Here is a 55243-nt window from a genome sequence, read left to right as displayed (position 1 = left end):
GCTCGCGCAGGCTCAGGGCGAGCCGCAGCACCGCGATCCACATCAGGGACGAGCCGAGCATGTGCACGGCGACCAGGACCTCGGGGACCCCCGTGAAGTACTGGACGTAGCCGATCGCACCCTGGGCGAGCAGCACGACCAGCAGCTCGCGGGCGCGGGCCCGGGTGTCGTCCGGGGCGTCCACCACGCGCAGCACCAGCCACATGGCGAGCGCGAGCGCGCAGACGACCCAGGCCGCGATGGCGTGCAGGTGGGCGGCGTTCGTCCAGTCCCACGGCATGCGCGGGACGTCGCTGCTGTCACCGGCGTGCTTGCCGGCGCCCGTCACGGTCGTACCGAGCGCGATCAGCAGGCCCGAGGCGATCGTGATCGCCCAGGACAGCTTCCGGACCGGCCCCGGCACGCGCGGCCGGGGCGCGGTGTCGCCCTCGCCGGTCCGGTGCCAGGTGATGACGGCCACGGTGAGCAGGGCGTTCGCGGCGAGGAAGTGGCCGGCGACCGTCCACGGGTTGAGGCCCATCCACACCGTGATGCCGCCGATGACGGCGTTGCTCATCACGATCCAGAACTGCGCCCAGCCCCAGCGGGTGAGGTTGCGGCGCCACGGCTTGGTCGACCGGGTGGCGATGATCGCCCAGCCGACGGCCGCCGAGAGGACGTACGTCAGCATCCGGTTGCCGAACTCGATCAGCCCGCGGTAGCCCTGCTCGGGCGTGACGATGAGGCTGTCTTCCGTGCACTTGGGCCAGGTGTCGCAGCCGAGACCGGAACCGGTCAGCCGGACCGCGCCACCCGTGACGATGATGAGGACGCTCATCACGACGGCGGAGAGCGCGGCGCGCCGGAGCGTCCGGGGGGACGGGGTCCAGCGCTGGGCGATGTAGGCGAGGGGGGTCAGCACGGGCCCCATCGTAGGACGGGGCTTGTGCACGCTTTCACGAGGGGGGTGGCTTGTCGGGAAACGTCACCCTGTGAACCGCTTCGGCTACTCCCAGCGGAAGAACTTCGCCGCCGCGCCGAGCCCGAGGACTGCCCAGACCGCCAGGATCAGGGCGTTGCCCCAGGGCATCGCCGCGCCGTTCTGGAGGACGTCCCGCAGGCCGTCGGAGAGGGCGGAGATCGGGAGCAGCTCCAGGAGCGAGCGGGCCGGCTCGGGGAACTTGTCCAGGGGGACGACGACCCCGCCGCCCACCAGGAGCAGCAGGAAGACCAGGTTGGCGGCGGCCAGGGTGGCCTCGGCCCTGAGGGTGCCCGCCATGAGGAGTCCGAGGCCCGAGAAGGCGGCCGTGCCGAGGACCAGGAGCAGCAGGACGGAGAAGGGGTTGCCCTGCGGGGACCAGCCGAGCGCCAGGGCGATGGCGGTGAGCAGCGCGACCTGGAGGACCTCGGTGACGAGGACGGCGAGCGTCTTGGCGGTCATGAGGGCCCAGCGGGGGAGCGGGGAGGCGCCGAGGCGCTTGAGGACCCCGTACCGCCGCTCGAAACCGGTCGCGATGGCCTGGCCGGTGAAGGCGGTCGAGAGCACGGCGAGCGCGAGGACGCCCGGGGCGAGGAAGTCGACGGCCTCGCCCGCGCCGGTGTCGACGATGTCGACGGTGGAGAAGAGGACGAGGAGCAGCGAGGGGATGATCACCGTGAGGAGGAGCTGCTCGCCGTTGCGCAGCAGCATCCGGGTCTCCAGCGCCGTCTGCGCCGCGATCATCCGGCCGACGGGGGCGGCGCCGGGCTTCGGGGAGTAGGTACCCGTGCTCATGACCGCAACTCCTTGCCCGTGAGCTCAAGGCTGTGTCCGCCCGGGGGGCGACCCCCGGACCCCCGGCTGATCTGGGTGTGGTCTGGCATCATCCGCGCAACTCCTTGCCCGTGAGCTCAAGGCCGTGTCCGCCCGGGGGGCGACCCCCGGACCCCCGGCTGATCTGGGTGTCGTCCGGCATCATCCGCGCAGCTCCTTGCCCGTGAGCTCAAGAAAGACGTCTTCGAGGGTGTGGCGCTCGACCGAGATGCCCTCGGGCATGACGCCGTGCTGGGCGCACCAGGTGGTGACCGTGGCGAGCAGCTGCGGGTCGACGGTGCCGGTGATGCGGTACGTGCCCGGGAGGGGCTCCGCGGCGGCCGTGCCGTCGGGGAGGGCCTTGAGCAGGGAGCCCAGGTCGAGTCCGGGGCGGCCGGTGAAGCGCAGGGTGTTCTCGGCGCCGCCGCGGCAGAGCTGTTCGGGGCTGCCCTGGGCGGCGACCCGGCCGGCGTCGATGATGGCGACGTCGTCGGCCAGCTCCTCGGCCTCGTGCATGAAGTGGGTGGTGAGGACGACGGTGACGCCGTCGGCGCGCAGCTCGCGCACGAGGTCCCAGGTGGCGCGGCGGGCCTGCGGGTCGAGTCCGGCGGTCGGCTCGTCGAGGAAGACGAGCTCGGGGCGGCCGACGACGGCCATGGCGAGCGCGAGGCGCTGCTGCTGGCCGCCGGAGAGCCGGCGGTAGGTGGTGCGGCCGCAGGAGCCGAGGCCGAGGCGCTCGATCAGGGCGTCCACGTCCAGGGGGTGGGCGTGGAGCTTCGCCATGTGGCGGAGCATCTCGTCGGCCCGGGCGCCCGAGTAGACGCCGCCGGACTGGAGCATCACGCCGATCCGGGGGCGCAGCGCGGCCGCGTCGGCGACCGGGTCGAGGCCGAGGACGCGGACGGTGCCGCCGTCGGGCCGGCGGTAGCCCTCGCAGGTCTCGACGGTGGTCGTCTTGCCGGCCCCGTTGGGGCCGAGGACGGCGGTGACGGTGCCGGCCCGTACGTCGAGGTCGAGGCCGTCGACGGCGGTTTTGCTTCCGTACCGCTTGACCAGGCCACGTACCTGGACGACGGACTCATTTCCCATGGACGGAAGTCTAGAGAGGCGGTGGAGGTCCTCCCGGCACGGGGCCCGTCGGACCAGGTCAGGCCTTGTCCCACGGGCTGAATTCGTCCTACGAATGATCATTTCCGCAGGTCAGGTAAGCCTTACCTGAGTGACGCACGGCACCGCCGCGGCCGTGGACGCGGCTTGTCAGTCCCCGATTAATTACGCAACAATGACGTTGTGAAAAACGTTGGCGCGGCTCCGGTGGAGGAACTCGCGACCCGAGAGCGTTCCACGCGCAACCGGGTCGCGCGGTCGATCCTGGATCACGGCCCCTCGACCGTCGCCGACCTGGCCGAACGGCTCCGCCTTACCCAGGCCGCCGTCCGACGCCACCTCGACTCGCTGGTCGCGGAGAACGTCGTCGAGGCCCGTGAGCAGCGTGTCTACGGCACCCGCTCCCGCGGCCGCCCCGCGAAGATCTTCGCCCTCACCGACTGCGGCCGGGACGCGTTCGACCAGTCGTACGACTCCCTGGCCGTCGAGGCGCTCCGCTGGATCGAGCGCAACGCGGGAGGGGAGGCGGCCGTCGCGGCCTTCGCCCGGGACCGCATCGAGGCCCAGGGCGACACGTACCGGGAGGCCGTCGAGACGGCCGATCCCGCCCGGCGGACCGAGGCGCTCGCCAAGGCCCTGACGGCGGACGGGTACGCTGCCACTGCGCGGAACGCGCCGGTCGGCGAGCAGCTCTGCCAGCACCACTGCCCGGTCGCCCACGTCGCCGAGCAGTATCCGCAGCTGTGCGAGGCGGAGACGGAGTTCTTCTCCCGCCTCCTGGGAACGCACGTCCAGCGTCTGGCCACCATCGCGCATGGTGACGGCGTCTGCACGACGTTCATCCCGCACGGCGCCCCACAGACCAACTCATCAGCATCTGTCAGCACGGCCGGGAGGAACCCCGCATGACCACCGAGATCAGCCACCCCGAGCTTGAGGGCCTGGGTCGGTACGAGTACGGCTGGGCCGACTCCGACGCGGCCGGTGCCACCGCGAAGCGCGGTCTGAACGAGGACGTCGTCCGCGACATCTCCGCGAAGAAGAACGAGCCCGAGTGGATGCTGAACCTGCGTCTCAAGGGTCTGCGGCTCTTCGGCAAGAAGCCCATGCCGACCTGGGGCTCCGACCTCTCGGGCATCGACTTCGACAACATCAAGTACTTCGTGCGGTCCACCGAGAAGCAGGCCGAGTCCTGGGAGGACCTGCCGGAGGACATCAAGAACACGTACGACAAGCTCGGCATCCCGGAGGCGGAGAAGCAGCGCCTCGTCGCCGGTGTCGCGGCCCAGTACGAGTCCGAGGTCGTCTACCACCAGATCCGCGAGGACCTGGAGGAGCAGGGCGTCATCTTCGTCGACACCGACACCGCGCTGAAGGAGCACGAGGAGCTCTTCAAGGAGTACTTCGGCACCGTCATCCCGGTCGGCGACAACAAGTTCGCCTCCCTGAACACGGCCGTGTGGTCCGGCGGCTCGTTCATCTACGTGCCGAAGGGCGTGCACGTCGAGATCCCGCTCCAGGCCTACTTCCGTATCAACACGGAGAACATGGGCCAGTTCGAGCGGACGCTGATCATCGTCGACGAGGACGCCTACGTCCACTACGTCGAGGGCTGCACCGCCCCGATCTACTCCTCGGACTCGCTGCACAGCGCCGTCGTCGAGATCATCGTGAAGAAGGGCGGCCGCTGCCGCTACACGACCATCCAGAACTGGTCGAACAACGTCTACAACCTGGTGACCAAGCGCGCCGTCGCCTACGAGGGCGCCACCATGGAGTGGGTCGACGGCAACATCGGCTCCAAGGTCACCATGAAGTACCCGGCCGTCTACCTCATGGGCGAGCACGCCAAGGGCGAGACCCTGTCCATCGCCTTCGCGGGCGAGGGCCAGCACCAGGACGCCGGCGCCAAGATGGTGCACATGGCCCCGAACACCTCCTCGAACATCGTCTCCAAGTCGGTGGCGCGAGGCGGCGGCCGCACCTCCTACCGCGGTCTCATCGAGATCGGCGAGGGCGCCCCGGGCTCCAAGTCCAACGTCCTCTGCGACGCGCTGCTCGTCGACACGATCTCCCGCTCGGACACGTACCCCTACGTGGACGTGCGCGAGGACGACGTCTCCATGGGCCACGAGGCCACCGTCTCCAAGGTCTCCGAGGACCAGCTCTTCTACCTGATGAGCCGCGGCCTCACCGAGTTCGAGGCCATGGCGATGATCGTCCGCGGCTTCGTCGAGCCCATCGCCAAGGAGCTCCCGATGGAGTACGCCCTGGAGCTCAACCGGCTGATCGAGCTGCAGATGGAAGGCGCGGTCGGCTAGACAGCGCCACCGCCCCCGTTCGCAGCGACCGACTTCGTACGTACGCAGGAAGAGAGCAACACGACAGCCATGGCTGAGGCTCAGAACATCCCCGCGGGCTCCACCACCGCGGGCTCGATCGCGGTGGCCGCCGAGTCCACCGTCGCCACGCGCATGAGCGCGCCCCCGTCCTTCGACGTCGCGGACTTCCCCGTCCCGCACGGCCGCGAGGAGGAGTGGCGCTTCACGCCGCTCGCGCGGCTCCGCGGCCTGCACGACGGCACCGCCGTCGCGTCCGGCGAGGGCGTCAAGGTCGAGGTCGAGGCCCCCGAGGGCGTCACGGTGGAGACCGTCGGCCGTGACGACGAGCGGCTCGGCAAGGCCGGCAAGCCCGTCGACCGCGTCGCGGCCCAGGCGTACTCCTCCTTCGAGAAGGCCTCGGTCGTCACCGTCGCCAAGGAGGCCGTCCTCACCGAGCCGATCCGCATCGCCGTGCACGGCGAGGGCGGGGTCGCCTTCGGCCACCAGGTGATCGAGCTCGGCGCCTTCGCCGAGGCCGTCGTGGTCATCGACCACACCGGTGACGCGGTGCTCGCCGCCAACGTGGACTACGTCCTCGGTGACGGCGCCAAGCTGACCGTCGTCTCCGTCCAGGACTGGGACGAGAAGGCCGTCCACGTCGCCCAGCACAACGCGCTGGTCGGCCGCGACGCCTCCTTCAAGTCGGTCGTCGTCACCTTCGGCGGCGACGTCGTCCGCATCCACCCCCGCGTGTCGTACGCGGCGCCCGGCGGCGAGGCCGAGCTCTTCGGCCTGTACTTCACCGACGCCGGCCAGCACCAGGAGCACCGCCTCCTGGTCGACCACAACACCCCGCACTGCAAGTCCAACGTCGCCTACAAGGGCGCACTGCAGGGCCAGGACGCGCACGCGGTGTGGATCGGCGACGTCCTCATCCAGGCCGCCGCCGAGGGCACCGACACGTACGAGCTCAACCGGAACCTGGTCCTCACGGACGGCGCCCGGGTCGACTCCGTGCCGAACCTGGAGATCGAGACCGGCGAGATCGCCGGCGCCGGCCACGCCTCGGCCACCGGCCGCTTCGACGACGAGCAGCTCTTCTACCTGATGTCCCGCGGCATCCCGGAGGCCGAGGCCCGCCGCCTCGTCGTCCGCGGCTTCTTCGCCGAGCTGGTCCAGCAGATCGGTCTGCCGGACGTCCAGGAGCGCCTCCTCGCCAAGATCGAGGCCGAGCTGGAGGCCTCCGTCTGATGGCCTTCGTCCGAGTCTGCGCGCTGAGCGAGCTGGAGACCGACACCCCGAAGCGGGTCGAGGTCGACGGCACGCCGGTGTCGGTCGTGCGCACCGAGGGCGAGGTGTTCGCGATCAACGACATCTGCTCGCACGCGAACGTCTCCCTCTCGGAGGGCGAGGTCGAGGACTGCGCCATCGAGTGCTGGCTGCACGGGTCGAGCTTCGACCTCCGCAGCGGGAAGCCCTCGGGCCTGCCCGCGACGCGCCCCGTGCCCGTATACCCCGTAAAGATCGAAGGGGACGATGTGCTCGTCTCCGTCACCCAGGAGTCCTGAGTCACCCATGGCAACGCTTGAAATCCACGACCTGCACGTCTCCGTCGAGGCCGAGAACGGCCCCCGGGAGATCCTCAAGGGTGTCGACCTGACCATCAAGCAGGGCGAGACCCACGCCGTCATGGGCCCCAACGGCTCCGGCAAGTCGACCCTGGCGTACTCGCTCGCCGGCCACCCGAAGTACACGGTCACCGGCGGCACCGTCACCCTCGACGGCGAGGACGTCCTGGAGATGTCGGTCGACGAGCGCGCCCGCGCCGGTGTCTTCCTGGCCATGCAGTACCCGGTCGAGGTCCCCGGTGTCTCGGTCTCCAACTTCCTGCGCACCTCCGCCACCGCCGTCCGCGGCGAGGCCCCCAAGCTGCGTACCTGGGTGAAGGAGGTCAAGTCCGCGATGGAGCAGCTCCAGATGGACCCGGCCTTCGCCGAGCGCAACGTCAACGAGGGCTTCTCCGGCGGTGAGAAGAAGCGCCACGAGATCCTCCAGCTGGAGCTCCTCAAGCCGAAGATCGCGATCCTCGACGAGACCGACTCGGGCCTCGACGTCGACGCGCTCCGCATCGTCTCCGAGGGCGTCAACCGCGTCCGCGAGACGGGCGAGGTCGGCACGCTGCTGATCACCCACTACACGCGCATCCTGCGCTACATCAAGCCCGACTTCGTGCACGTGTTCGCGAACGGCCGCATCGCCGAGTCCGGCGGCGCCGAGCTCGCCGACCAGCTCGAGGCCGAGGGCTACGACAAGTACGTGAAGGGTGGCGCATCCGCGTGACATCTGCCCATCAGGGGCTCTCCGGCCTCCTCGACACCGAGGCGATCCGCAAGGACTTCCCGCTCCTGGATCGCGTGGTCCACGACGGCAAGAAGATCGTGTACCTGGACTCCGCGGCGACCTCGCAGAAGCCGCGCCAGGTCCTCGACGCGCTGAACCAGTACTACGAGCGGCACAACGCCAACGTGCACCGTGGTGTGTACACGGTCGCCGAGGAGGCGACGGCGCTGTACGAGGGCGCGCGCGACAAGGTCGCGGCGTTCATCAACGCGCCGAGCCGCGACGAGGTGATCTTCACCAAGAACGCCTCGGAGTCGCTCAACCTCGTGGCCAACATGCTGGGCTGGGCCGAGGAGCCCTACCGCGTGGACCACGAGACCGAGATCGCCATCACGGAGATGGAGCACCACTCCAACATCGTGCCGTGGCAGCTGCTCGCGCAGCGCACGGGCGCGAAGCTGAAGTGGTTCGGCCTCACCGACGACGGCCGTCTCGACCTCTCGAACATCGAGGAGGTCATCACCGAGAAGACCAAGATCGTCTCGTTCACGCTGGTCTCGAACCTGCTGGGCACGGTCAACCCGGTCGAGACGATCATCCGCCGCGCCCAGGAGGTCGGTGCGCTCGTCTGCATCGACGCCTCCCAGGCGGCCCCGCACATGGTCCTGGACGTGCAGGCGCTCCAGGCCGACTTCGTGGCCTTCACCGGCCACAAGATGTGCGGCCCGACCGGCATCGGCGTGCTGTGGGGACGGCAGGAGCTCCTGGAGGACCTCCCGCCCTTCCTCGGCGGCGGCGAGATGATCGAGACCGTCTCGATGCACTCCTCTACTTACGCTCCGGCTCCGCACAAGTTCGAGGCGGGTACGCCCCCGATCGCCCAGGCCGTCGGCCTCGGCGCGGCCGTGGACTACCTGTCGGCGATCGGCATGGAGAACATCGCGCGCCACGAGCACGCGATCACCGAGTACGCCGTCCGGCGCCTCCAGGAGGTCCCGGACCTGCGGATCATCGGCCCCACCACGGCCGAGGACCGCGGCGCGGCGATCTCCTTCACGCTGGGCGACATCCACCCGCACGACGTGGGCCAGGTGCTCGACGAAGAGGGCATCGCGGTCCGGGTCGGCCACCACTGCGCGCGGCCGGTCTGCCTGCGGTACGGAATTCCTGCGACCACGCGGGCGTCGTTCTATCTGTACTCCACCCCGGCCGAGGTCGACGCCCTCGTCGCGGGTCTGGAGCACGTACGGAACTTCTTCGGGTAGGGGTCGGTCGTGAAGCTGGATTCGATGTACCAGGACGTCATCCTGGACCACTACAAGCACCCCCACGGGCGCGGTCTTCGGGACGGCGACGCCGAGGTGCACCACGTCAACCCGACGTGCGGCGACGAGATCACGCTGCGCGTGAAGTACGAGGGCTCCCGCATCGCGGACGTCTCGTACGAGGGTCAGGGCTGCTCGATCAGCCAGGCTTCGGCCTCGGTCCTGAACGAGCTGCTCGTCGGCAAGGAGCTGGCCGAGGCGCAGAAGATCCAGGGCACCTTCCTGGAGCTGATGCAGTCCAAGGGGCAGATCGAGCCGGACGACGCGATGGAGGAGGTCCTGGAGGACGCGGTGGCGTTCGCGGGCGTCTCCAAGTACCCGGCCCGGGTGAAGTGCGCGCTGCTCAGCTGGATGGCGTGGAAGGACGCGACCGCCCAGGCGCTGGGTGACGACGAGAAGTCTGTGAGGAAGTCGGCATGACCGAGAACGCTGGGGCCACCATGAAGCCGGCCTCCGAGGAAGAAGTCCGCGAGGCGCTGTACGACGTCGTCGACCCCGAGCTGGGCATCGACGTGGTCAACCTCGGTCTGATCTACGGCATCCACATCGACGACTCGAACGTCGCGACGCTGGACATGACGCTGACGTCGGCGGCCTGCCCGCTGACCGACGTGATCGAGGACCAGGCGAAGTCGGCGACGGACGGCATCGTCAGCGAGCTGAAGATCAACTGGGTCTGGATGCCGCCGTGGGGTCCGGACAAGATCACGGACGACGGTCGCGAGCAGCTGCGCGCGCTCGGCTTCAACGTCTGAGGTCCGACGCCTTCACGGAACGGCCGTGCCCTTCGGGGCACGGCCGTTCCGCGTACGCGGGGCCGGGTCGCGTCAGTGACGCCGGCCCCAGTCGGCGCGCGGGTCCGTGTCGGGGCCGGAGAGACCGGCGGCGCGGGCGAGGTCCGCGGCCAGGTTCTCCTTGCGGATGCGCAGGTCGACGTAGATCAGGGACGTCACCAGCGGAGGGAAGACGGAGACGACGAGCTGGCTGACCAGCTGGCCGACGAGCAGGAAGGCGATGATCACGGCGAAGGCGGCGATCATGGCGCTCTCGCCGTCGCCGGAGAAGTCGATGGCCGCGATCGGCGCCGACGCCAGCATCGAGAGCAGCTGCTGGATCACCCAGCCGACGAGGGTGGTCGCCACCGCGACGAGCAGCATGATGCCGAAGGTGCGCCACCAGAAGCCGCGGACCAGGGCCGAGGAGCGGCGCATCGAGGCGATCGCGCCCTGGCCCTCCATGACCGCGGCCGCCGGGGCCAGGCTGAACTTCACCCAGATCCAGAGCGCGAGCGGGGTGACCAGCAGGGCCAGGAGGAAGGCGAGGAAGGGCAGCAGCAGGTAGTCGCCGTCCGTGGTGCCGGTCGAGGCGGCGGAGAACATGGCCAGGAACATCCCGACCACGCCCACGAGGACGATCGCGTACGGGATCACCATGACGACGCTCGTCAGGAACACGGTGCCGAGGACGGCCGGCATCCGGGACCAGGAGCGGTGCCAGAGCGCGCCGAAGCTGGTCGGGCGGCCGAGGACGGCCTCCTGGATCACGGCGGGGCAGGCCGCCGCCATCAGCGCGTTGGCGCAGACGATCGCGATCATGGCGGCGATCCAGACGAGGACGAACGCGACGATCAGCGGCTGGACGTCCTCCCACCGCGGCTCCTGGCCCACGGGCAGGTCGAACACCGCGGGGAAGAGGTCGCTCACGGCCGCGTACGCGATGCCGACGGCCGCGCCGACGAAGAGGAGCGCCGTGCCGTAGACGGCGGCGGTGACGCCGAGCAGCTGCTTCCAGTGGCGTCCGAAGGCGGCGAAGGTGCCGGAGAGGATCGACCCGAGGGTGAGGGGTGCCAGGGGTATGACCCCGGGTCTCGGAGGCGGCGGCGGATAGCCGTAGCCGTAGGGCGGCGGCACTGGCGGGAACGTCATGCGGGACACCGTATCGGTAGCCGTTGCGCACACCTGTACGTATTTCTTGTGTACGGGTGTACACAAGGATGGGTACGCTCGTACACATGGGATACGGACTCCTGGCGGGCGCCATCGTGGCGGAGATCCTCGCCACCACCTCGATGAAGTACAGCGACGGCTTCTCCAAGCTCTGGCCCTCGGTGATCACCGGCGCGGGCTACCTGATCGCCTTCGCGCTCCTCGCGCAGGCCCTCAAGACGCTCCAGGTCGGCACCGCGTACGCCATCTGGTCCGGCGTCGGCACCGCCGCCGTCGCCGCGATCGGCGTCCTCTTCCTCGGGGAGACCCTCAGCCTCGCCAAGATCGCCGGGATCGTCCTCATCGTCGCCGGGGTCGCCGTCCTCAACCTCGGGGGCGCGCACTGATGGCCCGCGCCCGCCGCCACGACCCCGGGCGGCGCGAGCGGATCGTCGCCGCGGCCCTCCGGGTCGTCGGCCGCTCCGGCATCGCCGGCCTGAGCCACCGCACCGTGGCCGCCGAGGCGGACGTGCCGCTCGGCTCCACCACGTACCACTTCGCCTCCCTCGACGAGCTCCTCGTCGCCGCCCTCCGCGAGGCCGGCGAGGGACTCGGGCGGCTGATCCGCGAGAGCCCCGCCCTCGCCGATCCGGTCCTCGGCCTCGCCGCCGCGCTCGCCCGGCTCCTCGGGGAGTGGCTGGGCGGCGAACGCACCCGCGTGGAGCTGGAGTACGAGCTCTACCTCGCCGCCCTGCGCCGCCCCGCCCTGCGCCCGGTCGCCGCCGAGTGGACCGAGTCCGTCGTCGCCGCGCTCTCCGCCCGGACCGACGCCGCCACCGCGCGCGCCCTGGTCGCCCTCATGGACGGGATCTGCCTCCAGGTCCTGCTCACCGGCGGCGCGTACGACGAGGAGCAGACGCGCGAGATGCTGGCCCGGGTGTTGAAGGAAGCGCCCGAATCCGCGGCCCGGGCCTCGTCGGAACCGCCGACGCGCTCGACCGACCCCTGAGACCGGTTGGCCCGCGCGGGGGCCCGACCGTTAGGTTTTCCGTCATGACCACTGCTCCTCGCACCACCGGCGCCGTCGCCGCCGGCCTCGCCACCATCGCCGGTGACGGCTCCGTTCTCGACACCTGGTTCCCCGCCCCCGAGCTGACCGACGCGCCCGGCCCCGCCGGCACCGAGCGGCTCACCCCCGACGAGGCCGTCAACGCCCTCGGCGAAGGGGCCGCCAAGGCCCTCGGCGTGGACGCCCGCCGCGGCGTCGAGGTGGTCGCCGTCCGTACCGTCATCTCCTCGCTCGACGACAAGCCGCTCGACGCGCACGACGCCTACCTGCGCCTGCACCTGCTCAGCCACCGGCTGGTCAAGCCGCACGGGCAGAGCCTGGACGGCGTCTTCGGCCTCCTCGCCAACGTCGCCTGGACCTCGCTCGGCCCGGTCGCCGTGGACGACATCGAGAAGGTCCGCCTCAACGCCCGCGCCGAGGGCCTGCACCTCCAGGTGACCTCGATCGACAAGTTCCCCCGCATGACCGACTACGTCGTGCCCGCCGGGGTCCGGATCGCCGACGCCGACCGCGTCCGCCTCGGCGCCCACCTCGCCGCCGGCACCACCGTCATGCACGAGGGCTTCGTCAACTTCAACGCCGGGACCCTCGGGACCTCGATGGTCGAGGGCCGGATCTCCGCAGGCGTCGTCGTCGGCAACGGCTCCGACATCGGCGGCGGCGCCTCCACCATGGGCACCCTGTCCGGCGGCGGCAACGTCGTCATCTCCATCGGCGAGCGCTGCCTGATCGGCGCCGAGGCGGGCGTCGGCATCGCCCTCGGCGACGAGTGCGTCGTCGAGGCCGGTCTGTACGTCACGGCCGGCACCCGGGTCACCATGCCCGACGGGCAGATCGTCAAGGCCCGCGAGCTCTCCGGCGGCTCGAACATCCTCTTCCGCCGCAACTCGGTCACCGGCGCCGTCGAGGCCCGCCCGAACAACGCGGTCTGGGGCGGACTGAACGAGATCCTCCACAGCCACAACTGACGTGGTGGGCCTCCAGCACCGGCCCCGTGTGGTGACTCCGTAGCCAAAAGGGTGCGGTGACTCTGCGTCAACGCCTGACGTTAGGCAGGACGCAGAGTCACTGTACGCAGACAAGGCGAGGAGTCGACATGAGGACGAAGCCCACGGTCGCCGGGGTGCTCACGGCGGTGGCGGTGCTGCTGCCGGCCGGCGCGGCCCAGGCGGACGAGACGCACACGCACAACGGGCCGACCGTGACGAACGGCCCCAGCCTCTCCCTGCACACCGGGCAGATCGACGATCCACTGGAGGACGTGCTGGAGCACGCCGCGATCCTCGGCCGCACCTACACGACCGACTCCGCCTGAAGCAGCGCGCCGAGCGCGTCCCGCAGCCCGTCGACCGTCTCCCGGTCGGCGGGCTGCAGCGGTTCGCGCACCGGCCCGCCGAGCAGCGCCTTGGCGGTCACCGTGCCGGGCAGCCCCGAGGCCATCATCAGCTCGGCCAGCGGCAGCGCGCGGGCGTGCAGCAGGGCCGCGCCCGCGGTGTCGCCCGCGTCGAAGGCGTCCAGGACCGCGCGCAGCTGCCGGGGCGCCACATTGGCCACCGTGCTGACGTAGCCGGCGCCGCCGACCGCGTACAGCGGCAGGTTCAGCTCCTCGGCGCCCGAGTAGTACGCGAGCCCCGTCTCCGCGATCAGCCGGGCCGAGGCCAGGAAGTCGTACGAACAGTCCTTCACCGCCACGATCCGCGGGTGCGCGGCGAGCCGCCGCATCGTCGCCGGCTCGACGCGCGTGCCCGTGCGGCCGGGGATGTCGTAGACCATCACCGGCAGCTCCGTCGCGTCCGCGACCTTCAGGAAGTGCGCCTCGACGGCCGCCTGCGGAGGGCGGCTGTAGTACGGGGTGACGACGAGCAGTCCGTCCGCGCCCGCCTTCGCGGCCTGCCGGGCCAGCTCCGCGGTGTGCAGGGTGTCGGCGGTGCCGACGCCCGTGAGGAGCGCCGGGGCCGGACCCACGGCCGACCGGACGGCGCGGACGAGCGCGGACTTCTCTGCGTCGGTGGTGGTCGGGGACTCGCCGGTGGTGCCGTTGAGCACCAGTCCGTCGCAGCCCTCCGCCACCAGGTGCGCGGCCAGCTCGCCGGCCCTGTCGAGATCGAGCGCGCCGGAGGGGGCGAAGGGCGTGATCATCGCGCAGAGCGCGCGGCCGAAAGGACGTTCAGTGCTCATCCGGTCAGTCTGGGCGCGCACGACCGTGAAGGTCCACTTAGTTCTTCTTCGTCGAAGAATTCAGTGCTGCTGAAGGGTCGAGGGGTCGGGCGGCGGCCGTCTAACATGATCGGCGGGCGCGACAGGGGGAACGCTGGACCAACGTGAAGAACGTGGAGAACACCGCATGAGCGAACAGCGCGTCGCACTCGTCACCGGCTCGTCCTCGGGCATCGGGGCCGCCGTCGCCCGCCGCCTCGCCGAGGCCGGCATCCGGGTCGTCGTCAACTCCGCCCGGTCCGTCGAGGCCGGGGAACGCCTCGCCGCCGAACTGCCCGGCGCGGTCTACCTCCGGGCGGACGTCTCGGACGAAGCCCAGGCCAAGGAGCTCGTCGAGCGGACCGTGGAGCGCCTCGGCCGCCTCGACATCCTCGTCAACTGCGCGGGCACAACACGGTTCATCCCGCACCACGACCTCGAAGCCGCCTCGCCCGACGTGTGGCGGCACCTCTACGACGTCAACGTCATCGGCGTCTGGCAGACCGTCACCGCCGCCGTCCCGCACCTGCGGAAGACCCGCGGCAGCATCGTGACGATCTCCTCCCAGGCGGGCGTCCGGCCGGGCGGCAGTTCCATCCCGTACGCGGTCTCCAAGGCCGCCGTCAACCACATGACGAAGCTCCTCGCCAAGACCCTCGGCCCCGACGTGCGGGTCAACGCGGTCGCGCCCGGGCTCATCGACACCCCCTGGTTCGACGGGGTCGACGGCGCCGACGCGGCCAAGGCCCATGTCGCGGACGTCGTCCCGCTGCGCCGGGTCGGCAGCCCCGAGGACATCGCCCGGGCCGTCTTCGACCTCGCCCACGCCTCGTACATCACAGGTGAGGTGCTCCTCGTGGACGGCGGTGGGCACCTGCTCGGCTGACCCGCCTCGGAAGGGGGCTCAGAGGGGCAGCTTGAAGCCGTCGTGGCTGCGCGCGAAGCCCAGCGAGGCGTAGAAGCGGTGGGCCTCCGTCCGCCGCTTGTCGCTGGTCAGCTGGACGAGCGCGCAGCCGCGCGCACGGGCCCGCGCCACGGCCCGCTCCATCAGCTCCCGCCCGAGACCGCCGCCCCGCCGGTCGGCCCGGATCCGCACCGCCTCGACCAGGGCCCGCTCGGCGCCGCCCTTGCCGAGCCCCGGGATGTACGTGATCTGGAGGCAGCCCACGACGAGTTCGCCGTCCACGAGGACGAGCATCTCGTTGCGCGGGTCCGCCGAGATGTCCGTGAAGGCCCGCTCGTAGGCCTCGGTGACGAGGACCGAGGCGGGGTCGACGACCCGCTCCTCGTCGGCCAGCAGGGCGAGGACGGCGGGCAGTTCGACGCGGGAGGCGGGGCGGAGAATCATGCTGCCGAGTCTCACACAAGGGGATTTCATGCCGCGTTCATGGCCGAAGCGAGACGGTATGGCCAACTGAAGAGAGGGAGCCCTCCATGAACGCCGTCGCACACCCCGACGCCCGTCCCGAGATCCACCGTCCCGGCGTCGAAGCCGTCCTCGTCAGCACCTGGTCGGTCGGCACCCCCGAGCGCCAGCGCGCCGCCGTCGAGGCCGTCCGCAAGGCCTGGGAGAGCCGGGAGTGGCCGGACCCGAGGCTGCTCGGACACACCGTCTACTGCGGGGCGGACGGCGACACGCTGCTCCACTACGCGCAGTGGGCGACCCAGGAGGCCTACGACGACTTCGTCCGCACCCGCCGTGACGACCGGGACGCCGAGATCGACGCGGCCGTCCCCGGGATCGAGAGAGTCGAGCCGCACCGCTACGCGCCGCCGTACAGGACCGCCGTCCTCAACGAGGAGAGCGCGGGGGCGGTACCGGGCCTCGTCGCGGCCGTCGAGGTCGAGTTCGACGGGCCGGACGCCGGACGCCAGAGAGCCTGGGTGGACAGCGTGTTCACCGCGCTGGCCCAGGACGAGGGGTCGCAGCGGATACCGGGCGCGATCGCTGCCCAGTTCCACCTCTCCGTCGACGGCACCCGCGCCCTCGACCTCGCCGAGTGGGAGAGCGAGCAGGCCCACACGGCGTGGCTGATGAGTCTGGCCACCGGCCCGGTGGGAGAGGCCTGGGCGGCGGTGGCGAACTACCCCGGGATCGCCGGCAGCCGGGTGCGAAAGTACACGCCCGCGCTGAGCCTCAGCGCGGGCGTGTGACCGGAACGTCCGGGGGGAGCACTCCCGAGGGGCGTGCTCCCGCGGGACGTCCTACGGGCGGAAGCGCAGGACCTGCGGGTCGTGGTCGCTGTCCTGGTCGGCGAACTCGGCGTTGATGTGCACGCTGTCGTACTCGAAGTGGTGCACGCCCGGGCTCGTCAGGATCTGGTCGAGGACCTGGCTGTTGCCCTGGTAGACGTACGAGTACCGCTCGGAGCGCGGCAGCGACTTCACGGCCGGGTACAGCACGTCGCCGTCGGCCAGGGCCTCCGTGGTCCCGGAGAACTCGAAGTCGTTGATGTCGCCCACGACCAGGACGTCGGCCTGCTTCTCCAGGGCGACGATGTCCTTCACGAAGGTGTTGACGGCCTTCGCCTGGAGCAGGCGCTTCTCCTCGGAGGAACGGTTCGGCGGCTGGTGGTGCGAGACGATCGACTCGTCGCCGCCCTTCGAGCCGAAGTGGTTGGCGATCACGAAGACCGTGCGGCCGCGGAAGACGAACTCGCCCGCGAGCGGCTTGCGGCTGCTGTCCCAGGCGGTGTTCGCCGGGTCGATCCGGCCGGGGGACACCGTCAGGGCCGCGCGGCCCTTCGAGCCCGTCACGGCGGTGGCGGAGCTCGCGTCCGTGGCCGCGCGGTCCGTGAAGGAGACCCGCTCGGGGTTGAAGAGGAAGACCTGGCGGATGTTGCCGCCGGGCTCGCCGCCGTCCTTGTTGTTCTGCGGGTCGACCGAGCGCCACTCGTACGCCGGGCCGCCGGCCGCGACGATCGCGTCCGTGAACTTCTTGACCGTCTGGTCGGCGGCGACCGTGCCGTCGTTCTTCGCGCCGTTGTTGTCCTGGATCTCCTCCAGGGCCAGGATGTCGGGCGAGGCGAGGTTGTCGACGACCGCCTTCGCGAGGGCGTCGAACTTCTCCTGCGGGTCGGTCGGGTCGAGGTTCTCGACGTTGTACGTCGCCACGGCCAGCTCGTTCTTGTGCTGCTTGTCCGTGGTCTCGCGCTCCAGGCCCTTGTCCTCGACCTTGCCGAGCGTGCGGGCCGTCAGCGTGTAGCCGCCGAACTGGTTGAAGTCGAGCGGGCCCTCGGTCGTGCCCGTCAGCCAGTCGCCGACGTTCGCCTTCGGGAAGGGCTGCTGGGCGATCGGGGTCAGCGACTGGATCTGGAGACGGCCGGTGTTCTGGGACTCGTACGAGCCGTAGACCGTGCCGCCGCGCCAGTTGCGGTTCTCCCAGGGCTTCACCGTCACCCAGAGCTCGGAGTACGGGTCGGTGGCGCCGACCACCCGCGAGGTGCCGACGCGGACGTTGGTGCCCTCCAGGGACTCGTAGTAGTCCAGGGCGTACGTCTCCGGGTCCAGCGTCAGGCCGTTGATCGAGCCGCCGGCGGCCGGGTCGCCCTCCGGGGTGTACTCGTCGGGCACGGACCAGGGGGCGATCGTCACCGGGGCCGGGACCGCGTTGCCCTTCGAGACCACCGTGATCACGGGCTTGGAGAGCTGGGTCAGCGACTGGTTGCCGGAGTTCAGACCGCCCGGGACGTACTCGGTGACCGTGCCGTTCACGCTGACCGCGTCGCCGACGGCGACGGTCGGGACCGAGCTGGTGAAGACGAACAGGCCCTCGCTGGTCGCGGGGTTCTCGTCGGCCTGGGGGTCCTGGATCCAGAAGCCGCGCGAGCCGTAGGTGCGGACACCGGTGACGATGCCCGTGACGCCGGTGACCTGCTTCCCCACGAGCGGGGAGACGCGGGTCGTGCCCTGGATGTCGTGGACGCGGACGCCGGCGCCGTCCTCGGCGACGGCGCTCGTCGAACCGGCCAGCAGTCCGGCCGCGAGGGCGGCGGCGACGACGGCGGAGACTGCGGCGAATCTCGGTATGGAGGAAGACATCAAGGGCTCCGGAGGGTGCTTGGAGGATCGGCAGATGAATCTACGCGCGTCAATCTCTTGCGAGAGGGGGGAACTTGTCAAGAGTCGACGGGTGTACGAAGGCTGACGGATCGGTGAACCGGCGGACGGCCCCCCGGATGCGTCTACGCTGAGTACCGCTCTTTCCCGGACCTCCCCCTCCCTGGCGGCTCCGGGGTCCCGTTTCCGTCCCACCACCCGTCCCACCCGCACGCGTCGAGGAGACACCCCACATGTCGGAGCAGCCCACCCTTCCCCCCGTTCGGCTTCCCGCGGACGCGGAGCTGGCGCGGGACGCCCTGGCCGCGCCCCTCCTCGCCCGCGCCGTGCTGCTCGCCCGCTGGGCCGGCCCCGAGACCCGGGTCGGCACGGGCGGCGAGCTCGTCGACGAGCAACTGCCGGGCGCCGTCGAGGTCCTGGGCCTCACCGTCGAGGCGGACGAGGACACCGAGGCGTACGAGGAGGCCGTCGAGCACGCCGAGATCCTGGCGGCCGACGCCTGGCGGCTCGCCGTCGACACCGGCCTCGTGACGGTCGAGGACGGCGCGGACGACGAGACGCCCGGCGGGGCGGGGCCCGGCGAGAACCTCGCGCTGGTCACCGGCGGCTCGCCGCAGGACGTCCTCGCGATCTGGCTGGACGGCTTCGACGCGGTCTTCGCCGACGCCGTCGTGCCCGTCCTCGACGACCTGGACACGATCGTCGGCGAGGACGGCGAGATCGACCTCGCGTCCCTGGACTGGGACCCCGAGGCGGAGGGCGAGTTCCTGGAGGGCGTGCTCGGCAACCTCTACCTGCTGACCGTCAGCGAGGGCGGACCCGGCGACGGCCCGGTGCCGCTGCCCGCGCTCGCCGCCTCGATGGTCGTCCCCGACGACATGGGCGAACCGACCGACGACGTGCTGCAGCAGGTCTCGGATGCGATGATGCAGCTCGACGAGCAGTTCCGCCTCCTGGAGGCCATCGGGCTCGTCGAGTACCAGCCCGTCGACGAGGCCCTGATGGCCGAGGCGGACGACGAGCTCGCGGCGCCCGCCGCACCGCTCGACGACGAGGACGTCTCGCGCTACGGCCTGGTCCGGCTCACCCCGCTCGGCCTCCACGGCGTCCGCGCCCGGATGCTCGACGCCGGCGTGGACGCCCCCGCCGTGGGCGACCTCGCGGACAAGGGCGCCGACGCGCTCCTCGGCGGGATCGCCGGCTACCCGGAGAGCGCCGCGCGCGCCGAGACCACCGCGTGGCTCGAAGGCCGCGACGTCGAGACCGCGGCGCGGGAGCTGCTGCACGCCGCGCGGGGCTCGGACGCGGGCTCGCCGCTGCGCCGCCTCCACTGCCAGCAGGCGCTGTCGCTGGTGGGCACCGAGGCGGAGCCCGCGGTCCGGGAGGTCCTGGACGACCCGGAGCTCGGCGGTCTGGCGCGGGTCTGGCTCGCGGAGCGGGGCGCGGCGGACGTGCCCGCGCCCTCCGAGTCGATGATCTTCTGGCTGGCGATCGACACGATCGCGGCGCAGCTCGACGCGGACGGCGACCTGGCGGAGGTCCAGGAGCTGATCGAGGGGCTCACCGGCCGGCACAGCGGCTTCTTCGAGGCGGCGTGGCGGGTGGAGCACCCGGCGACGGCGGAGGTCCTGGAGGCGATGGGCCGGCTGCACCGGGACAAGACGGCCGCGAAGGAGGCCCGCAAGTCGGCCTTCAAGGCCCGCTCGCGGTCGGGCGCCTGACGGTCGGTTCCGGCCCGCTCCGGGCGATTTCCGGTCGGTTCCGGGTGATGGGCATCGGTTTCCGGACGGTGGTACCGGCGTGGTGACCGGGCTCGTTCCCGCGGTGTTTAGCTCGTGTTCGTGGGGGCACGGGAGGGTGTCCACATGATCCACCCGCAACAGGGAGACCCTTACACCATGCCGCTCAATCGCCGACAGTTCACCAGACAGTCCGCCGTCGCCGGTGCGGGGCTCGCCCTCACCGGCGTCGTCGGTGCTCTCGCCACCGCGCCCGAGGCGCTCGCCTCCGACGAGCCGGAGGCACAGGGAGCAGGGCGCGGCGAGGGCCACGGCCACGCGCTGGGGTACGGGCCGCTCGTCGCCGACCCGAAGGGCGTCCTCGCCCTGCCGGCCGGGTTCTCGTACCGCGTCGTCACCCACAGCGGCGTCACCCGTCTGGAGAGCGGCGAGTTAACCCCCTCCAACCACGACGGCACCGCGGCCTTCCCCGGCCCGCGCGGCGCCACGTACCTGGTGAACAACCACGAGCTCTACGGCCCCCGCTCGAACTGGCCCCACCCGGTCCCGCTCACCGAGGGGCTCGTCTACGACGCGACCGCCCCCGGCGGCTGCACCGTCGTCGAGGTCCACCGCGACGGCACGGTCGCGGAGTGGGTCGCCCTCGCCGGCACCTCCACCAACTGCGCGGGCGGCAGCACCGCCTGGGGCACCTGGCTGACCGGCGAGGAGAACTCCGACCTCGCGGGCGTCAACGGCATGACCAAGGACCACGGCTACATCTTCGAGGTCGACCCCTACGACCGGGACGCCAACCTCGACCCGAAGCCGATCAAGGCCTTCGGCCGCTTCGACCACGAGGCCGTCGTCATCGACCCCAAGCGCGGCCACGCCTACCTCACCGAGGACGCCGCCCTGCCCTTCGGCCTGCTCTTCCGCTGGGTGCCGCCGAAGGGCTTCGAGCACGGACGCGGAAAGCTCCGTACGCTCGCCGACGACGCCGGTGTGCTCCAGGCCTTCAAGTGCACCGACTCCGGCGGCCGCTTCGTCGCCGACCTCTCCCAGGCCACCAGGATCGGCACCGTCCTCGGCGTGGACTGGGTCGACGTCCCCGACCGCGACGCCCGCACCGTCCCCATCCGCAAGCAGTTCGCCGACAGCGCGATCACCCGCGGCTGCAAGCTGGAGGGAATGTGGTGGGCCGACGGCGGCGCGTACGTCGTCTCCTCCTTCGCGCGCACGGAGTGGAGCCCGGGCCCCTCGCACGACGGCCAGGTCTGGTTCTACGACCCCCGGCGCCGGACCCTCACCCTCAAGGTGATGTTCGGCGTGAACGAGACGCCCGGCGAGGACGGCGCCTTCGACGGCCCCGACAACATCACCGTCTCCCCGCACGGCGGGATCGTCATCGCCGAGGACGGCCGCGGCCTGCAGCACCTCTTCGGCGCGACCGACTCCGGCCGGACGTACCCGATCGCCCGCAACGAACTCAACGACGCCGAGTTCACCGGGGTCTGCTTCTCGCCCGACGGCGGGACGCTCTTCGCCAACATCCAGGAGCCGGGCATCCTGCTCGCGATCACCGGCCCCTGGCGCCGCCAGCCCCGCCGCTGATCCGCCGACGGGCCTTCCGGGGGGCTCCGGTCTGCCCTTCCGGACCTCCCGGTCTGCCCCTCTGACCCCTGGTCAGGTCCATGAGCTGACATCTAACATGTCAGCCCATGGACGCACTGCGGCCCGTGGGCCGGACCCTGCTGCGCGACCGGGCGTACGAGGCACTGCGCGAGGCCATCGTGCGCGGCGACCTCGCCCCCGGTGCCGCGCTGAAGGACGCCGACCTCGCCGACCTCCTCGGGCTCTCGCGCGCACCCGTGCGCGAGGCCCTGGCCCGGCTCTGCGACGAGGGGCTCGTCGAGACCAAACCGCAGAGCTACACCCGGGTCACCCGGCCGGTCAGCCGGGTCGTCCGGGACGCCGCCTCCGTCGTGCGCGTCATGCACGAACTCGCCGCCCGCACCGGGGTGCCGCTGCTCGGCCCGGAGGGCGTCCGGACCATGCGCGAGGCCAACGCGCGCTTCGCGGCCGCCGTCCGCGACTCCGACGTCGAGGCCGCGCTCCGCGCCGACGACGAGCTCCACCAGGTCCTCGTCGTCGCCAGCGGCAACCACGCCGCCGCCGCCACCATCGCGCGCTACACCCCGCTGATCCGCCGCGTCGAGCGGCGGCTCTTCGGCGACTCCGGCAGCTGCGGCTCGGCCGAGCTGCACGCCCGGCTGATCGACGCGTGCGAGAGCGGTGACGCGGAGGCGGCGGTCCGGATCACCACCGAGATCTGGGCGGCGCTCGAACAGCTCGCGGACGACGCCGTGGAGGTGGCCGAGGTCACCGGCATCCCGGCGCCCGCCGACCACCCGTAGCGCCCCGCGCCTGGCTCCCTGTCCGGAGCCCGGAGCCCGGAGCCCGGAGCCCGGAGCCCGGAGCCCGGAGCCCGGAGCCCGGAGCCCGACTCCCGGCGCCTTGGGTTTGACGCCCCGTGCCCGGCGCCCGCGCCTGCAGGGGCGTCGACCAGCAGCCCATCCACCGATCCACCGGGAGCCGTCTTGCCGATCACCGATTTCGCCCGCTACCCGCTCCTCTTCGGGCCCTCCCCGGTCCACCCCCTCGAACGGCTCACCCACCACCTCGGCGGCGCCACGCTCTGGGCCAAGCGGGAGGACTGCAACTCCGGAGTCGCGTACGGCGGGAACAAGACCCGCAAGCTGGAGTACCTGGTCGCCGACGCCCTCGCCCAGGGCTGCGACACCCTCGTCTCCATCGGCGGGGTCCAGTCCAACCACACCCGTCAGGTCGCCGCCGTCGCCGCCCGCGCGGGGCTCGCCTGCGTCCTCGTGCAGGAGAGCTGGGTCGACTGGCCCGACCCCGTCTACGACAAGGTCGGCAACATCCTGATCAGCCGGCTCGCCGGCGCCGACGTGCGCCTCGTGCGGGCCGGCTTCGGCATCGGCTTCAAGGAGAGCTGGGAGCAGGCCCTGCGGGAGGTCGAGGAGGCGGGCGGAAAGCCGTACGCGATCCCGGCGGGCGCCTCCGACCACCCGCTCGGCGGCCTCGGCTTCGCGAACTGGGCGTACGAGGTGGCCGAGCAGGAGCGCGAGCTCGGCGTCCGGTTCGACACGGTGGTCGTCTGCTCGGTGACCGGCTCCACACAGGCCGGGATGGTCGCGGGCTTCGCCGCGCTCGCCGAGGAGGGCGGCCCGGCCCGCCGTGTCATCGGCGTCGACGCCTCGGCGAAGCCCGGCCCGACCCATGAGCAGATCACCCGGATCGCCCGCGACACCGCCGCGCTGATCGGCGTCGAGCGCGAGGTGACGGCGGCCGACGTGGAGCTCGACGAGCGCTACCACGCGGGGGTGTACGGCCTCCCGGACGAGGCCACCCTCGACGCGATGCGGCTCGCCGCCCGCACCGAGGGCATGATCACCGACCCCGTGTACGAGGGGAAGTCGATGGCGGGCCTGATCGACCTGGTGGAGCGGGGAGAGATCGGCCGGGACTCGACCGTTCTCTACGCCCACCTCGGCGGCCAGCCCGCCCTCAACGGTTACAGCGCCCTCTTCTCGTAGGAGTGGGGGCGAGGGAAGTGGGACCGCCGCTCAGAGCGACTGGGCGGCCGGCTTCACCATGCCCCGGACCGTCCGCGACTTCACGAACTCGCCCATCGCCGTCATCTCCCACTCACCGGAGAACTGCTTGATGAGCTTGGCCATCATCACGCCCGTCTGCGGCTCGGCGGTGGTGAGGTCGAAGCGGACCAGCTCCTCGCCGGTCGCCGCGTCCATCAGCCGGCAGTAGGCCTTCGCGACCTCGGTGAACTTCTGGCCGGAGAAGGAGTTGACCGTGAAGACCAGGCCCGTGGCGTCGGCGGGCAGCCGGCCGAGGTCGACGACGATCACCTCGTCGTCGCCCGCGCCCTCGCCCGTGAGGTTGTCGCCGGAGTGCTTGATCGAGCCGCCCAGGATCGACAGCTTGCCGAAGTAGCAGCTGTCCAGGTGGTTGCGCTGCGGCCCGTACGCGATGACGGAGGCGTCCAGGTCGATGTCCTTGCCGCGGTACGCGGGCTCCCAGCCGAGGCCCATCTTGACCTGGGAGAGCAGCGGCCGGCCGCCCTTGACCAGGGACACCGTCTGGTTCTTCTGGAGGCTGACCCGGCCCTTGTCGAGGTTGATCTTGCCGGTGGAGACGGGGGCGGGGGCGGCCGGGGGAGCGGCCGGGGCCGGGGGCGCCGCGGCCGCGATCCGCGGGTCCAGCGGGGCCGTCACGGGCGGCGCGGGCGGGGCCGGCGGGGCGACGGGCGCGGCGGCGACGGGCGCGGCGGCCGCGGGCTCGTCGTCCACGGAGACGCCGAAGTCCGTCGCGATGCCGGCCAGCCCGTTCGCGTATCCCTGGCCCACGGCGCGGGCCTTCCACGCGCCGTTGCGCAGGTAGATCTCGACGACCACCAGCGCGGTCTCCGTGGCCAGCCGGGGCGGGGTGAAGGTGGCGAGGACGGAGCCGTCGTCCGCGTTCCGCACGGTCGCCGTGGGCTCGATGCCCTGGAAGGTCTGGCCGGCGGCGTCGGGGCTCGCCGTGACGACGATCCTCTCGATGCCGGCCGGGAGCGCGCCCGTGTCCACCACGATCGCGTCGGGCGCGGTGCCGCCGCCGGAGCGGTAGGTCACACCGGGCCCGGCGGGCTGGTTGTAGAAGATGAAGTCGTCGTCCGAGCGCACCTTGCCGTTGGCGCCGAGCAGCAGGCCCGAGACGTCGAGCCGCACCGGGGCGGCGACGTCCACCGCCACGCGCGCGGCGGTGAGAGGGATGTTCGAGCCGGGGGTCATAGCGGTCATGCCAGGGGTAACGATCCGGACGGCTTTGCCGTTCCCTTACCCTCGCCGGGTTCGGCCACCCTGGTTACGCGGATGGTTCCTGGCCTGCCGCTCGTTGCCGAAGCGGTACGCGCCCGTCCACCGCGCCATGACCAGCTGGGCGTCGCCCTCCTCCACCTCCGCGAGGAACTTCTCGGCCCGCCCGCCGCGCAGCACGCCCGCGGCGCGTCCGTGGTGGGTGAGGACGACGGAGCCGTCGCGGCGGCGCTCGTAGGTGAATCCCTGGGGTCTCGGCATGCCGGGCATCCTGCCGTTCCCGGTCAGATCCGTCATATGAATATTCTTTCGACCCATGGGGACAGTGGGCGGGAGTTCGTTCCGCACGGAGGACGTCGACGAGGCGCGCGAGGAGCTCGACGCGCGCTACTACGCGAACCGCATGGACGTGACCGACCGGCTGAGGCCCTTCGCGGCGCGCTTCGACACCGTCGCGCTCGGACCGCTCGTCATCGGCGACCTGAGCTGCGGGGCCGACGTGCGGATGAGCTTCGGGGAGCTCGGCGCCTACCACCTGAACGCGCCGCTCGGCGGCAGGATGGAGATGCGTCAGGGCAGCCGCACCGGGATCGTCGCGACGGCCGGCGAGGCGCTGCTCCTCGACCCGGCCGGGGACACCTTCCTCGACCGCTGGAGCGGGGACTGCCGGACGCTCTCCGTGAAGATCGGGGCGGCCGAGCTGCGCGACCGCCTGGAACGGCTGCTCGGCCGCCCGGTGAGCGGGCCGCTCGCCTTCGAGCCCCGCCTGGACATCTCGCGCGGCCCCGGCCTGAGCTGGGTCCGCTTCGCCCGCCAGGTCGCCCACGAGGCGCTCGCGGGGGAGGGGCTCGCCCACCACGAACTGGTCGCGCGGCCGCTCCAGGAGGCGCTGCTCAACGGGCTGCTGCTGGCCGCCGAGCACCCCTGGCGCGAGGCGCTCGCCCATCCGGCGGAGGCGCGCCGCCCGGCGCCGGTCAAGCGCGCGATGGACGCGGTGCGGGAGCGCCCCGAGCACCCCTTCACGACCACCGAACTCGCGGCCCTGGCCCGGGTGAGCGTGCGCCGCCTGCAGGAGTCCTTCCGGGAGTACGTGGGGATGTCGCCGATGGCGTACGTGCGGGAGGTCCGTCTCGACCGGGTCCGCGAGGAGCTGCGGGCGGCTTCACCGGACGAGGTGACCGTGAGCGAGGTGGCCTGGCGCTGGGGCTTCGCCCACCAGGGCCGGTTCGCCGCGCGCTACCGCGAGAAGTACGGCGAGTCCCCGTCCGGCACCCTGCGGGCGTCGGGGTGATCAGGGCGTCCGGGACCGGGGCGCCGGGTGCGGCGCGTCCGGGGAGGTCGTGCAGGTGAGGGGTGTTCGGGCAGCCGTGCGAGCGGGCCGCGCAATCCGGACAGGGGCCGCGTTCAACGGCTCGCGATGATCTTCGAACGCGCTTACCGTGGACGAGTCCGGTCTGCCAGCGCGCGACCCGTGACCCGGGCCCCGGCCGGCTCCCCCGTTTAAGTCCGGCCGGGTCCTGCGTACGTACTTCTTCACCCGCCCGCGGCCGTCGGTCCGTCCCTGCTCGCCCGTCAGTGCGGCCAGCGCGGCGGGTCCACGCAGAAGTGGCCGCCCAGGTAGAGGTCGTCGGCGCTGCCCTGCTGGGGAAGCCCCTTGTCGGCGATGAGCTTCTCCGCGTGGACCTCCGAGTCGTCCTGCGGTTCAAAGCCGAGGGCCCGGGCCGCCGAGAGGTCCCACCACACGCGCGTGTTGGCCGAGGAGCCGTACACCACGGTGTGGCCCACGGACCCGGCGGTGAGCGAGGCGTGCAGGAGACGGGCGCAGTCCGCGGGGCTGAGCCACATCGAGAGCATCCGCACCGAGGTGGGCTCGGGGAAGCAGGAGCCGATGCGCACGGAGACCGTCTCGATGCCGTGCAGGTCCCAGTAGAGCTGCGCCAGGTCCTCGCCGAAGCACTTGGAGAGGCCGTAGAAGGTGTCGGGGCGGTGCGGGGTGTCGACCGGGACGAGCGGCTCGCCCTCGCGCGGGCGGCGGGTGAAGCCGACGGCGTGGTTGCTGGAGGCGAGGACGACGCGCCGGACGCCCTCCTCGCGGGCGGCCTCGTAGAGGTGGTACGTCCCGGCGATGTTGGCGGCCATGATCCTGTCGAAGTCGGCCTCCAGGGAGATCCCCGCCAGGTGCACGACCGCGTCGACGCCCCGGACCGCCTCGCGCAGCGCCGCCCGGTCCGCGAGGTCGGCGACGATCGCGTCCGGCGCTCCCGGCACGGGGGCGACGTCGAGCAGGCGGAGCTCGTAGCCGTACGGGGGCAGCAGCTCCCGCATCAGCGTGCCGACGCCGCCGGCGGCGCCGGTGAGGAGGACGGTGAGGGGTGCGGACATGGAGTGGCTCTCCTCCGTCGGATGGATGTTGTTCACAACCGTGGACACGGTAGGGAGCGGTCCGACGGGGCGTCAAGACTCCGTCATGCGGCGCGCTTTCTTCTTGACCGGCCCTTCCGGGCTGTTCTAGCGTGCAGCACATTGGTGTTCAAGAATATGGATGACGGTCAGAACTGTGCACGACTGTGCAGGGGGACGGCTGTACGCGACGGACTTCCTGGGAGCGCCCGTGACCACTGCCCCGCTCGCCGGCCGGCTCGACGGCCTGCTCTTCTTCCCCGTCACCGCCTTCGGGCCGGACGGCTCCCTCGACCTCGACGCCTTCCGCGCCCACGTCCGCGCCGGCGTCGACGCGGGCGCCGCGGCCGTCTTCGCCTGCTGCGGCACGGGCGAGTTCCACGCCCTCACCCCGGAGGAGTTCCAGGCCTGCGTCGCCGCCGCCGTCGAGGAGGCCGCGGGCCGCGTCCCCGTCGTCGCCGGAGCCGGCTACGGCACCGCGCTCGCGATCCGGTACGCGCGGCTCGCCGAGGAGGCCGGCGCCGACGGCCTCCTCGCCATGCCCCCGTACCTCGTCGTCGCCGACCAGGCCGGACTGCTCCGCCACTACACCGAACTCGCCGCCGCCACCTCGCTGGACGTCATCGTCTACCAGCGCGACAACGCGATCCTCACCCCCGGGACGGCCGTCGCCCTCGCCCGCGCCGACGGCGTCATCGGCATCAAGGACGGCCTCGGCGACCTCGACCTCATGCAGCGCATCGTCAGCGCCGTCCGGTCCGAGGGCCTCGACCTGCTCTACTTCAACGGCCTGCCGACCGCCGAACTCACCTGCGCCGCCTACCGGGGCATCGGCGTCACCCTCTACTCCTCCGCCGTCTTCTGCTTCGCCCCCGACCTCGCCCTCGCCTTCCACAGCGCCCTCGCCTCCGGCGACGAGGCGACCGTGGACCTGCTCGTCGACGGCTTCTACCGGCCGCTCGTCGAACTCCGCTCCCAGGGCCGGGGATACGCCGTCTCGCTCGTCAAGGCGGCGGTGCGGATGGAGGGGCTGGACGTCGGAGGCGTACGGCCGCCGCTCAGCGAGCCCGCCCCTGAACACCTCGCCGAACTCGCCCGGCTCGTCGAGCGCGGCCGGGCCCTCCTGAAGGAGGCCGGGGCGTGAGAGCGGCGGCCTTCCTCTACCCCTGGGACGTCGACGGCGACCCCGCCGCGCCCGGGCTCCTCGCGGAACTGGGCATCGCGCAGGTCACGCTCGCCGCCGCCTACCACTCCACCCGGGCGCTGAGCCCCCGCCACCCGGCCCGCCGGATCGTCACCGCCGAGCACGCCGCCGTGCTCTACCCGCCGGACCCGGACCGCTGGGCGGGCCGCGCGCTCCGCCCGTACCCGGCGGGGGAGTGGGCCCCCGGCGACTCCTACGGCCGGGCCGCCGAAGCCCTCGCCGGCACCGGGCTCGACGTGCACAGCTGGGTCGTCCTCGCCCACAACTCCCGGCTCGGCGCCGAGCACCCCGAGACCTCCGTCGTCAACGCGTACGGCGACCGCTACCCCTGGGCCCCCTGCATCGCCCGCCCCGACGTCCGCGCGCTGCTCGTCGACCTGGCGGCCGAGGCCGCCGTGCGCCCCGGCGCGGCCGGCACCGAGCTGGAGTCCTGCGGCTGGTACGGCCTCGCCCATCTGCACGCCCACGACAAGACCTCCGGGGTCCCGCTGGGCGACCGCGAGCAGTACCTCATGTCCCTCTGCTTCTGCCCCTCCTGCCGCGAGGGGTACGGGAACGGCGGCGCCGACCCCGACGAGGTGGCCGCCGCAGTCCGCCGGGCCCTCGCCCCCGTCTGGGCCGGCGCCGGCCCCGCGTCCGGCCTCGGAGATCTGGAGGCGCCCGTCCTGGCCTGGCGCGCCGGGACCGCCCGCTCCTTCCAGGAGGCCGCCGTGGCCGCCGTACGGGCCGCAGCCCCGCCCGGCTTCCGCGTCCTGCTGCATGCCGACCCCGACCCGTACCGCTGCGGCGCCGACGCCGGTACGGACCCGGCCCGCGTCCTCGCCCTCGCGGACGGCGTGGTCGCACGCCCCCCGAAGGTCGCCGCCTTCGCGGCCCACGCCGGCCCCGGCACGGTCGTCGCCGCCAACCTCTCCGTCGTCACCGGCATGGGCGGTGCCCCCGGCCGCCTGGCCCACGACGCCGGACGGGCCCGCGACGCGGGGGCGACCGAACTGCGGCTCTACCACGCGGGACTGGCCTCGGACGCGGACCTGGCAGCGGTCCGCGCGGCCCTGCACAAGACGGGCCCGGACCTGTCCTAGGGCGTGTTGTGAAAGTAGCGCCGACCGCCCGCAGGGCGGGCCCGACGGCGTCTGGTGCGTGCGATCGCAAGGCGGAGGGTCGCCCCGATACTGGACGTATCGGGGCGATCCCGACAACGCGGCGAGCGTGCGTGCCAGACGCCGTCGGGCAGGCGGGACTTTCGCAACACGCCCTAGGGGGTGCCCTTGCAGGTCAGCGGGTGTCCGGCCCGGCCGTCAGCAGGCGCCGGGCCAGGACGCGGGTGTCCGCGACATGGGCGCGGGCCAGCGCCTCCGCGCCGTCCTCGTCCCGGTCGCGGACGGCCGCGTAGAGCCGCTCGTGGGCCCCGCACATCGGCTCGCCGTCCGACCGGTCCGAGGTCAGCCGGAAGAGCCGGCGCAGCCGGGAGTCGAGCGGGGTCATCAGGTCCACCAGGAGCGGGTTGCCGGAGAGCTCGACGATCCGCCGGTGGAAGTCGGCGTTGAGGGAGACGGTCTCCCGGAGCCGCCCCGCCTCCGCCGCCCTCCGGGCCCGGGCCAGGAGCCGCTCCAGGTCGCGCAGCCGCGCGGGGTCCGCGTTCCGGGCGGCGAGCCGCGCGGCCAGGCCCTCCAGGTTCTCCCGTACGTCGAAGAGGTGCTCGGCGTCCTCGGGCCCGAAGTCCGCCACCACCGAGCCCCGGCGCGGGCGCACGGAGAGGAAGCCCTCCGACTCCAGCCGCTGCATCGCCTCCCGCACCGGCACCCGGGAGACCCGCAGCTCGTCGGCGACCTCCCGCTCGACGAGCCGCGTCCCCGCCGGGTACTCCGCCTCGATGATCCGCTCGCGCAGCTCCACGTACACCCGCTCCCGCAGGGACAGGGGGGTGTCCCCGGCGGCGGGGCCGAGGGCGGCGGGGCGGGGGGCGGTCATGGGGAGGGCTCCAGTCCGGCGGGGTGGGGGCGGCGGCCGTCGCACGATCTTCGCAGACGGCCGGGGCCTTGCCGTCAGACCAGGCGCCCGTCCCTCGCCACCACCCGGCCCGCGCGGACCACCAGCTCGCGGCGGGGGCGGTCGACCACCACCTGGGGCAGGCACTCGCCGTCGACGAGCATGAAGTCGGCGGGGGAGCCCGTGCGCAGGTCGGCCTTCGGGAGGCCGAGGAGCTCCGCGCCGCCGTCGGCCGCGAGGCGGAAGCAGGCCTCCAGGTCCTCGTCGAGCCGTGCGTCCACGGCCCAGCCCGCGAGCCAGGCGCGGTGCAGCATGTCCGCGTCGCCGAACGGGCTCCAGCTGTCCCGCACCCCGTCCGAGCCGAGCCCGACCCGCACCCCGCGCTCCGCCAGCCGGCGGAAGGGCAGGATCGTCGTCTCCGACAGGGCGACCGTGGTGAGGGAGATCCCGGCCCCCGCGAGCAGGTCCGCCGTCTCGTCCAGCTCCCGAGCGGAGAGACCCGCGACCGCGAAGGCGTGGGCGACGCCCACCCGGCCCTGGAGGCCGAGCGCCCGGGTGCGGGCGGCGATGTCCCGCAGCGGGGCGAGGCCGGTCTCGCCCCGGTCGTGGAGGTGGATGTCGAGCCCGAGGCCGTGGCGCTCGGCGAGCCCGAAGACCGTGCCGAGCTGATCCCCCTCCCCGGCGCCCTCGGCGTCGAACCCGGCCGGGTCGATGCCGCCGATGTGCGTGACGAGACCGCTCGCGGCGGCCTCCGCCAGGAGCTCGGCCACCCCCGGGGTGCGGACCACCCCGTGCTGCGGGAAGGCGACCAGCTCGACGTCGACGACCCCGGCCAGCTGCGCGGCCGCCGCGGCGACCCCCTCGATCCCGGAGAGGCCGTAGGCCGGGGCCACGTCGGCGTGGGCGCGCATCGCCCGGGTGCCCTGGGCCGCCGCGTGCGACATCAGCCGCAGCGCCCGCTCGGCCACCGGGGTGGGGAGCGCCCGGGCGAGCTCCACGTCCCCGGCGACGTACTCGGCGATGCCTCGCGCCGGCCGCCTGCTGTGCCAGGGCTCGCCCCAGGACGTCTTGTCGGGATGGATGTGGGCGTCGACCAGCGTCGGCAGGGCCAGCCGGCCGCCCCCGTCGACCCGCTCGACGACGGCGCCCGGCGGGACCGCGTCCACGAGCAGACCGTCCACGGCGATCAGCTCGCCGGCCGGGCCGCCGGAGGGCAGCCGTACGTCGTGGAACACGGTCGCGGTGCCGGTCGGCTGCGTCGGGGTCGTCACGGGGTCTCTCCTCGGGCTCACGGCTGGGGCGTCCAGGCACCTGGTATACCACTGCTTGGTATACCAGAGGGCGGGCAGGTGGACGTCGGCCTGCCCCTCGGGGGGCCGGCTCGGGCGCCGGCCCGCTCCACACCGGCCCGCCTCACCGGCCCGCCCCTCGCCGGGCGCCGCCCCCTCACAGGGCGTCGGCCGCCCCCTCACCAGGCCAGGTCCTCCAGCGCGTCCAGGTCCGGCACCACCGTCGCCGCCATCGGGCCCGCGTCCGTGTCGTCCACCCGCAGCTCGGCCCAGATCGTCTTGCCGCGGCGGCCGTACCGCGTGCCCCACCGCTCCGCGTACTGCGCCACCAGGTACAGCCCGCGGCCGCCCTCGTCGGTCGTCGTCGCGTGCCGCAGGTGCGGGGACGTGCTGCTGCCGTCCGAGACCTCGCAGATCAACGTGCGGTCGTGGAGCAGCCGCACCCGGACCGGATCGGCGCCGTACCGCACCGCGTTCGTGATCAGCTCGCTCAGGATCAGCTCCGCGGTGAACGCGAGTCCGTCGAGCCCCCACTCCGACAGCTTGGCCGCCGCCGCGTTCCGTACGGGCGAGACCGCCGACGGGTCCCGCACCACCTCCCACTCCGCGATCCGCTCCCGGTCGAGCAGCCGGGTCTCCGCCACGAGCAGCGCGATGTCGTCGCTCGGCGAGGAGGAGAGCAGCGTCGCCAGGACGTCCGCGCAGGTCTGCTCCGGGCTCCGGTCCCGGCGGGCGAGCGTGGACCGCAGCAGTGTGAGACCCGTGTCCAGGTCCCGCGCCCGGTCCTCCAGGAGCCCGTCCGTGAAGAGGACCAGCTTGCTCCCCTCCGGCAGCACCAGCTCCGTCGTCTCGAAGGGCGCGTCCCCCAGTCCCAGCCCCAGCGGCAGCCCCGGCGCCAGCTCGGGGAACTCCACCTTCCCGTCCGGGCCGACGAGCGCCGGCCCCGGGTGCCCCGCGCTCGCCACCGCGCACCGCCCGGAAGCCGGGTCGTAGATCGCGTACAGGCAGGTCGCGCCCGTGATGCCCTCCTCCCGCCGCCGCCCCTCGGCGTCCGGGCCCTCCGACTCGCGGTGGTCGATCCGGCCCGTCAGCTCGTCGAGATGGCCCAGGAGCTCGTCCGGGGGCACGTCGAGCGTCGAGAAGTTGTGCACGGCCGTCCGCAGCCGTCCCATCGTGGCCGCCGCGTGCAGCCCGTGCCCCACCACGTCGCCCACCACCAGCGCCACCCGCGCCCCCGGCAGCGGGATCACGTCGAACCAGTCGCCGCCCACCCCCGCCTTCGCCGGGAGGTAGCGGTACGCCACCTCCACCGCGCTCTGGTCCGGCAGCACCCTCGGCAGCAGGCTCCGCTGGAGCGTCACCGCCATCGCGTGCTCCCGCGTGAACCGCCGCGCGTTGTCGATCGCCACCGCCGCCCGCGCCGCCAGCTCCTCCGCGAACGACAGGTCCTCGTCCCCGAAGGGCTCCGGGGTGTCCGCCCGCCAGAAGTTCGCCATCCCGAGGACCACCCCACGGGCCAGCAGCGGCACCGTCAGCAGCGAGTGCATCCCGTACGCGAGGGCCTGCGCCGCCCCCTCCGGGTCCTGCGCCCGCCAGGCCTCCGCCGCCGCCAGCTCCGGCTGCGCCACCGCGTGCCCCGCGGCCAGTGCGACCGCCATCGGGGCGCCGGTCACCTCGAAGCGGATGGTCTCGCCGACCGGCTGGAGCGGCTGGTCCGGCCGCAGCCCGCTCATCGCCGTCCGCCGCATCTCCGTCATCGTGCCCGCGTCGGCCGGGGGCTCCTCCCCGCGCAGCACCGGTTCGAGGAGCTCCACGGTCGCGAAGTCCGCGAACCGCGGCACCGCCACCTCCGCCAGCTCCTCCGCGGTCCGTACGACCTCCAGCGTCGTCCCGATCCGCACCCCCGCCTCGTACAGCAGCTGGAGCCGGCCGCGGGCCACCGCCGCCCGGCCGGTCACGGCGGCCAGCTCGGTGGTGTCCCGCATCGTCATGACGCTCCCGGAATCGGCGCCGCCGGTCAGCGTCGGGCGCACGCTCACCGCGAGCAGCCGGTCGCCCGCCCGGTGCACCTCGTCGGTGGCCGCCCGCCCCGAGGTGAGGAGCTCGACCGTACGGGGATCGAGGCCGAGCTCCGAGACGTGCCGCCGCTCCGCCTCCGCCGACAGACCGAGCAGCCGGCGCGCCTCGTCGTTGGCGAGCAGCAGCCGGTGGTCGGGGCCGACGATCAGGACGCCCTCGCGCACGGCGTGCAGGACCGCCTCGTGGTGCTCCTTCATCCGGGTCATCTCGGCGGGCCCGAGGCCGTGCGTCTGCCGCCGCAGGCGCCGGCTCACCAGTCCCGCCCCGCCCACGGCGAGCGCCAGCGCCCCGGCCGCCGCGCCGGCCAGGAGCGGCAGCCGCCCCCGCAGCGCGTCCGAGATGCTCTCCACCTCGATGCCGCTGCTGACCATGCCGACGATCTTGCCCTGCTCGTCCACCACCGGGACCACGGCCCGTACCGCGTCGTTCGGCGCGCCCCGGAAGAGCTCGGTGAAGGACTCGCCGTCGACCGTCGCGCGCGTGAGGTCCCCGGTGGCGACGCGGCCGATCAGCTCCGGCTGCGAGTCCGTGAACCGCACCCCGGCCGGGCTCAGGACCGCGATGAAGTCGACGCCCGTCGCCAGGCGGGTGGCCTCCGCCCGGGCCTGGAGCAAGGCCGTCGGATCCGGCGAGGTCAGCGCCTCGTCGACGCCCGGCGCGTGCGCGAAGGCCTCCGCGACCGAGAGCGACCGGATCCGGGCGTCCCGCTCGGTGTCCCGCTGCGCCTGGTGGAAGACGACGAAGACCGCCGCCGCGATGACCAGGAGGGCGATCAGCGCCTCCAGGGCGAAGACCTGGCCCGCGACGCTCCGCAGCCCCGTCGTGCCGTCCCCGGACTTCCGGGCCTTCCGCGCGCTCATGCCGTGCTCCGTGCGAGGAGCAGCGCCACGTCGTCCGCCGCGCCCGGCCGCCGCAGCGCCGTGAGGAGCATGTCGCAGGTCTCCTCCAGGGGGCCGCGCGCTCCGTCGAGCAGTCCCACGAGCACCGCGAGCCGGTCGTCGATCGCCGCGTCACGGGTCTCGACGAGGCCGTCCGTGTAGAGGACGAGCACGTCCCCGGGGCGGAAGGGGATCCGGGCCGTCCGGAAGGTGCCGCCGCCCACCCCCAGCGGCACCCCGGTCGAGAGCCGTACCAGCTCGGCCGGGCCGTCCGCGGGGATCCGCACGGGCGGCAGATGGCCCGCGTTTGCGATCCGGCACCGGCCCAGGCGCGGGTCGTGCACCGCGAAGAGGCAGGTCGCGATGTAGTGCTCCAGGCCCGCCGTGATCCGGTCCAGGTGCCGCAGCACCTGCGCCGGCGACAGGTCGAGGTCCGCGAACGCGCAGGTGGCCGTGCGCAGCCGCCCCATCGTCGCCGCCGCGTCGATCCCGCTGCCCATCACGTCCCCGACGACGAGCGCCGTCTTGTCGTCGGGCAGTCCGATCACGTCGTACCAGTCGCCGCCGACCTCGCTCGACGCCTGCGCGGGCTGGTAGCGGGCGGCGACTTCCAGGCCCGCGCGCTCCGGCGGGGTGCCGGGCAGCAGGCTGCGCTGGAGCGTCACCGCGGAGTTCCGCACGCTCTGGTACCAGCGGGCGTTGTCGATGCTGACCGCGGCGCGGGCGGCGAGCTCCGTGGCGAGCAGCACGTCGTCGCCGTCGAAGGGCAGCGGATTGCGGTCCCGCTTGAGGTCGAGCGCGCCGAGCACCTCTCCGCGCGCGATGAGCGGCACCGCCAGGTAGGAGTGGACCCCGGCCCGGCGGAGCTGGGCCGCGGCCTCCGGGCTCCGGGCGATCCGGGGCAGGTCACCGGGACCGACGTGCTCGACGAGGACCGGCAGCCCCGTGTGCACGCAGCGGGTGACGAGCCGGTCCGCCCCGTACATCGCCACCGCCCCGGGAGGGTCCGCGGCCGGCAGCGCCTCCGTCGGCCCCGAGGCCTTCACCGCGAGCGCGCGGAACAGCTCGGGGCCCGCCTCGGGGGCCCCGGGCCTGCGCAGGGCCAGGACGGAGTCGAGGACGTCGACGGCCGCGATGTCCGCGAGCTCGGGCACCACGACCCCGGCGAGCTCGTCGGCCGTACGGTCCACCTCCAGGGTGGTGCCGACCCGCGCCGAGGCGTCCGCGACGAGCGCGAGCCGCCGCCGGGACCGGTCCGCCTCCGCGTCGGCGTCCTGCCGCTCGGTCACGTCGATCACCGAGACCGCGACCCCCAGGACCCTGCCCTCGGGCCCGTCCAGGCGGTAGAAGGACACCGACCAGGAGTGCTCGTGCTCGGGGTCTGCCGGGGTCCGCCCGGACGTCGGCCGGTCGAGCAGCGGCCGGCCCGTGGCGAGGACCTCGCGCAGTGCCTTCTCCAGCGCCGCCGCGTCGACCCCCGGCAGCATGTCGGAGATCCGGCGCCCGATGTGCAGCTCGGCGGTGACGCCGTTGATCCGCTCCAGGGCCGGGTTCACGAGGACGTACCGCAGGTCGGTGTCGAGGACGGCGAGACCGATGGGCGACTGGGAGACGAGCCGGTCGGAGAGGGCGAGGCCGGTCTCGACGCGTTCGACGACGGCGCGGTCGGCGGCGATCCCCAGCGCGTACAGGCCCCCCAGGTCGTCGGTGAGCCGCATGTTGCGGAACTCCACCTCGCGGGTGCTGCCGTCCTTGAGCTGTACGGGGAAGGTGCCCGCCCAGGTCGCGCCGCCGTGCAGCACCTCGCCGAAGAGCCGCATCGCCTCCTCGCGGTGCTCGGCGCCGACGATCAGCCGGGCCACGTACCGGCCGAGGGCCTCGTCCGCGCGGTAGCCGAAGAGGGCCTCCGCCTGCGGGCTCCACAGCACGATCCGGCCGCGCGCGTCGATGACGACGGCCGCGACCCCGAGGATGTCGAGGAGCCCCTTGGCGTCGAACGGCACACTCGCCCGCCCCGCCGTCTCCGGGAAGGAACCGGCCGTCACACTGCCCTCCTCCCGCCGCCCTACGCGCCTCCCTCCATGCTCCCCGCCCCCTGCCCACCCCGCACCGCGAGCCCGTCCACCCGGCCGTCCCCGGCGCCGTCGCCCCGCCAGGGTCCGTCGTCGCCCCGCCCGGGTCCGTCGTCGCCCCGGCCGGGTCCGTCGTCACCCCGGCCGGTCCCGGGGCGCCCGTCCCGCCGCCGGCCCCGCACCGCGAGCCCGGCGGCCCAGGCCGTTCCCGCCAGTGCCAGGACCGGCAGGAGGATCCGTACGTCGACCACCGCGACCAGACCGGCGCCGAACGCGATGGACAGCGCGTTCGGGGCGAAGACCAGGGTGTGCGCGGTCGCCGCCACCCGGCCCACCGCCTCCGCCGGGGCCTCCCGCTGGACCGCCGTCATGACGGCGACGAGGACCCACGGCATCCCCAGGCCGATCACCGCGCTCGCCACGAGGGCCGTCACCCCGTACGGCAGCGCCCGCACGCCCACCGCCACCGCGAACACCGCGAGACCGACGGCCGCCACCTCCCGCTCCGGGACCCGGCGCAGCAGCGGCCCCGCGAACAGGCCCGCGAGGACCGAGCCCGCGCCCTGCACCGCGTACAGCACGCCGGCGTACGCGGGGGAGCGCCCGAGCCCGCCGTCCACCACGGCGTAGATCGCGGCCCCGTTCACCCCCGCGAGCAGCATCGTGAACCCGCCCGTCGCCACCAGCGGCCGGAGCACCGGCGAGGCCCGCAGCAGCCGTACGCCCCCGGCCGTCTCCCGCCACCAGTTCCGGCGCGCGGGCCGCGCGGGCCGCTCCTCCCGGACCGGCATCAGCGCGAAGAGGACCGCCGCGAGCGCGAAGCTCGCCGCGTCGAGGAGGGCGACCGGGCCGCCCCCGTACCGGGCGAAGAGCCCCGCCGCCACGAGCGGCGCGATCAGCTTCGTCGACTCGTTCGCGGTCATCCGGAGCCCGTTGAAGGTGCCGAGCCGCGCCTCGTCGAGCGTCGTCGCCACGAGCGCCTGCTCGGCGGCCTCGTGGACGGCGCCCTGGGCCCCGTACAGCACGAGCACCGCGAACAGCAGCCACACCCGGTCCGCCGACTCCACCCACAGGAGCACGGGCAGCAGGAGCGCCGTCGCCGCGTTGAGGACGACGAGCAGGGGCCGTCGGCGCACCCGGTCGGCGAGCGTGCCGAGCAGCGGACCGACGAGGACGGGCGCCCACAGGGCGAAGGCGGCGAGCGCCGCCAGGCTGTCCGAACCCGTGAGGGACTTGACCCAGATCCCGGAGACCAGCCACATGGCCGTCGAACCGAATCCGGACACGACGATGCCTGTCAGATACCAACGCATGCCCGCAGCCTGACCTCTGAGGAGGCCCCGACGGATCGGGCACCTGCCCTATTCCGTCGCCGCGGCGGCCCGCCCCTCGTACCGCAGCGCCGCCCCCGTCACCACGGCGCCGAGCCCTTCCCAGAGGCCCACGCCGAGGAAGCCGGCCGGGGCGCGGCCCGTGACGACGGCGAGGGTGAAGACCGCGCAGGTGAGGAGGCGGAAGGGGACCGTCCAACGGAAGAAGGGCTTCCAGTCGGCGAGCGCGGCCAGGACGTAGTAGACGCCCATGTTGAGCGCGGCCATCGAGGAGGCCGTCAGGAAGACCAGGGTGTGGTCGCCGTCCGCCCGCTCGCCCTCGGGCACCGGGGCGAAGCCCATGACCGTGAGCAGGGCGTCCGGGGCGACCAGGCCCACCACGCCGAGCGCGGCGGCGAGCACGCCGAAGACCGCCATGGTCCAGCCGGACAGGGAACGGGGCAGGCGCACGGCGGTCCTCCGCGAGGGGAAGCAGGGTCAGCGACTCGATGGCGTTCGAATGCGTGCTCGGACGGGCGAGCGTGACCTTGCATATCGTGTGACGGGGGCCCAGAGCCAATCGGGCCCCCGTCCCACGTCACTTCAGCGCCGCGGCCATCATCTTCTGCGCCACGGGGGCCGCCAGGCCGTTGCCGCTGACCTCGGAGCGGGCCGCGCCCGAGTCCTCGATCATCACCGCGACGGCGACCTGCTTCCCGGGCTGCTTCCCGTCGGAGGGGGTCTTCGCGTAGGAGGTGAACCAGGCGTACGGCGTCTTGCTGTTGTTCTCGCCGTGCTGGGCCGTGCCCGTCTTGCCGCCGACCTCGGCCCCGGAGATCGCCGCGTTCGTGCCGGTGCCCTTCTCCACGACCGTCCGCATGGCGCTCCGCAGCTGCTCCGCCGTCGAGGAGGAGACGATCCGGGTGGTGTCCCCGTCGTCGAAGGAGGTGAGGGCGTCGCCGTCGGAGTCGACGACCTCCGAGACCATGTGCGGGGCGGCCAGGAGGCCGTCGTTGGCGATCGCGGCCGACACCATGGCCATCTGGAGCGGGGTGGCCGTCACGTCGAACTGCCCGATGCCGGTGAGCGCCGTCTGCGCCGCGTCCATGCCCGAGGGGTAGACGCTCGCGTAGGCGCGGACGGGGACGTCGAGCTCGGCGTCGTTGAAGCCGAACTTCTCCGCCGTCGCCTTCACCTTGTCCTGTCCCAGGTCGGCGGCCATCTTGGCGAAGACGTTGTTGCAGGAGTACTGGAGCGCGGTACGGATCGTGGCGTTCTCGCACGGCGCGGAGGCGTTCTCGTTCTTGAGCACGGTCCGGGTGTTCGGCAGGGTGTACGGGTCGGGGCTCTTCGTCGCCGTGTCGACCGAGCCGTACAGGCCGTCCTCCAGGGCCGCCGCCGCGACGACCAGCTTGAAGGTGGAGCCGGGCGGGAGCGGCTGGCGCAGGGCCCGGTTGACCAACGGCTTGTCCTCGTCGCTCATCAGCTCCTTCCAGGCGGCGCCGTCGGCCGTCCCGGCGATCTTCGACGGGTCGTACGAGGGGGTGGACACCATGCCCAGGATCCGGCCGGTGGCGGGGTCGACCGCGACGGCCGCGCCCTTCTTGCTCCCGAGGGCCTCGTACGCGGCCTTCTGCACGTCCGGGTCGATCGTGGTGACGACCGTCCCGGGCTTCTGCTGCGAGCGCGTCACCGCGTCCACCGGGTTCTTCAGCCGGTCGTCGGTGCCGTCGAGGACGTCGTCGTAGATGCCCTCCAGCTGCGTGGCGCCGTACGCCTGCGAGCTGTAGCCCGTGACCGCCGCGTACAGCTCGCCGTCCGTGTAGGTGCGCTTGTACGCGAGATCGCCTCCCTCCGTCCTCTTCGAGCCGGTGACCGGCGAACCGGCCACGACGATGTTGCCCAGCGGCTGCGCGTACTGCGCGATGGTCTTCCGCCGGTTCTTCGAGTCGTCCGCCAGCGCCTGGCCTTCGTAGAACTGCACCCAGGTGGCCCGCCCCAGGAGGGCGAGCACCAGGACCAGCACGAAGACCGACGTGTGCCTGATCGTCTTGTTCATCGCACCAAGGGGGACGAACAAGCCGGTGGCGGACGTTCCGGATGTGTGCGGTTTCTCAGGGAACCTTCATGCAGGTCCGTCCCGGCAGCCGGGCCGCACCGGTGCCTCACCCCGTCCGCACGAACCCCGACTCGTACGCCAGGATCACCGCCTGCGTCCGGTCCCGGGCGCCGAGCTTCCCCAGGACCGCCGCCACGTGCGACTTCACCGTCGCCGGACCGACGCCCATCCGCTCGGCGATCTCGGCGTTCGTCAGGCCCGTCGCCACGTGCCGCAGGACCTCCGCCTCCCGCTCGGTGAGCCGGGCCGCCCAGGGAGCGGGGGCCGGAGCGCGCCGGGCGTGCTCGGCCGCCAGGCCCCGGACCGCCGCCGGGTAGAGCAGCGAGTCGCTCCGGGCGACCAGCCGGACCGCGCTCACCAGCTCCTCCGCCGCCGCCCGCTTCAGCAGGAAGCCGGCCGCGCCGACGCGCAGCGCGTCGTACACGTAGGAGTCGTTCTCGAAGGTCGTCACGACCACGACCCGGGGCGGCTCCGCCATCCCGGCGAGGATCTGCTCGGTCGCCCGGATCCCGTCGATCTCCGGCATCCGCACGTCCATCAGCACGACGTCCGGCCGCGCCGCCCGCACCACCGACACCGCCTCGGCGCCCGTCGAGGCCTCGCCGACGACCTCCAGATCGGGCTCCGCGTCCAGGATGACCCGCAGGGCCGTCCGCACCATCCGCTCGTCGTCGGCGAGCACCACGCGAATCGCCGCGCTCACCGGGGGATCCTCACCGCGAGGCGCCACACGCCGTCCACCGGGCCGGCCTCGACGGTGCCGCCGAGCAGCCGGGCCCGCTCGCCGACCCCGAGCAGGCCGCGCCCGCCGTCCGGACGGGCGACCGGGGGCCGCTCGGGCAGGGGGTTCTCCATGGTGATCTCCAACTCCTCGGTACGGGCGTCGAGCCGAACGGTGACGGGCGTGCCGCCCGCGTGCCGGGCCGCGTTCGTCAGCCCTTCCTGGACGATCCGGTACGCCTCGCGGGACAGCGCCTCCGGTACGGGGCCGAGCACCCCGTCCACCGTCAGCGCCACCCGCGGTCCGGCGCCGCGCACGAGCGCCTCCAGGGCGTCGAGCCCGGGACCCGCGCCCTCCTCGACCTCTCCGCCGCGCCGCAGCAGGCCGAGGACCCAGTCCAGCTCCCCGACCGTGCGCCGGGTGGTCTCCTCGATCGCGGTCAGCGCCTCCCGGACGAACTCCAGATCGGCCGCGTCGCCCGAGTCGAGGATCCGGCGGGCCGCGCCCGCCTGGAGGGTCACCGCGCTGAGGGCGTGGCCGACCGAGTCGTGCAGCTCGCGGGCGAGCCGGTTGCGCGACTCGGCCTCCGCCGCGCGCCGCTCGGCCGCCAGGAGCCGGTCCGTCGGGCTCGGCCCGAGCAGCCGGGGCGCCAGCCGGGCGAGCAGCGCCCCGCTCGCGGCGGCGGTCGCGGCGAGGGCGAGCAGCATGAGCAGCCCCCCGGGGAGCGCCAGCCAGAGAAGCCAGGGCCGGTCGAGCCCCCAGAACCGGCCGAGCTCCGACTCCCGCAGGGCCGGCGAGAACGGCAGCGCCCCCAGCGAGACCGCGAACGGGGGCAGGGCCAGGGACGCCCCGCTGATCAGCGCGCCGACGCCCACGTGCAGCGTGAACCAGCCGGCCGTCCGGGCCTTCGCGGCGCGGCCCCGGGCCGGACCGTCCGCGAGGCGGTCCGCCGGAACCCCGCACAGCGCCCGCGCCACGGCCACCGACATGGGCCGGGCCAGCGGGAACAGCGCGGTGACCGCGGCGAGCGGCAGCCCGACCGCGTACGCCCCGAACTGCACGGCCAGGCTGCCCCCGAACATCCCCGGGGAGTCGAGCCACGCCGCCAGGAAGACGGTGCCGACGAGCCAGTACGGCATGAACAGGGCACCGCCGAGGACCAGATGGAGCCAGCGCAGCCTGGCCCGCTGCCCGAACAGGGCGACCGCGCACCGTCTCACGCCGCGGCGCTCCGCCGCCGCAGGAACAAGGCCACGCACGCGGCCAGCAGGAACCCGGTGATCATCTGGCCAGCGTAGGACAGCTGTGCGAGGGCCGGGACCTGCTTGGCGACATCGGTCTCGGGCTGGAGCGCGACGAGCGACATGTAGGCGCCCCAGCAGCCCATCGCGCCGGTGGAGACCCAGGCCAGGGCGAGGACGGGCCGCACGCCCAGCCGCGTGGGCCGGCGCAGGACGAGGAGGAGGGTGAAGACGACGGCGGCGACGAGGAAGGCGAGGTGCACGGCGCTCAGGACGTAGAAGTCCGGGTCCCGTTCGGCCGCCCGCCGGGCGGAGAGGCCCGTGGTGGAGCCGGAGAGCCAGATCAGCTGGACCGCCGCGGGAAGGAGCGCGACCACGGCGCCGGCGAGGGCGACGGCCCGCACGCCGGGCCCGGAGGTGCGGGCGGACAGCTCGCCGAGCCGGCCGCGCCAGACGCGGCCCCAGCGGTCGCGTGCGTACAGGACGAAGAGGGTGCCGAGGGTGAGGCCCTGGAGGATGAAGCCGCCGTAGACGACCGCGAAGACCCAGTCGTCCAGGAAGGGCTCCTTGGGGGCGGCGGCCCGCTCGTCGCCGGTGAACAGCGCGACCGCGAGCTGCGCCGGGTACCCGGCCACGATCGGGGTGAGGAGTCCGGTCGCCGCCCACATGGGGAAGGCCAGCAGCCAGGCCCGTACCCGCAGTCCCCATTCCTGGGTGAGCAGCAGGGCGAGGACGACCACGACGACGTCGGCGAGGACCGAGAGGGAATTGGCGACCGCGAGCAGCGTCGGGTGCTCGAGGAGCTCGCTCCCGGCCGGGATGCCGAGCTCGCCGCCCGCCACCCAGGCGACCTTGAGCGAGATGTACGGCAGGCAGGCGACGATCGCGAGGACGCGCAGCACGCGGCGCAGCAGGGAGGGTCGGAACCCGGTCGGTGTCATGGCTCCACGCTCCCGCGAGGGGCCCCGGGGGCACGTCCTGCGGGGTGGTGAACCGTCTCCGCCGCGCGGGGGAGAGGCCCTCCGACCCGCGGCGGAATTGACCCATGATTCCGGTGATCGATTGACCCCTTCCCGGCGGTCAATGGCTCTCTAGAGTGGTGATCATGAACGAGAACGCGACCTTCGCCCCCCTCCTGACCCGCGCCGCCACCGCCGAGACCACCGCGGACCCGAGCAGCGTGATGACGCTCCTCGCCGACTCGGACACGACCGGCGGGCAGCTCACGAGCTACCGCTCCTCCTTCGCGAAGGGCGCGGTCGGCGCCCCGGCGCACTTCCACACCAAGGCCTCGGAGATGTTCTTCGTCCTCGGCGGTGCGCTCCAGGTCCTCGTCGGCGAGGAGCTGACCGTCCTGGAGGAGGGCGACTTCCTGCTGGTCCCGCCGCACACCCCGCACGCCTTCGCGGCGGCCCCCGGCGCCGAGGCCGACGTCCTCTTCGCCTTCACGCCCGGCATGGCCCGCTTCGACTACCTGCGTCTGCTCGGCCGGGTCATGCGCGGCGAGGCGAGCTTTGAGGAGATCAAGGCGTCCTCGGAGCAGTACGACAACCACTACGTGGACAGCCCGGTGTGGCAGGCCGCCCTCGCCGAGCGGGGCTGACGTCAGAGGCGGCGGGTCGCGAGCGTCAGCCGGTCCCGCGCGTCGAAGAGCGCATCCTTGATCATCTGCTCATGGGCCGGGGTGAGCCGCGCCACCGGCACCGAGCAGCTGATCGCGTCCCGCGCCGGGGTCCGGTACGGGATCGCGATGCCGAAGCAGCGCAGCCCGAGCGTGTTCTCCTCGCGGTCCACCGAGAAGCCCTGCTCGCGGATGACGCGCAGCTCCTCGATCAGCTCCTCGCGGTCGGTGATCGTGTGCTCGGTCAGCGCCGGCAGCGTCTCCGGGAGCAGCTTGCGCACCTGCTCGTCGGTGTGGGTGGCGAGCAGCGCCTTGCCGAGCGAGGTCGAGTGCGCGGGCAGCCGGCGCCCGACCCTGGTGAACGGCCGCAGGTAGTGCTGGGACTGACGGGTCGCCAGGTAGACCACGTTGGTGCCGTCGAGCCGCGCGAGGTGGATCGTCTCCGTGGTGTCGTCGGAGAGCCGGTCCAGCGTCGGCCGGGCGGCGGCCACGACCTCGTCGCCGTCGATGTACGAGGTGCCCACGAGCAGCGCCCGCACCCCGATGCCGTACCGCGTGCCGGTGGCGTCCGTCTCCACCCAGCCCAGCTCGACCAGGGTGCGCAGCAGCATGTAGAGGCTGGACTTGGGGTAGCCGACGGCCTCCTGGACGGCGGCGAGCGAGTGCATCCCGGGGCGTCCGGCGAAGTACTCCAGCAGCTCCACGGTCCGCACCGCGGACTTCACCTGCGCCCCACCCGCGTCGGCAGTCGCCATGACCCTCGCCCCTTTTTCCGTTGTCCGGTCGTCCCGGTGCCCGCCCCGGCCCCTTGTGGAGACGGTCGGGCCGTCAATAGAGTCCCCCGCAGACGCGTTCATCTACGAGAACGCTGTTCAGAATAGCGAACAGGGGCGTGGCGGTGGCGGCAGAACCAGTGTGGAGTGTGGACCCCCGGACGGGGAAGCCGCGCGAGCAGGTTGCGGTGGAGGCCACAGCGGAGGAGGTCGACCGCGCGGTCAGGGCGGCGCACGGCGCCCGGTCGGCGCTCGCCGACCGCACGGTGCGGGCCGCCTTCCTCCGTACCGCGGCCGACCTTCTCGACGCGGCGCGCGACCACGTCATCGAGGCGGCCGACGCCGAGACGGCCCTGGGACCCGTCCGCCTCAGCGGCGAACTCGCCCGCACCACCGCCCAGTTGCGGAGCTTCGCCGAGGTCGTCGCGGAGGGTTCCTTCCTCGACGTCCGGATCGACCTCCCCGACCCGGACGCCACCCCGCCCCGCGCCGACCTGCGCCGCTGGAAGATCCCGCTCGGCGTCGTCGCCGTCTACGCCGCGAGCAACTTCCCGCTCGCCTTCTCCGTCCCCGGCGGCGACACCGCGAGCGCCCTCGCGGCCGGCTGCCCCGTGGTGGTCAAGGCCCACCCCGACCACCCGGCCACCTCCGAACTCTGCGCCGCGCTGCTGCGCCGGGCCGCGGCCAAGGAGGGCCTCCCCGAGGACGTCCTCGTCCTCGTCCACGGCTTCGACGCGGGCGTGGAGCTCGTACGCCACCCGCTCGTCGCGGCGGCGGGCTTCACCGGCTCCGTACGCGGCGGCCGGGCGCTCTTCGACGCCGCCGCCGCCCGCCCCGCACCCATCCCCTTCCACGGCGAACTCGGCTCCCTCAACCCGGTCGTGATCACCCAGGCCGCCGCCGAGCAGCGCGCCGAGGAGCTCGGGGCCGGCCTGGCCGCCTCCATGACCCTGGGCGCGGGCCAGTTCTGCACCAAGCCCGGATTCGTCCTGGCGCCCCGGGGCGAGGCGGGCGACCGCTTCCTCGCCGCGCTCACCGCCGGGGTCAGCGAGACCGAGCCGGCCGTGATGCTCGACCACCGCATGCGGGACGCCTTCGTCACCGGGGTCGCCGAGCGCGGCGCCCTCGACGGGGTGCGGTCGCCGGTCACGCCGGGCGCGGGCGGCGAGCACACGGTCAGCGCCGGCGTCCTCGCCGTCGACGCCGACCGGCTCACCGGGGGCGGCCACGGCCTCCTCCTGGAGGAGTGTTTCGGACCCGTCACCGTCGTCGCCCGCTACTCCTCGCAGGAGGAGGCCACCACCGTCCTCGGCCTGCTGCCGGGCAACCTCACCGCCACCCTGCACAGCGCGGAGGAGGACGAGGCCGCGGCGCCGCTCCTCGCCGAACTCACCCCGCTCGCGGGCCGCGTCCTCGTCAACGGCTGGCCCACCGGGGTCGCCGTCGCAGCGGCCCAGCACCACGGCGGCCCCTACCCGGCCACCACCTCCACCTCCACCTCGGTCGGCGCGACCGCGATCGAGCGCTGGCTCCGCCCGGTCACCTACCAGTCGACCCCCGGCCACCTCCTCCCGCCGGAGCTCCGCGACGGCAACCCGCTGGGAGTGCCGAGGCGCTGACCCCGCGCCGGAGCGTGATCGGCCGGGCCTGGCGAAGGTCCCGGCCGATCACCGGCGCCCGGGGCTTCCGCGGCCCGGCAGGCGCAGTGACGCCAGTGTCGTCAGGGTCATCAGCCCCGCGCAGATCAGCAGGCTCGTCCGCAGGGCCGTCGCCATGCCGGCCGTGTCCCGGGCCGCCAGTGAACCGAAGACCGCGATGGCGAGTGCGCCCGCCGTCTGCCGGATCGCGTTGAGCAGGCCCGCCGCCGTGCCCGCGCGTTCGGCCGGCACCGCCTCCATCATCGAGGCGATCAGCGGCGGCAGCGAGAAACCCGCGCCCAGGGCCAGCGGGACGAGCAGCAGGGCCTGCGCCACCAGCGAGGTGTCCGCGTCCACCACGAGCAGGCCGAGCAGGCCGACCACCGCGACCGCCTGGCCCACCACGATCGGCATCCTCGCCCCGTACCGGGCCGCGGCCTTCGCCGACAGGAGGTTCACGCCGGCGAGCAGCCCCGTCATCGGCAGGAACATCAGCCCCGCGTCCAGCGCCGAGAGGCCGAGCACCTGCTGGAAGAAGAGACTGAAGACGAAGATCATCCCGTAGAAGGCCACACTGTTCGCGGCGCCCGCCGTCACCGCCACCGCCACCGTCGTGTTCCGGAACAGCCCCAGCGGCACCATCGGATGGCGCCGCCGCGCCTCGATCAGCAGGAAGGCCGCCAGCGAGACGGCCGCGACACCCAGCGCCCACCAGGCCTCCGCACCGCCTTCGATGGCCGCGAACGTCAGCGCCCCGACCGCGGCCGCCGCCGTCAGCTGCCCCGGCAGGTCGAGCGGCGCGGGCCGCCGCTCCGAGCGCGCCACCCGGGTCAGCAGCGCAAGGGCGAGGAGCCCGAGCGGCAGGTTGACGAAGAAGATCCCGCGCCAGCTCCAGGCCGTCGTCAGGGCTCCGCCCGCGACGGGCCCGAGCGCCACCGCGACCGTCCCGCCCGCCGCCCACAGCGAGACCGCCCGGGCCCGCCGCCCGGGGTCGCCGTACGCCTCGCGCACCAGGGCGAGCGAGGCCGGCAGCATCACGGCCGCCGCCGCGCCCTGCACCGCCCGGGCGGCGAGCAGCGAGGGGAGGCCGGGGGCGAGACCGCAGGCGGCCGAGGCGAGGGTGAAGACGACGACCCCGACGCCGTACGCCCGGCCCGCCCCGAACCGGTCGGCGAGCGCCCCGCTGGACAGCAGGAGCGCGGCGAAGACCAGCGTGTACGCGTCGACCACCCACTGCAGGCCGGTCATGCCCGTGCCCAGGTCGGCGCCGATCGCCGGCAGGGCGACGTTGACCACCGAGGTGTCCAGGGTGATGAGCGCGAAGCCGAGCGTCGCGGCGGCCAGCGCCGGGGCGGGGGAGGGGGAAGGGGAGGAGGAGGGACAGGTCCGGGTGACGTGGGGGACGTCGGGGGCTGCGGTGAGTTCGGGCGATGACATGCCCACCACTCTGGTGACCGGCGCGGACGTAGAGTAGTGGCCCGAATGCCATATGCCCGGAGGTTCTGGCCATGCCGGCCCCGTCCCGCGTCCCGTCCGGTGTCCCGTCCCGCGTCCCGTCGCGTGCTCCGTCCGATGCCCCACCCGGTGTCCGGTCGCGCGTCACGTCCGATGCCCCGTCCGGTCTCCCGTCCCGCGTTCCGCCCGTCCGGCGGGTCGCCGTGATCGCCGCCCCGCCCGTGTCCCTCTTCAACCTGGCCATTCCCGAGATGCTGTTCGGGAAGGTCGAGCTCGACGGGCGCCCGGGGTACGAGACCGTCGTCTGCACCCCCGACCCCGGCCCCGTCGCCACCACAGGCGGCCTCGACCTGCTCGTCCCGCACGGCCTCGACGCCGTGGACGCCGCCGACACCGTGGTCCTCGCGGGCAGCGGCTCGTACACGGACCCCGACCCCCGCATCCTCGACGCGCTGCGCCGCGCCGCCGCCGCGGGCAGGCGGATCGCCTCCATCTGCACCGGCGCCTTCGCGCTCGCCGAGGCCGGACTGCTCGACGGCCGGGCGGCGACGACCTACTGGGCGTACCGGGAGCTGCTCGCCGAGCGGCACCCGGCCGTCGACCTCCAGGACGACGTCCTCTTCGTCCAGGACGGCCCCCTCCTCACCTCCTCCGGATACGCGGCGGGCATCGACCTCTGCCTCCACGTCATCCGCACGGACCACGGCGCCGCCGTCGCCAACACCGTCGCCCGCCTCGCCCTCGTCGCGCCCGTACGGCCCGGCGGCCAGGCCCAGTTCACCGAGACCCCGCTGCCGCCCGAGCGCGGCGTCTCCTTCGCCGACACGCGCGCGTGGGCCATGGGCCGCCTCGACGAGCCGCTCACGCTCACCGACCTCGCCCGGCACGCCGGGACCTCCGTCCGCACCCTTTCCCGCCGCTTCCACGCCGAGACCGGGGTCAGCCCGCTCCAGTGGCTGCTCCACCAGCGCGTCGAGCGGGCCAAGGAGCTCCTGGAGACCACCTCGCTCGGCATGGAGCGGGTGGCCGGGGCGAGCGGCCTCGGTACGGGGGACTCGCTGCGGCAGCACCTGCTGCGGCGCACGGGCCTCACCCCGAGCGCGTACCGGGCGTCGTTCAGCCGCGTGACGGCGGGTGCTCCGCCTCACACCGGCGGTTGAAACGGAATGAACCGGACCGGCGGCGGCGTTTCCGCCGACGAACACCCGTACAGGCAACCCCCTCGGAGATCCCTCACATGCGCGTCGAAATCTGGTCGGACATCGCTTGCCCCTGGTGTTACGTAGGCAAGGCCCGCTTCGAGAAGGGCCTGGCGGCGTTCGCGCACCGCGACGACGTCGAGGTCGTCCACCGCTCCTTCGAGCTCGACCCGCACCGCGCCAAGGGCGACACCGGCCCGGTCCTGGAGATGCTGGCGAAGAAGTACGGCCGGACCCTCGACGAGGCCCGCGCCATGGAGCAGCACGTCGCCGACAACGCGCACGCCGAGGGCCTCGGATACCGCACCGACGGCCGCGACCACGGCAACACCTTCGACATCCACCGGCTGCTCCACCTCGCCAAGGCGCGCGGCCGCCAGAGCGAGCTGCTCGACCTGGCCTACCGCGCCAACTTCGCGGAGGAGCGCTCCGTCTTCGACACCGAGACCCTGGCGGTGCTCGGCGTCGAGGCCGGCCTCGACGAGGCCGAGGTACGGGCCGTCCTCGCCGACGAGTCCGCCTACGCCGAGGCCGTCCGGGAGGACGAGCGCGAGGCCGCCGAACTCGGCGCCAACAGCGTGCCGTTCTTCGTCCTGGACCGCCGCTACGGCGTCTCCGGCGGCCAGCCCGCCGAGGTCTTCACGCAGGCCCTGGAGCAGGCCTGGCAGGGCCGCGCCCTCCAGCCGGTCGGCGCCGACGCCGACGCCGAGGCCTGTGGCCCGGACGGCTGCGAGGTCCCGCGCGCCTGACGGCCCCGGGCCGGTGGGCCCGACGGCCAGGGGCCGGTCCGATCGTTCGTGACCACGCGTCCCTGACGGTCCGAGAACCCTCCGGTCTGACGGTCGTACTTGCTCTGACCTGCGGAGATAAGCGCGTCTTGGGGATTCCCCACGGTCGAATCGCCATTGACGGGTGATCGTGGGGAATCCAGGGTGGGCACATGGATTCCCTGCACCAGCCGCTCGGCGGCGCCGAGTTCGCTCCGAAGAAGACCTACCTCAACACCTCCGCCTGCGGATTGCTGCCCCGCCGGACGATCGAGGCAGTCACGCTCCTCGCGGAGGAGACCGCCGACGGCCGCTCCGACGGTGCGGGCAGCTTCGACGTCGTCGAGGAGGCCAGGGCGGCCTTCGCGCGGCTCGCGCACGTTCCGCACGAGCGCGTCTCCGTCGGCAGCTCCGTCGCCGTGCACTGCGGAATGATCGCCCAGTCGATGCCCTCGGGCTCCGAGATCCTCTTCCCCGAGGGTGACTTCTCCTCCGTCATCACCCCGTTCACGATCCGCGGCGACCTCAAGACCCGCTTCGTGCCGTTGGAGCTGCTCGCCGAGTCCGTCCGCCCCGAGACCGCGCTCGTCGCGTTCTCCGCCGTGCAGTCCGCGGACGGCCGGACGGCCGACTTCGCGGCGGTACGGGCGGCGGCGGCCGCCCACGGCGCCCGGACGCTCCTGGACGCCACGCAGTCGGCCGGCTGGCTCCCGCTGCACGCGGGGGACTGGGACTACACGGTCGCCGGTGCCTACAAGTACCTGCTCTGCCCGCGCGGGGCGTCCTTCCTCACGGTCACCGAGGAGGCGCAGGACTCGCTGCTCCCGATCCACGCCAACTGGGTCACGGGCGAGGAGCTGTGGGTGAACAGCTACGGCCCCGTCCGCGAACTGGCCCGCTCCGCGCGCCGCTTCGACGAGCCCGTGGCCTTCTTCTCGTACCACGGGGCGGCGCAGTCGCTCGCGCTGCTCGAAGAGGTCGGCATCGACCGCATCGAGGCCCACGACAAGGGGCTCGCGGCCCGCTTCCGCGCCGGACTCGTCGAGCTCGGCCACGCGCCGGTCATGGACGACTCGACGGTCGTCGCGGTCCCCGGCCTCGGCGACCGCGCGGACGCGCTGCGCGCCGCGGAGGTGCTGCTCTCCGCCCGCGCGGGCAACCTGCGGGCCTCGTTCCACCTCTACAACACGGCGGCGGACGTCGACCGGGCCCTGGACGTCCTGGCGGGCTGACCACAAGGCCACGCGAGGCCACCGCGGGGTCACCCGCGAGGCCACCGTGAGTGTCCGCAGGGTCACCTGCGAGGCCACCGCGAGGCGACCGCAGGGTCACCCGACAGGCCACCGCGAGGCGACCGCAGGGTCACCCGCGAGGCCACCGCGAGGTCACCGCAGGGCCGTAGCGAGCCCCCGGGGCGGGGGCCCGGCTCCCGCCCCGCCCCTCAGCAGCTCTTCGGCAGGTTCGGGCAGTCGCCCTCCTCGCCCGCCTCCGCGTACAGGTTCTCCGCGACGAGCCCGAGCAGGCGGGCCAGCTCCGCGCGGTCGGCCGGGGCGAGTCCGCCCAGCGACAGCTCCTCCAGCCCCTGCCAGGCGCCCTCGACCCCGGCGCGCAGCGCCAGGCCCTCGTCCGTCGTCTCGACGAGGACCGCGCGCCGGTCGGCGGGGTCCGGGCTCCGGCGGACGAGTCCGCACTGCTCCAGGCGCTGGAGCATCTTCGTCACCGTCGAGGCGTCGAGCCCGAGGGAGTGGATCAGCTCGGACTGGCGGACCGGCCCGCAGTCCCACAGGCGCATCATCATCAGTTCCTGGCCCGGGTAGAGGCCGAGCTCCCGCAGCCGCCTCCCCATGGCGATCCGGTGCATCCGGGCGACGCGCGCCAGGGTGTGGCTGACCGGGCCGCCACGCGCGGCGGTGGGCGGTTCGCCGCAGACGCCGGTGCGCGCCGTGGCGCGCGGCTCGGTACAGACGGGGTCGGTGGTTCCGGACATCGGGACTCCTCGGGACGGCTCTCCCAGAAGATTACCTTGGTCGGCCAATGAATGGGTTACAGTGACAACGGCCCAATTAGTTGGCCGACCACATATTGATGTGAGGGAACCGCCATGACCACTGCCTTCGACCCCGTCGACCTCGCCGGCACCCGTCTCGCCAACCGCATCGCCATGGCCCCCATGACCCGCAGCCGGGCCGAGGCCGAGGGCCGCACCCCCACCGCGCTCGTCGCCGAGTACTACGCCCAGCGCGCCTCGGCCGGCCTCATCATCACCGAGGGCGCCCAGCCGACCGCCGTCGGCCAGGGCTACCCCAACACCCCCGGCCTGCACAGCGCCGAGCAGATCGCCGCCTGGCGCGAGGTCACCGACGGCGTCCACGAGCGCGGCGGCCGGATCTTCGTCCAGCTGATGCACGCCGGCCGCATCAGCCACCCCCAGGTCCTCGGCGACGGCCTCCACCCCGTCGGCCCCTCCCCGGTCACCCCGGCCGGACAGCTCTTCGCCGGCTCCGGCCTCATCGACTTCGTCGCCCCGCGCGAACTCACCGCCGAAGGCATCCGGGAGACGATCGCCGGCTTCGCCGCCGCCGCCCGCAACGCGGTGGAGGCCGGCTTCGACGGCGTCGAGATCCACGGCGCCAACGGCTACCTGATCCAGCAGTTCCTCGCCTCCGGCTCCAACCACCGCACCGACGAGTGGGGCGGCCCGGTCGAGAACCGCATCCGCCTCGCCGTCGAGGTCGTCAAGGCCGTCGCCGCCGAGATCGGCCCCGAGCGCACCGGCCTGCGGATCTCCCCGGCCAACACGTACAACGACATCGCCGAGACGGACACCGCGGAGATCTACCCGGCCCTCGTCGCCGCGATCGACCCGGTCGGCATCGCCTACCTGCACGTCACGGAGCCCGCGCCCGAGGTCCGCGAGCTGACCCTCGCCCTGCGCAAGACCTTCTCCGGCACCTTCATCCTCAACCCGGCCACCGAGGGCCCGACCGGTCCCGACGCCCTGGCCCTGATCGAGGACGGCACCGCCGACCTCGTCGCCTACGGGGCGCTGTTCCTCGCCAACCCCGACCTGCCGGCCCGCCTCAAGGCCGGCGGCCCGTACAACACCCCGGACACCGCCACGTTCTTCGGCGGCGACCACCGCGGCTACACGGACTACCCCGCGCTGTGACGGACGCGGGTACGCGAGAGGGGCGGGACCCGGCCACGGATCCCGCCCCTCTCCCGCGCCCTACTTCCAGGCGTCCGTGACCGCGCGCCGCGCGCCCTCCAGGTCCACCGTGCGGCCCGTCTCGCCGAGCGCCGCGCCCAGCGCCGCGAGCGAGGACTGCACCGCGCCCGGAGTCGCGTCCACGCCGTAGTGGTTGACCCGGATCATCTCCTTGGCCAGCGCCCCGCCGCCCGCGATCAGCGGCAGCGACGGATCCGCGGAGAGCGCCTTCGCGACCAGCTCCGAGGCGTCCACCCCGGCCGGCGCGCGCAGCGTCGTCGCGACCGGGGCCGCGTCCTTCGCCTCGTACACGTACGGCTCCAGACCGCCGCCCAGCGCCAGCGCGCCCGCCCGGGTCGCCGCCGCGGCCGAGGCGTGCCGGGCCATCAGCGCGTCCAGGCCCTCCGCCTCGATCCGTTCCACGCACGCTTCGAGGGCCAGCATCTCCAGCTGCGCCGGAGCGTGCAGCAGCGCCTTCCGGCCGCCGTCGATCCACCGCTCCTTCCAGTCCAGGAGGGAGAGGTACGAGCGGCGCGGCGCGGCCGGGTTCGCGGCGAACCGCTCCCAGGCCCGCGCGCTCACCGAGACCGCCGAGACGCCCGCGGGGCCGCCCATCGCCTTCTGCGCGCCGATGATGCACATGTCCACGCCCCACGCGTCCGGCAGCACCGGCTCCGCGCCGATCGACGCCACCGCGTCCAGGTAGAACAGCGCGCCGTGCGCCCGGACGACCTCGCCGATCTCCGCGACGGGGTTGGTGTTCCCGGTCGCCGCCTCCGCGTGCACGAGCGACACGAAGTCGATCTCCGGGTGCGCGGCGAGCGCCCGCTCGACCTGCTCGGCCGTCACCGCCGTGTGGAAGGGCACCTCCAGGTCGACCACGGTCGCCCCGCAGTCCCGCAGCCAGTTGCCGAAGGTCTGCCCGTACGGACCGGTGACGATGTTCAGTGCGGTCGAACCGGCCCGCGCCCCGCTGCGGATGCACCCCTCCAGCGGAAGGAGCGCCTCGCCCTGGGTGATCACCACGTCCTGCTCCGTGGAGAGCAGCGCGGCCACCCGCCGCTCGATCGACGCGAAATGCGCGGCGGTCAGCGGGGCCAGGTCCAGGAGCGGATGTGTCACGGTCACGGGGGTGCCTTCTTCGACTCGGTGCGGTGCGGGTGGAGCTCCGGATCAGCGTACCCAGCGGCCCCCCGGGAGCCGGGCACGGGCGGACTCCCGGCCGGGGCGCGCGCCCTCGTACAGTGCAGACATGAGCGATCACGCGGTGCTGCATGTGAAGGGGCGGGTGCTCGTCGGCCCTGAGGACGTACGGGACGAACTCTGGTGCGTCGACGGGCGGATCACCTACGACCGGCCCGCCGTCGAGGCGGTGACCGTCGAGGGCTGGGCGCTGCCCGGCCTGGTCGACGCCCACTGCCACGTCGGCCTCGACCGGCACGGCCCGGTCGACGACGCCACCAGTGAGAAGCAGGCCCTCACCGACCGGGACGCGGGCACGCTCCTGATCCGGGACGCCGGTTCGCCCTCCGACACCCGCTGGATCGACGAGCGCGAGGACCTCCCGAAGATCATCCGCGCGGGCCGGCACATCGCCCGCACCCGCCGCTACATCCGCAACTACGCCCACGAGATCGAGCCCGCCGACCTTGTCGCGTACGTCGGCCGCGAGGCGCGGCGCGGCGACGGCTGGGTCAAGCTCGTCGGCGACTGGATCGACCGCGAGGCGGGCGACCTCACCGCCTGCTGGCCGCGCCCCGAGGTCGAGGCGGCCATCGCCGAGGCGCACCGGCTCGGCGCCCGCGTCACCGCGCACTGCTTCGCCGAGGACTCGCTCCGCGATCTGGTCGAGGCGGGGATCGACTGCATCGAGCACGCCACCGGCCTCACCGAGGACACCATCCCGCTCTTCGCCGAGCGGGGCGTCGCCATCGTCCCGACCCTGGTGAACATCGCGACCTTCCCGCATCTCGCCGACGGCGGCCAGGAGAAGTTCCCGCGCTGGTCGGCCCATATGCGCCGGCTGCACGAGCGGCGGTACGACACCGTCCGCGCCGCCTTCGACGCGGGCGTGCCCGTCTTCGTCGGCACCGACGCGGGCGGCTCCCTCGCCCACGGGCTCGTCGCCGAGGAGGTCGAGGAGCTGACGAAGGCCGGCATCCCGCCGCTCGACGCGCTCTCGGCCACGGCCTGGGGGGCCAGGGCCTGGCTGGGCCGTCCCTCCCTGGAGGAGGGCGCCCCCGCCGACCTCGTCGTCTACGGCGAGGACCCGCGCGCGGACGTCCGCGTCCTCGCGGCGCCGCGGCGGGTCGTCGTCAACGGCAGGGTGGTCGGCTGAGACCCGGCGGACCCTCCTGGCCCGTGTCCGGCCCGGTCGGCCGGACCTTCCTAGACCCTGTCGTCGAACTCCCGCCCGCCCTGCGGGCGGACGACGGGAGTTCGACGACAGGACCTAGGTGTATTGACCTGCAGGGTTGTTGACTCGGGTGATGGGTGGGTGTCCGTCGAGTGCGGTGTGGCAGCGGTGGTGGTTGTAGGTGTGGAGGAAGTCT

At 73.3% G+C, this 55243-nt stretch carries 52 protein-coding genes and 1 pseudogene (1 of these 53 cut by a window edge); 28 read left to right on the top strand and 25 right to left on the bottom strand.

The genetic code is table 11. From position 1 onward, the window contains the following. The 3 genes from ACF08F_RS03615 to ACF08F_RS03605 form a co-directional block, all read right to left on the bottom strand. Positions 1-910, bottom strand: partial view of a heme A synthase gene (locus ACF08F_RS03615; RefSeq protein ID WP_392296852.1) — the 5' portion only. The gene continues 59 nt to the left of window position 1, outside the view; only the first 910 of its 969 coding nucleotides appear in the window; its start codon is at positions 908-910; its stop codon lies off the left edge, out of view. Between the two features lie 75 nt (positions 911-985). After that, positions 986-1753, bottom strand: a complete 768-nt coding sequence (locus ACF08F_RS03610) for an ABC transporter permease (RefSeq protein ID WP_392296851.1) — start codon at positions 1751-1753, stop codon at positions 986-988. A gap of 180 nt (positions 1754-1933) precedes the next feature. After that, a complete protein-coding gene (locus tag ACF08F_RS03605; RefSeq protein ID WP_392296850.1) occupies positions 1934-2860 on the bottom strand; it encodes an ABC transporter ATP-binding protein in 927 nt (308 codons plus the stop codon). Positions 2861-3061: 201 nt separating this feature from the next. On the opposite strand from ACF08F_RS03605, the gene ACF08F_RS03600 reads away from it, so the two are divergent. From ACF08F_RS03600 to ACF08F_RS03565, 8 genes are all read left to right on the top strand, one after another. Next, entirely contained in the window at positions 3062-3787 is a 726-nt protein-coding gene (locus ACF08F_RS03600) for a helix-turn-helix transcriptional regulator (RefSeq protein ID WP_392296849.1), read from the top strand. Beyond that, positions 3784-5199, top strand: a complete 1416-nt coding sequence (gene sufB / locus ACF08F_RS03595) for a Fe-S cluster assembly protein SufB (RefSeq protein WP_392296848.1) — start codon at positions 3784-3786, stop codon at positions 5197-5199. Before ACF08F_RS03600 ends, sufB begins: the two co-directional genes overlap by 4 nt. A 69-nt stretch (positions 5200-5268) precedes the next feature. Continuing rightward, positions 5269-6450, top strand: coding sequence for a Fe-S cluster assembly protein SufD (gene sufD, locus ACF08F_RS03590; RefSeq protein WP_392296847.1), 1182 nt, complete (start codon positions 5269-5271; stop codon positions 6448-6450). After that, positions 6450-6767, top strand: a complete 318-nt coding sequence (locus ACF08F_RS03585) for a non-heme iron oxygenase ferredoxin subunit (RefSeq protein ID WP_150271439.1) — start codon at positions 6450-6452, stop codon at positions 6765-6767. Before sufD ends, ACF08F_RS03585 begins: the two co-directional genes overlap by 1 nt. A gap of 7 nt (positions 6768-6774) precedes the next feature. Then, positions 6775-7539 (top strand): Fe-S cluster assembly ATPase SufC, encoded by a 765-nt coding sequence (gene sufC, locus ACF08F_RS03580; protein ID WP_150271441.1) that lies wholly within the window; start codon positions 6775-6777, stop codon positions 7537-7539. Beyond that, positions 7536-8804 carry a cysteine desulfurase gene (locus ACF08F_RS03575; protein WP_392296846.1) on the top strand — a complete coding sequence of 423 codons (1269 nt, stop codon included), beginning with the start codon at positions 7536-7538 and terminating at the stop codon, positions 8802-8804. The genes sufC and ACF08F_RS03575 overlap by 4 nt, the downstream gene beginning before the upstream one ends. Positions 8805-8813: 9 nt before the next feature. Continuing rightward, on the top strand, positions 8814-9284 hold the full coding sequence (gene sufU, locus ACF08F_RS03570; RefSeq protein ID WP_150271443.1) for a Fe-S cluster assembly sulfur transfer protein SufU: 471 nt from the start codon (positions 8814-8816) through the stop codon (positions 9282-9284). Continuing rightward, on the top strand, positions 9281-9619 hold the full coding sequence (locus ACF08F_RS03565) for a metal-sulfur cluster assembly factor (RefSeq protein ID WP_055644196.1): 339 nt from the start codon (positions 9281-9283) through the stop codon (positions 9617-9619). The genes sufU and ACF08F_RS03565 overlap by 4 nt, the downstream gene beginning before the upstream one ends. Before the next feature lie 72 nt (positions 9620-9691). Here the strand turns inward: ACF08F_RS03565 and ACF08F_RS03560 are convergent, their stop codons facing one another. Continuing rightward, entirely contained in the window at positions 9692-10789 is a 1098-nt protein-coding gene (locus ACF08F_RS03560) for an oxidoreductase (protein WP_392296845.1), read from the bottom strand. Positions 10790-10857: 68 nt separating this feature from the next. Between ACF08F_RS03560 and ACF08F_RS03555 the strand changes: the two genes are divergently transcribed. The 4 genes from ACF08F_RS03555 to ACF08F_RS03540 all read left to right on the top strand — a co-directional run bounded on the left by ACF08F_RS03555 (position 10858) and on the right by ACF08F_RS03540 (position 13173). Next, positions 10858-11196, top strand: coding sequence for a DMT family transporter (locus ACF08F_RS03555; RefSeq protein WP_392296844.1), 339 nt, complete (start codon positions 10858-10860; stop codon positions 11194-11196). Then, positions 11196-11798, top strand: coding sequence for a TetR/AcrR family transcriptional regulator (locus tag ACF08F_RS03550; protein ID WP_392296843.1), 603 nt, complete (start codon positions 11196-11198; stop codon positions 11796-11798). The genes ACF08F_RS03555 and ACF08F_RS03550 overlap by 1 nt, the downstream gene beginning before the upstream one ends. Positions 11799-11842: 44 nt before the next feature. Next, the gene (gene dapD / locus ACF08F_RS03545) at positions 11843-12826 is read left to right on the top strand and encodes a 2,3,4,5-tetrahydropyridine-2,6-dicarboxylate N-succinyltransferase (protein WP_392296842.1); all 984 of its coding nucleotides are present in this window, start codon (positions 11843-11845) and stop codon (positions 12824-12826) included. A 128-nt stretch (positions 12827-12954) separates the two neighbouring features. Continuing rightward, complete coding sequence (locus ACF08F_RS03540) at positions 12955-13173, top strand: hypothetical protein (RefSeq protein WP_024757184.1); 219 nt, start codon at positions 12955-12957, stop codon at positions 13171-13173. On the opposite strand, the gene dapA is transcribed toward ACF08F_RS03540, so the two are convergent. Next, positions 13152-14036 (bottom strand): 4-hydroxy-tetrahydrodipicolinate synthase, encoded by an 885-nt coding sequence (dapA, locus tag ACF08F_RS03535; protein WP_392296841.1) that lies wholly within the window; start codon positions 14034-14036, stop codon positions 13152-13154. The genes ACF08F_RS03540 and dapA overlap by 22 nt on opposite strands. Before the next feature lie 166 nt (positions 14037-14202). Between dapA and ACF08F_RS03530 the strand changes: the two genes are divergently transcribed. Further along, entirely contained in the window at positions 14203-14940 is a 738-nt protein-coding gene (locus tag ACF08F_RS03530; RefSeq protein WP_392296840.1) for an SDR family NAD(P)-dependent oxidoreductase, read from the top strand. 18 nt (positions 14941-14958) lie between these two features. On the opposite strand, the gene ACF08F_RS03525 is transcribed toward ACF08F_RS03530, so the two are convergent. Beyond that, positions 14959-15402 carry a GNAT family N-acetyltransferase gene (locus tag ACF08F_RS03525; protein ID WP_392296839.1) on the bottom strand — a complete coding sequence of 148 codons (444 nt, stop codon included), beginning with the start codon at positions 15400-15402 and terminating at the stop codon, positions 14959-14961. Positions 15403-15488: 86 nt separating this feature from the next. On the opposite strand from ACF08F_RS03525, the gene ACF08F_RS03520 reads away from it, so the two are divergent. After that, positions 15489-16208: an antibiotic biosynthesis monooxygenase gene (locus ACF08F_RS03520; RefSeq protein ID WP_392296838.1), complete on the top strand. Its 720-nt coding sequence runs from the start codon at positions 15489-15491 to the stop codon at positions 16206-16208. A gap of 51 nt (positions 16209-16259) precedes the next feature. On the opposite strand, the gene ACF08F_RS03515 is transcribed toward ACF08F_RS03520, so the two are convergent. Continuing rightward, positions 16260-18095, bottom strand: coding sequence for an endonuclease/exonuclease/phosphatase family protein (locus ACF08F_RS03515; RefSeq protein WP_392296837.1), 1836 nt, complete (start codon positions 18093-18095; stop codon positions 16260-16262). A gap of 251 nt (positions 18096-18346) precedes the next feature. Here ACF08F_RS03515 and ACF08F_RS03510 point away from each other — a divergent pair, with 251 nt between their 5' ends. From ACF08F_RS03510 to ACF08F_RS03495, 4 genes are all read left to right on the top strand, one after another. Further along, on the top strand, positions 18347-19834 hold the full coding sequence (locus ACF08F_RS03510) for a hypothetical protein (protein WP_392296836.1): 1488 nt from the start codon (positions 18347-18349) through the stop codon (positions 19832-19834). Between the two features lie 177 nt (positions 19835-20011). Then, a complete protein-coding gene (locus ACF08F_RS03505; RefSeq protein WP_392296835.1) occupies positions 20012-21445 on the top strand; it encodes an alkaline phosphatase PhoX in 1434 nt (477 codons plus the stop codon). Positions 21446-21552: 107 nt separating this feature from the next. Continuing rightward, entirely contained in the window at positions 21553-22248 is a 696-nt protein-coding gene (locus ACF08F_RS03500; protein ID WP_392296834.1) for a GntR family transcriptional regulator, read from the top strand. Between the two features lie 183 nt (positions 22249-22431). Next, complete coding sequence (locus tag ACF08F_RS03495) at positions 22432-23451, top strand: 1-aminocyclopropane-1-carboxylate deaminase (RefSeq protein WP_392296833.1); 1020 nt, start codon at positions 22432-22434, stop codon at positions 23449-23451. Positions 23452-23481: 30 nt separating this feature from the next. Here the strand turns inward: ACF08F_RS03495 and ACF08F_RS03490 are convergent, their stop codons facing one another. Next, positions 23482-24714, bottom strand: a complete 1233-nt coding sequence (locus ACF08F_RS03490; protein WP_392296832.1) for a TerD family protein — start codon at positions 24712-24714, stop codon at positions 23482-23484. A gap of 36 nt (positions 24715-24750) precedes the next feature. Then, positions 24751-24990, bottom strand: a complete 240-nt coding sequence (locus ACF08F_RS03485; protein ID WP_392296831.1) for a hypothetical protein — start codon at positions 24988-24990, stop codon at positions 24751-24753. Positions 24991-25045: 55 nt separating this feature from the next. Between ACF08F_RS03485 and ACF08F_RS03480 the strand changes: the two genes are divergently transcribed. After that, positions 25046-26020 carry an AraC family transcriptional regulator gene (locus tag ACF08F_RS03480; protein ID WP_392296830.1) on the top strand — a complete coding sequence of 325 codons (975 nt, stop codon included), beginning with the start codon at positions 25046-25048 and terminating at the stop codon, positions 26018-26020. Between the two features lie 281 nt (positions 26021-26301). On the opposite strand, the gene ACF08F_RS03475 is transcribed toward ACF08F_RS03480, so the two are convergent. Then, the gene (locus ACF08F_RS03475) at positions 26302-27111 is read right to left on the bottom strand and encodes an NAD-dependent epimerase/dehydratase family protein (protein WP_392296829.1); all 810 of its coding nucleotides are present in this window, start codon (positions 27109-27111) and stop codon (positions 26302-26304) included. Between the two features lie 229 nt (positions 27112-27340). On the opposite strand from ACF08F_RS03475, the gene ACF08F_RS03470 reads away from it, so the two are divergent. Both ACF08F_RS03470 and ACF08F_RS03465 read left to right on the top strand, forming a co-directional pair. After that, on the top strand, positions 27341-28273 hold the full coding sequence (locus ACF08F_RS03470; protein ID WP_392296828.1) for a 5-dehydro-4-deoxyglucarate dehydratase: 933 nt from the start codon (positions 27341-27343) through the stop codon (positions 28271-28273). Next, a complete protein-coding gene (locus ACF08F_RS03465) occupies positions 28270-29415 on the top strand; it encodes a hypothetical protein (RefSeq protein ID WP_392296827.1) in 1146 nt (381 codons plus the stop codon). The genes ACF08F_RS03470 and ACF08F_RS03465 overlap by 4 nt, the downstream gene beginning before the upstream one ends. A gap of 193 nt (positions 29416-29608) precedes the next feature. On the opposite strand, the gene ACF08F_RS03460 is transcribed toward ACF08F_RS03465, so the two are convergent. The 10 genes from ACF08F_RS03460 to ACF08F_RS03415 all read right to left on the bottom strand — a co-directional run bounded on the left by ACF08F_RS03460 (position 29609) and on the right by ACF08F_RS03415 (position 42972). Beyond that, positions 29609-30304 (bottom strand): GntR family transcriptional regulator, encoded by a 696-nt coding sequence (locus ACF08F_RS03460; protein ID WP_392296826.1) that lies wholly within the window; start codon positions 30302-30304, stop codon positions 29609-29611. Between the two features lie 74 nt (positions 30305-30378). After that, positions 30379-31671 (bottom strand): amidohydrolase, encoded by a 1293-nt coding sequence (locus tag ACF08F_RS03455; protein ID WP_392297314.1) that lies wholly within the window; start codon positions 31669-31671, stop codon positions 30379-30381. A 119-nt stretch (positions 31672-31790) separates the two neighbouring features. Then, a complete protein-coding gene (locus tag ACF08F_RS03450; RefSeq protein ID WP_392296825.1) occupies positions 31791-34550 on the bottom strand; it encodes a SpoIIE family protein phosphatase in 2760 nt (919 codons plus the stop codon). Then, positions 34547-36613 (bottom strand): SpoIIE family protein phosphatase, encoded by a 2067-nt coding sequence (locus tag ACF08F_RS03445; RefSeq protein WP_392296824.1) that lies wholly within the window; start codon positions 36611-36613, stop codon positions 34547-34549. The genes ACF08F_RS03450 and ACF08F_RS03445 overlap by 4 nt, the downstream gene beginning before the upstream one ends. A 20-nt stretch (positions 36614-36633) precedes the next feature. Continuing rightward, positions 36634-37953: an MFS transporter gene (locus tag ACF08F_RS03440; RefSeq protein ID WP_392296823.1), complete on the bottom strand. Its 1320-nt coding sequence runs from the start codon at positions 37951-37953 to the stop codon at positions 36634-36636. Positions 37954-38001: 48 nt separating this feature from the next. Then, positions 38002-38388, bottom strand: a complete 387-nt coding sequence (locus ACF08F_RS03435) for a hypothetical protein (RefSeq protein WP_392297313.1) — start codon at positions 38386-38388, stop codon at positions 38002-38004. Between the two features lie 160 nt (positions 38389-38548). Next, positions 38549-40009 (bottom strand): peptidoglycan D,D-transpeptidase FtsI family protein, encoded by a 1461-nt coding sequence (locus ACF08F_RS03430; protein ID WP_392296822.1) that lies wholly within the window; start codon positions 40007-40009, stop codon positions 38549-38551. A 106-nt stretch (positions 40010-40115) separates the two neighbouring features. Next, positions 40116-40730, bottom strand: coding sequence for a response regulator (locus ACF08F_RS03425; protein ID WP_392297312.1), 615 nt, complete (start codon positions 40728-40730; stop codon positions 40116-40118). Positions 40731-40768: 38 nt separating this feature from the next. Continuing rightward, positions 40769-42010, bottom strand: coding sequence for a sensor histidine kinase (locus ACF08F_RS03420; protein WP_392296821.1), 1242 nt, complete (start codon positions 42008-42010; stop codon positions 40769-40771). Then, on the bottom strand, positions 42007-42972 hold the full coding sequence (locus ACF08F_RS03415; RefSeq protein ID WP_392296820.1) for a hypothetical protein: 966 nt from the start codon (positions 42970-42972) through the stop codon (positions 42007-42009). Before ACF08F_RS03415 ends, ACF08F_RS03420 begins: the two co-directional genes overlap by 4 nt. A gap of 164 nt (positions 42973-43136) precedes the next feature. Between ACF08F_RS03415 and ACF08F_RS03410 the strand changes: the two genes are divergently transcribed. Next, a complete protein-coding gene (locus ACF08F_RS03410; protein WP_392296819.1) occupies positions 43137-43634 on the top strand; it encodes a cupin domain-containing protein in 498 nt (165 codons plus the stop codon). Positions 43635-43636: 2 nt separating this feature from the next. Here the strand turns inward: ACF08F_RS03410 and ACF08F_RS03405 are convergent, their stop codons facing one another. Then, on the bottom strand, positions 43637-44407 hold the full coding sequence (locus ACF08F_RS03405) for an IclR family transcriptional regulator (protein WP_055644221.1): 771 nt from the start codon (positions 44405-44407) through the stop codon (positions 43637-43639). Between the two features lie 143 nt (positions 44408-44550). On the opposite strand from ACF08F_RS03405, the gene ACF08F_RS03400 reads away from it, so the two are divergent. Further along, positions 44551-46044 (top strand): aldehyde dehydrogenase (NADP(+)), encoded by a 1494-nt coding sequence (locus tag ACF08F_RS03400; RefSeq protein ID WP_392296818.1) that lies wholly within the window; start codon positions 44551-44553, stop codon positions 46042-46044. A gap of 48 nt (positions 46045-46092) precedes the next feature. On the opposite strand, the gene ACF08F_RS03395 is transcribed toward ACF08F_RS03400, so the two are convergent. Further along, positions 46093-47499, bottom strand: a complete 1407-nt coding sequence (locus tag ACF08F_RS03395) for an MFS transporter (RefSeq protein ID WP_392296817.1) — start codon at positions 47497-47499, stop codon at positions 46093-46095. 221 nt (positions 47500-47720) lie between these two features. Between ACF08F_RS03395 and ACF08F_RS03390 the strand changes: the two genes are divergently transcribed. From ACF08F_RS03390 to ACF08F_RS03380, 3 genes are all read left to right on the top strand, one after another. Continuing rightward, complete coding sequence (locus ACF08F_RS03390) at positions 47721-48677, top strand: GlxA family transcriptional regulator (RefSeq protein ID WP_392296816.1); 957 nt, start codon at positions 47721-47723, stop codon at positions 48675-48677. A gap of 77 nt (positions 48678-48754) precedes the next feature. After that, complete coding sequence (locus ACF08F_RS03385; protein WP_392296815.1) at positions 48755-49465, top strand: DsbA family oxidoreductase; 711 nt, start codon at positions 48755-48757, stop codon at positions 49463-49465. A 191-nt stretch (positions 49466-49656) separates the two neighbouring features. Beyond that, positions 49657-50715, top strand: coding sequence for an aminotransferase class V-fold PLP-dependent enzyme (locus ACF08F_RS03380; RefSeq protein WP_392296814.1), 1059 nt, complete (start codon positions 49657-49659; stop codon positions 50713-50715). A gap of 209 nt (positions 50716-50924) precedes the next feature. On the opposite strand, the gene ACF08F_RS03375 is transcribed toward ACF08F_RS03380, so the two are convergent. Beyond that, positions 50925-51470, bottom strand: coding sequence for a MarR family winged helix-turn-helix transcriptional regulator (locus ACF08F_RS03375; protein WP_392296813.1), 546 nt, complete (start codon positions 51468-51470; stop codon positions 50925-50927). A gap of 114 nt (positions 51471-51584) precedes the next feature. Here ACF08F_RS03375 and ACF08F_RS03370 point away from each other — a divergent pair, with 114 nt between their 5' ends. Further along, positions 51585-52652: an alkene reductase gene (locus ACF08F_RS03370; protein ID WP_392296812.1), complete on the top strand. Its 1068-nt coding sequence runs from the start codon at positions 51585-51587 to the stop codon at positions 52650-52652. A gap of 60 nt (positions 52653-52712) precedes the next feature. Here the strand turns inward: ACF08F_RS03370 and ACF08F_RS03365 are convergent, their stop codons facing one another. Then, positions 52713-53813 carry a pyridoxal-phosphate-dependent aminotransferase family protein gene (locus ACF08F_RS03365; protein ID WP_392297311.1) on the bottom strand — a complete coding sequence of 367 codons (1101 nt, stop codon included), beginning with the start codon at positions 53811-53813 and terminating at the stop codon, positions 52713-52715. A gap of 130 nt (positions 53814-53943) precedes the next feature. Here ACF08F_RS03365 and ACF08F_RS03360 point away from each other — a divergent pair, with 130 nt between their 5' ends. Beyond that, on the top strand, positions 53944-55029 hold the full coding sequence (locus ACF08F_RS03360; protein WP_392296811.1) for an amidohydrolase family protein: 1086 nt from the start codon (positions 53944-53946) through the stop codon (positions 55027-55029). Positions 55030-55143: 114 nt separating this feature from the next. Here the strand turns inward: ACF08F_RS03360 and ACF08F_RS03355 are convergent. Beyond that, a pseudogene (locus ACF08F_RS03355) lies at positions 55144-55243 on the bottom strand (IS481 family transposase); the annotation flags it as partial.

It is taken from the genome of Streptomyces sp. NPDC015130 (assembly GCF_043080005.1).
Lineage (GTDB): Bacteria > Actinomycetota > Actinomycetes > Streptomycetales > Streptomycetaceae > Streptomyces.
The sequence above is the reverse complement of the archived record's forward strand: the minus strand, read 5'-3'. Positions and strand labels throughout refer to the sequence as shown.

Bases quoted from the DNA above. Each gene is read 5' to 3' on its own strand.
- ACF08F_RS03425 (WP_392297312.1), bottom strand. From the start codon at position 40,730: ATGGTGCGGACGGCCCTGCGGGTCATCCTGGACGCGGAGCCCGATCTG.
- ACF08F_RS03505 (WP_392296835.1), top strand. From the start codon at position 20,012: ATGCCGCTCAATCGCCGACAGTTCACCAGACAGTCCGCCGTCGCCGGT.
- ACF08F_RS03360 (WP_392296811.1), top strand. From the start codon at position 53,944: ATGAGCGATCACGCGGTGCTGCATGTGAAGGGGCGGGTGCTCGTCGGC.
- ACF08F_RS03610 (WP_392296851.1), bottom strand. From the start codon at position 1,753: ATGAGCACGGGTACCTACTCCCCGAAGCCCGGCGCCGCCCCCGTCGGC.
- ACF08F_RS03540 (WP_024757184.1), top strand. From the start codon at position 12,955: ATGAGGACGAAGCCCACGGTCGCCGGGGTGCTCACGGCGGTGGCGGTG.
- ACF08F_RS03485 (WP_392296831.1), bottom strand. From the start codon at position 24,990: ATGCCGAGACCCCAGGGATTCACCTACGAGCGCCGCCGCGACGGCTCC.
- ACF08F_RS03430 (WP_392296822.1), bottom strand. From the start codon at position 40,009: ATGAACAAGACGATCAGGCACACGTCGGTCTTCGTGCTGGTCCTGGTG.
- ACF08F_RS03490 (WP_392296832.1), bottom strand. From the start codon at position 24,714: ATGACCGCTATGACCCCCGGCTCGAACATCCCTCTCACCGCCGCGCGC.
- ACF08F_RS03555 (WP_392296844.1), top strand. From the start codon at position 10,858: ATGGGTACGCTCGTACACATGGGATACGGACTCCTGGCGGGCGCCATC.
- dapA (WP_392296841.1), bottom strand. From the start codon at position 14,036: ATGAGCACTGAACGTCCTTTCGGCCGCGCGCTCTGCGCGATGATCACG.
- ACF08F_RS03450 (WP_392296825.1), bottom strand. From the start codon at position 34,550: ATGAGCGCGCGGAAGGCCCGGAAGTCCGGGGACGGCACGACGGGGCTG.
- ACF08F_RS03550 (WP_392296843.1), top strand. From the start codon at position 11,196: ATGGCCCGCGCCCGCCGCCACGACCCCGGGCGGCGCGAGCGGATCGTC.
- ACF08F_RS03510 (WP_392296836.1), top strand. From the start codon at position 18,347: ATGTCGGAGCAGCCCACCCTTCCCCCCGTTCGGCTTCCCGCGGACGCG.
- ACF08F_RS03585 (WP_150271439.1), top strand. From the start codon at position 6,450: ATGGCCTTCGTCCGAGTCTGCGCGCTGAGCGAGCTGGAGACCGACACC.
- ACF08F_RS03460 (WP_392296826.1), bottom strand. From the start codon at position 30,304: ATGACCGCCCCCCGCCCCGCCGCCCTCGGCCCCGCCGCCGGGGACACC.
- ACF08F_RS03560 (WP_392296845.1), bottom strand. From the start codon at position 10,789: ATGACGTTCCCGCCAGTGCCGCCGCCCTACGGCTACGGCTATCCGCCG.
- ACF08F_RS03480 (WP_392296830.1), top strand. From the start codon at position 25,046: ATGGGGACAGTGGGCGGGAGTTCGTTCCGCACGGAGGACGTCGACGAG.
- ACF08F_RS03370 (WP_392296812.1), top strand. From the start codon at position 51,585: ATGACCACTGCCTTCGACCCCGTCGACCTCGCCGGCACCCGTCTCGCC.
- ACF08F_RS03605 (WP_392296850.1), bottom strand. From the start codon at position 2,860: ATGGGAAATGAGTCCGTCGTCCAGGTACGTGGCCTGGTCAAGCGGTAC.
- ACF08F_RS03385 (WP_392296815.1), top strand. From the start codon at position 48,755: ATGCGCGTCGAAATCTGGTCGGACATCGCTTGCCCCTGGTGTTACGTA.
- sufB (WP_392296848.1), top strand. From the start codon at position 3,784: ATGACCACCGAGATCAGCCACCCCGAGCTTGAGGGCCTGGGTCGGTAC.
- ACF08F_RS03380 (WP_392296814.1), top strand. From the start codon at position 49,657: ATGGATTCCCTGCACCAGCCGCTCGGCGGCGCCGAGTTCGCTCCGAAG.
- ACF08F_RS03525 (WP_392296839.1), bottom strand. From the start codon at position 15,402: ATGATTCTCCGCCCCGCCTCCCGCGTCGAACTGCCCGCCGTCCTCGCC.
- ACF08F_RS03520 (WP_392296838.1), top strand. From the start codon at position 15,489: ATGAACGCCGTCGCACACCCCGACGCCCGTCCCGAGATCCACCGTCCC.
- ACF08F_RS03515 (WP_392296837.1), bottom strand. From the start codon at position 18,095: ATGTCTTCCTCCATACCGAGATTCGCCGCAGTCTCCGCCGTCGTCGCC.
- ACF08F_RS03475 (WP_392296829.1), bottom strand. From the start codon at position 27,111: ATGTCCGCACCCCTCACCGTCCTCCTCACCGGCGCCGCCGGCGGCGTC.
- ACF08F_RS03435 (WP_392297313.1), bottom strand. From the start codon at position 38,388: ATGGCGGTCTTCGGCGTGCTCGCCGCCGCGCTCGGCGTGGTGGGCCTG.
- ACF08F_RS03415 (WP_392296820.1), bottom strand. From the start codon at position 42,972: ATGACACCGACCGGGTTCCGACCCTCCCTGCTGCGCCGCGTGCTGCGC.
- dapD (WP_392296842.1), top strand. From the start codon at position 11,843: ATGACCACTGCTCCTCGCACCACCGGCGCCGTCGCCGCCGGCCTCGCC.
- sufD (WP_392296847.1), top strand. From the start codon at position 5,269: ATGGCTGAGGCTCAGAACATCCCCGCGGGCTCCACCACCGCGGGCTCG.
- ACF08F_RS03410 (WP_392296819.1), top strand. From the start codon at position 43,137: ATGAACGAGAACGCGACCTTCGCCCCCCTCCTGACCCGCGCCGCCACC.
- ACF08F_RS03565 (WP_055644196.1), top strand. From the start codon at position 9,281: ATGACCGAGAACGCTGGGGCCACCATGAAGCCGGCCTCCGAGGAAGAA.
- ACF08F_RS03405 (WP_055644221.1), bottom strand. From the start codon at position 44,407: ATGGCGACTGCCGACGCGGGTGGGGCGCAGGTGAAGTCCGCGGTGCGG.
- ACF08F_RS03500 (WP_392296834.1), top strand. From the start codon at position 21,553: ATGGACGCACTGCGGCCCGTGGGCCGGACCCTGCTGCGCGACCGGGCG.
- sufC (WP_150271441.1), top strand. From the start codon at position 6,775: ATGGCAACGCTTGAAATCCACGACCTGCACGTCTCCGTCGAGGCCGAG.
- ACF08F_RS03375 (WP_392296813.1), bottom strand. From the start codon at position 51,470: ATGTCCGGAACCACCGACCCCGTCTGTACCGAGCCGCGCGCCACGGCG.
- ACF08F_RS03530 (WP_392296840.1), top strand. From the start codon at position 14,203: ATGAGCGAACAGCGCGTCGCACTCGTCACCGGCTCGTCCTCGGGCATC.
- ACF08F_RS03440 (WP_392296823.1), bottom strand. From the start codon at position 37,953: ATGCGTTGGTATCTGACAGGCATCGTCGTGTCCGGATTCGGTTCGACG.
- ACF08F_RS03395 (WP_392296817.1), bottom strand. From the start codon at position 47,499: ATGTCATCGCCCGAACTCACCGCAGCCCCCGACGTCCCCCACGTCACC.